Origin of the sequence: Acinetobacter harbinensis (genome assembly GCF_000816495.1) — a bacterium.
In the GTDB taxonomy this organism is placed as follows: domain Bacteria; phylum Pseudomonadota; class Gammaproteobacteria; order Pseudomonadales; family Moraxellaceae; genus Acinetobacter; species Acinetobacter harbinensis.
Genome location: NZ_JXBK01000001.1, coordinates 648,835 through 706,183 on the forward strand (window position 1 = coordinate 648,835; position 57,349 = coordinate 706,183).

Sequence of the window (57,349 nt, forward strand, 5' to 3'; positions counted from 1 at the left end):
GTAGGGTTTTTTTCTGCTACAAATAATGGCCTGACAGTTGTTTGCTGTGGGGAATATGTTGAATACTCCACTGCATGATGGCTTGCTTGAGCATATTTTCCGGTACATCTAAGTCAACATCAGGTTGATGTAAAGCGCGTAGTGCCTGTTGCAATAATTCAGGCGCACGGCTTAAATCCAGTGCGTGGGCTAAATTCTGTTTTGAGAGTTTTTGACCTTGGGAATTCATTGCCAACGGCAAGTGCATATAACTTAACTCAGGATAATGTAAGACACGGCCTAACCAGATTTGTCGTTCAGTGTTATCCAGCAAATCTGCACCACGTACCACGTGAGTAATTCCTTGTAGATAATCATCGACCACCACAGCCAACTGATAATTGATAATGCCATCGCGGCGTTTTAGTACAAAATCACCTAAATCTTGTTGCAGATTGGCGCAATGTTTGCCTTGTAAACGATCATCAAAACAAATCTGCTGATCTGCGACTTTAAGCCGAATGGCTTGCTGCTCAAAAGCTAAATTTAACCCTCGACAGCTACCGGCATAAATATGCGATGAACCCAACATTTTGCGCGTGCATTGGCAGGCATAAACTTGCCGATCCTGTGCCAGTTGATCGAGCACCGCTTCATACAGCGCTAAGCGATCTTTTTGAAAAATGATGTCGTCGTCAGGTTGAAACCCAAACGCGTCAATGCAGCGCAAAATATGCTGTTCGCTACCGGGATAGATCCGTGGAATGTCGGTGTCTTCAATACGCACCAGCCACCGGCCATGCTGCGCTTTGGCATCACAATAACTGGCCACTGCGGTAATTAGTGAGCCAAAATGCAAAGGGCCGGTTGGCGAGGGCGCGAACCGACCTGAATAGGCAACGCAATTTAGCGGAACATTGTTCCGCTGCTGCGCAAGCACAAAGCTAGGCTTTGCTGAGGATTCTGTAACCGTCACGCTTAACCGTTATTTTGCTTCTCTTTGATTTCTGCGAGTGTTTTGCAGTCAATACAAAGGGTTGCTGTTGGACGTGCTTCAAGACGACGCAGACCAATCTCAATACCACAGGTTTCACAGAAACCATAATCATCGTTTTTAATCGCTTCAACCGATTGCTCAATTTTACGAATTAATTTACGTTCACGATCACGGGTACGGAGTTCAATTGCAAACTCTTCTTCTTGTGTGGCACGATCATTAACATCAGGCAATGCCGTGTTTTCATCCTGCATCGTATTTAAAGTACGATCCACTTCAGACATCAGCTCTTCTTTCCATGCCAACAGAATTTGGCGGAAATGCTCAAGCTGTCCTTCGGACATGTATTCTTCATTTTTTTTCGGCTGATAAGGTGCAATACCAAATAAGCTAGCAGTAGAACCACTTTCTGACGCTTTTGGCTTGGTTTTTCGCACGCGTTTTGTAGATTTTTCATCTACAACTTCAGCTTGTTCGTCCAAGACTTGATTTTGGTTGTCATTCGCCATGTAGGGCATTCCTCATCATATACGCATTATCTATACGCAAAAAATATGGTGATATGCAAGTGTTTTTATCCCGCCCGTAGGAGATTCCTCCTTGGGGCGCGTCATCATATAGACTTTTCAGAATTTTTGATAGTCCTTGATGGCGTGACTCGATCGACCACATTTTTTTGTGAAGCCATAAAGTAATAGAAAAAAACCAAAATGAAAAGTTAATAACCTGAAATTTCACCATTATTTTTTTGTTGTAAATTTGCAGCGCGATGCACTTGGGTGTGTAACTCGCCATTGGCTGTTAAACGCAGCATGCGAAACCCCGGTGCTTGTTCATCTAAGGCGAAATGATCACTGAGCGGTTTAAACTGAATACACGTCGATGGAGTGGAAAAAAATTGAATATTTTTCCATTCATTTAACGAATCTTGATGTACATGACCACAAATAACGGCTTTGACATGGGGATATTGCGCTAAAACATCGACCAAATCGGCAGTATTCTTCAGTTTATGTTGATCGATCCATTTTGATTTCATATCAAATGGATGATGGTGACAAGCCACCAGTACAAACTGCTCGGACAGCGCGGCTAAAATATGCTCAAGTTGTTGTAATTGGCTGGGTGCAATGCAGCCTTCTATTTTACCGCAGATCGCTGTGTTTAACAGCACCACACGCCACTTGCCAAAAGGCAAAACGTGTACTTGATTTTGCTGCTGATGAAACGGAAAGTAATCGATATGATCATGATTTCCGGGCACTTGATAAAATGGAATACCCAGTTGCTGCATAAAAGCCAAATAACGTGCATAGGTTTTTTCAACCGGTACTTGCGCTAAATCACCGGTATGAATAATGGCATCGGCATCCGGATAGTGCTGTTGAACTTGCTGCATCACCGCGTGAAAGCTCTGTTCAGGATTCATCTGCACAAATTCTAAGTCGTCTTCGTCCATCAGATGGGTATCAGAAATTTGAATGATGGTCCAGTCTCGCTGATCATCTGTAGGTGAAGATAAGGTCATGTCTGAGTCCTTTAGACCTTCTGCGTACTTTGAATATGCTGCTGTAACCACTGCACAGCCATAATCACCGGTGCATTTCTAAGTCGACCATTGGTCATTAAGGTGGGTATTTGATTATAGTCAATTAAATGCAATTGAATATTTTCACCTTCATCCGGCATGCCAAAAATACCGCCTTGCTGCGGCAACTCAGCGGCTGCACTATACAAATGAAACAGCTCAGAGCAGGCACCGGCAGACGGATAAAAACTAAATAGATGCTGTAATTCATTAATTTGACAGCCTGATTCTTCTAAACTTTCACGGCGGATACAGCTTTCAGGCGATTCATCACCATCTAACACACCGGCAATGATTTCCAGTTGCCAAGGTGAATCGACATCATCCATTGCACCAATGCGAAACTGCTCAATTAAGGCAAATTTTTGTTGTAGATCATCATAGATTATGACACCAGCCGCTTCAGGGCGATGAATGACTTCGCGTTGCAGGGTTGGGGTAAAGCCGGTTTGATGAAATAGACGATGGCTTAGCTTTACTTTTTCGACTTGAACAAAGCCGCGGAATACATATTCGCGCGACTGAATTTTGACTTGATCACTGTTATATGTGGCGTGTTTAATAATATTCATATAGCACAGTCAGGATGAAAAGCATAACTTCATCCTAACTGAGATTTTGATGAAAATAAAAGATTTTTAAGCAAATTACAGCTTATGGTACAATTTTTGACCATGTTCCTGATAGGTGGTTTTCATGGCATTAAATCCCGCTGCAATCTCGGCATTTTTTTCTTCGACTTGCTGTGCATTGCTTTGATTTTTCGCATAATCTCGCACATTTTGCGTGATTTTCATGGAGCAGAATTTAGGGCCACACATTGAGCAGAAATGTGCCGATTTATGTGCCTCTTTGGGCATAGTTTCATCATGCATACTACGCGCTGTATCGGGGTCGAGGCTTAAATTAAACTGATCTTCCCAGCGAAATTCAAAACGTGCTTTGGACAAGGCATTGTCGCGGACTTGCGAACCGGGATGGCCTTTGGCTAAATCTGCGGCATGTGCAGCAATTTTATAGGTGATGATGCCATCTTTGACATCTTTCTTGTTGGGTAGACCCAAATGCTCTTTTGGGGTCACATAACACAGCATCGCGGTGCCATACCAACCAATCATGGCCGCGCCAATGGCGGAGGTGATGTGATCATAACCGGGGGCAATATCAGTGGTTAACGGTCCCAAAGTATAGAACGGCGCTTCTTGACAGACTTCAAGTTGTAAATCCATATTTTCTTTAATCATGTGCATCGGCACATGTCCGGGACCTTCAATCATCACTTGTACGTCATGTTTCCACGCGCGGTGCGTCAGTTCGCCTAGCGTGCGCAGTTCACTAAATTGTGCTTCGTCATTGGCATCTTGGATGCAGCCCGGACGTAAGCCATCGCCCAAACTAAAGGAGACATCATAGGCTTTCATGATTTCACAGATCTCATCAAAGTGAGTATAGAGAAAGTTCTCTTGGTGATGCGCCAAACACCACTGCGCCATAATCGAGCCGCCACGCGAGACGATTCCGGTTAGACGCTCTGCGGTAAGTGGCACATAACGCAGCAATACGCCGGCATGAATGGTGAAATAATCGACCCCTTGTTCGGCTTGTTCAATTAAGGTGTCTTTAAAAATTTCCCAGGTTAAATCTTCAGCCACGCCATCGACTTTTTCTAAGGCTTGATAGATCGGCACGGTACCAATCGGCACCGGTGAGTTACGGATAATCCATTCACGGGTTTCATGAATATTTTTACCGGTAGATAAATCCATGATGGTGTCGGCACCCCAACGCGTGGCCCACGTCATCTTGGCGACTTCTTCATCAATTGATGAACCAAGCGCGGAGTTCCCAATATTGGCATTGATTTTTACTAAAAAATTCCGCCCAATAATCATCGGTTCAATTTCAGGATGATTAATATTGGCTGGAATAATGGCACGGCCTTCAGCCACTTCTTGACGGACAAATTCTGGGGTAATTTCGGTAAGATTTTTCGCGCCAAAATTTTGTCCCGCATGCTGACGTGTATCGGTGCCTTCGCGTTGGCGCTGATTTTCACGAATCGCAATATATTCCATTTCAGGGGTAATCATGCCTTGACGTGCGTAGTGCATTTGCGTGACATTTTTACCGGTTTTGGCGCGACGTGGCTTTTGAATATGGGCAAAGCGGATGTCTGCGGTGCGAATATCTTTTAAGCGTTCTTGGCCAAAGTGTGAGCTGAGATGTGCTAATTGTTCGGTGTCTTGGCGCTCAGCAATCCAAGCTTCACGCACATTCGGCAAACCTTGATTTAAATCAATGCTGATTTTCGGATCAGTATAGACCCCTGAGGTGTCATAGACCAAAATATCAGGGTTGTGCTCACCGCCTAAACCGGTTGGGGTGTCGGTTAATTCAATGGCGCGCATCGGCACTTGAATGTCAGCACGGGAGCCTTGCAGATAGACTTTTTTAGAGGCCGGCAAAATGCGGCTCAGATCTTTGGCATCTTGCTCATGTTGAGCAGAAATATCTGGAGCAGATAGATTCGTTAATTGGTTCATTGCTTTAATCCTTATGAATGACATCAACGAATCAAGCACGACCAAAAACGTGGCATATGGATCAAATTTTTATCCTGCTAAAGGATAAAAATTTGGATCAATACAAGGCGTCGGTTTTTAGATGGCTTGATTCCTACGCAGGTCTTAACCTGATCAGGTTCAACGGTACTCACGCTGCAATGACTTCGATCAAAAGGATGAAAGTCATGGATGGGTGATCTCAGCGAGTTCTTACTCGCGCTCCGTCAAGCTATGGATAAATACTAACATGCTGCTTCAGGAAAAGCTTGGAGATTCAAAATTGGATACTTATTCAGCGCTATCTCAATCCACTTAAGCGCAGATTAATGACAGATGGCATCGCTAAAACAGTCGCGCGTAGGCGAGGGCTGAAGTGAGCTGAGGCCTAAATATTGCGCCAATTGTTGTTGTGCTAAGCCAGATTCAGTACTTGAAGAGGCTATTTTTTTTGTGGTTTGAACTGGAATGTGTTGCAGACGCTGTGCTTCAGAAAGCTGTAAAAATTGTAGAAATTTATTGGCTTGTGCAGCTAGCGTTGAGTTTTTTAGTTTGGCTAATTTTTCAATTTCTTCCATTGCGCTATTTTGAATGGCATAGCGATCGATATAGCTCTCCGACACCGGAGAATCGTCTAGACCGAGGAATAAAAATACGCTGTAGCGTTGCAGAAGATAGCGCGCATCTTTACGATAACTGCTGTTTGGATATTGTTTTAAATACTCTTCCCAAAATAAAGCACGATTAACAATTTCATGCGGTTCAATGCTGAGACGGGATTCAGTAAAGGCCGGTTGCATATTCTGTGCAGCTAAATTTTCAATAAAAATCTGTTCCGCTGGCGGCATATACGGTGCAAAAATCTTGGCTAAATATTCAGGACTGCGGCGATATTGCAATTGTCCGTCCCCCACGTCGATCACTTCAATATAGGCCTGACCGGTATGTTTTAATAAATATTGATCACGTAAATTAAGCTGTTCGAAATGATTTTGCTGCAAGGTCGGATGCTGTGATAAGTCAAAGGCATAATGTTCAAAAGCCGCTTGTTGTGAGGCATTGCGGTTTACGGTTAAAAATTTACGATACATTTGATTGGATAAGCTTAAAAAATGTTTTTGTTCTTCAAAATTCGAGAGCGGCAAACATAATTTTAAGTCTTGATTGATTTGCTCTAAGGCAAAAGTAGTACGTTCTGCATCAATACTGGCGATATTTTTCTCAATATTTTTGCACAGCAAAGACAAGTCCACAATCTCATCTTGTGGTACAGATTGTGTTTGAGGCTGTTGCTCAATCGGCTGTGGCTGCGGTTTCTGACAGCCGAGCAACAGCGCAAGACTGACACAGACGATATAGGCCAGCACTGTTTTTACAGACAGACGTTCACGGAAAAATACAGTCATTCTATATTTAAATACAGTCAACAATGATGGGAGTGGATATGCGCTATTTTAGCGCTGTAAGCACAAGGGTCTGTGTAGTATTGTGATGACGTTTAGTTACGCGCTGTGAGAATGTACTGCAGTTGAGTCGAGATCCAGCAGATGCAGTGCTGAGGATTAAAATAAACAAAAAATAGCGTTAATCTGGGTTAGAGTATTCTAAGATGATCGGGTTTTTAGAGAAAAAAATCGCTTTGCGTGCTGATTTATAGTGGGAAATTACGATAAAAAATGAAGATTAAAACAATCATCAGTGTGGGCGTTTTATTGCTCAGTCCATATAGTTATGCTTTAGATTTGGTCGAAGCCTATCAACGTGCACAAAGTACCGATCCCAATTGGCAAGCCAATCTTTTGCAGTACGAGGCCGATCAACTGAATTTAGGTTTAGCACAAGGCAATTTATTACCGACCATTAGCGTTTCAGGCAATGTGACGCGTAAAAGCCAAGCACAAAATTCTACTCCGATTGAAAACTTTCCAGTCGATGCTTTTGGTGCATCGTCTTCTACCACGCAGCAAATTGCAGTCACTGCACGGCAGCCGATTTTCCGCTGGGATGCATGGCAAGCGTTAAAGCAAGTCAAAACCTCCTTAAGTTTAAGCGAAGTTAATTTGCAGCTCCAACGTCAAGCGCATATTTTGGATGTTTCAGAGGCGTATTTTAATGTACTGCGTCAACAAAGTTTAACCACTGCCAACTTACAAGAAGAAAAGGCGCTGTTAGAACAGCTCAATATGATGAATGCCAAATTACGCGAAGGTTTGGTGGCCAAAAGTGAAGTCAGTGAAGCCAATGCCCAATACCAAAGTGCGCGCGCCAATCGGATTGCCACCCATGTACAGTTGATTTTGGCACAAGAACAATTGGCACAGTTGATTGGGCCATATAAAGAAAACTTGGCTGTTTTAAACAGCAACTTTGCATTTCAAAAACCGTATCCGGCTGATTTAGAGGCATGGCTGTTGCTGGCGCAAAATCAAAATTTAGCCATTCAACAGGCGCGAATGCAGCAGCAATATGCCGAAGACCAGAAACGTATTGATGAAGCAGCGCGCTATCCACAACTCGAAGCGGTCGCAAGCTATGGTTATGCCAAACAATCTCCGCAAAGCATTATCTCCAGTGATGGGCCGTTCGATCAAATTGGACTGGAGATGAATTGGAATCTGTATAGTGGTGGTCGCACACAAAAAACCATTCAAAAAGCGGCTGTGAATATCCGAAAATCCCAAGCACAGTTAGAGGCCGCCATACGTAAAGCCAATACGGATGTGAAAAAATCTTATATGCAGGTCGAGACCGATCAAGCCAAATTACAGGCCCGTAAAGCGGCCATGGATTCGGCAGCAACCGTGTCAGAGGCTTCGCAAGCGCAATATCAAGAAGGCTTAAAAAGTATGGTCGATGTATTGCTGGCGCAAAGAAATGCATTTTCGGCCAAGCAAGATTATTTAAATGCACAATATGATTATTTAATGAATGTTTTACGCTTAAAAGCTGCGGTTGGACACCTCACACAACACGACCTTGAAGATTTAAATGCATGGTTGATGGAAAAGCCGAACAACGACAAGCGTTAATGGGTTTTTAGGTTTGTCATCAAAGCTTCATACTGGCTGTGCTTTAATAGTGAACAATTGCCCTAATCTTAAAAATGTTGCTGTGGAGTGCCTATTCGTGCCAAATAATCCCGTGTTAAGTCATCATATTTCTTCGCAATTTAATGAAGAAATGCAGCAGGTCAATACCAAATTTATGACCATGGGCGGCTTGGTGGAACAGCAAGTGGCCAATGGAATTCGCGCACTCTTGGATACCGATGCCAACTTAGCCATTGAAGTGCAGTTTCAAGACAACATTGTCAATCGTCTTGAAATAGAAATTGATGAAGCTTTAACCTTGATTTTAGCGCGTCGCCATCCAGCGGCCATTGATTTGCGTATGGTGATTGCCATGTCCAAAGCCAATACCGATTTAGAGCGTATTGGGGACGAAGCCGCAAAAATTGCCCGCATTGCACAAAATTTATGTGAAGAGGGCAATTCACCACGCGGTTATATGGAAACCCGCCATATTGGTAATCAAGTACGGGTGATGATTCATGATGCTTTAGATGCTTTTGCACGTTTAGATATCGATCAAGCGCTGCGGGTATTACTGGCCGATGCCGATATTGACCGAGAATATCAATCTGCCACACGAACCTTAATGACCTATATGATTGAAGATCCAAGGCATATTTCCCGCGTGATTAATGTGTTATGGGTGCTGCGTTCATTAGAGCGCATAGGCGACCATGCACGTAATATTTCAGAACAAGTGATTTATATTGTGAAAGGTTTAGATGTGCGCCACAGCAGTGTGGAAGAAATTGAAGAAAAAGTACAAGAGCGTTAATTGTTAAATTAACTGTGCGTTTCTTCCTCGGCATCTTCTTCAAAGGTCTTGGCAATTTTTTCAATGTTTAAGCTTTTGGCCATAGCATCGAAAATTTCTTTATACACCCCATCTTGATGATAGAGCGCGTTGTGTTCGCCGTGTTCGGCAATATAACCTTCTTTCATCACATAGGTGTAATCGGCCTCAATGATTTGCGACAAACTGTGAGAAATAATAATCACTGTGCGGCCTTGTTTAATTTCATCCAAACTGTGCTTGATTTGCTCGGAAGCAATGGCATCTAAACTGGCGGTTGGTTCATCTAAAAAGATAATCGGTGGGTTTTTTAAAAACATACGCGCCAAGGCAATCCGTTGCTGTTGTCCGCCCGAGAGCATTAAGGCATCGGTCTCATAGGCTTTGGCCAGTTGCGAGATTTGTTCATGAATCGAGGCTTTTTTCGCAGCGACAATCACTTCTTCTAAACTGGCATCAGTTTTGCCATAACGAATATTTTCAAAAATAGTGCCTTGGAAAATATGATTTTTTTGCAGTACCAAGCCAATATTTTCGCGTAAATATTGCGTGTCAATGTCTTGTAAATCAATTCCGTCGAGTTGAATCTGCCCTGCAGCAGGGGGATAAAATTTATCCAATAGGCTAATCAGCGTCGATTTTCCTGCACCGGATAATCCGACCAGAGCGGTGATTTTATTGGGCTGAATCACCATGTTGATTTGTTTTAGCGCATGGTGGCCATTGGGATAATAAAAATCGACATTTTTAAGTTCAAATTTTCCCGTAATTGCTGGTTTTTGTACGCCACTGGATTCAATTTCATCATCGGCTTCTAAAATTTTAAAGAAACTTTCCGAGTAAATCATGGCGTCATTCACTTCATCATAAATACGATGTAATGAACGAATAGGCGCTGAGACGTTATTAAACAGCAAGATATGATACATAATCATGCCGATACTCATTTGGCCATCGAGTACAAAATAAGCGGTTAAAATAATGATCAGCACAATACCAATTTGTTCAATAAAGGTTTTTAGACCATCAAATATGAAACTAATTTGACGGGTTTGCATTTGATTTTCGGTCAGCTCTTTTTGTAATTTAAGTTGTTTATCGGCCTCAATGGCTTCACGGTTAAAGGATTTGATCACGGTAATTGAGTTAATAATACTTAAAATACCTTGGCTCTTTTTTTCACGGCCATCGCGTAAATTACGACGCCAACCGCCCAGTTTTTTGGCTTGTTTAAAGGTCAGCCAAAAATATACCGGCACAATACTCAAAGCCACCAGACCGACATAAAAGTTGGCATAAAACATTAAACCCAACGCCACAATGGCACTGGTAAACAGCGGTAAAATATCAATAAAGAAAATTTGTACCAAGCGCGTGAGTGAGCCGATACCACGGTCAATTCGGGTCTGTAATTTTCCGGCTTGGTTATTGTCGGCATTGAAAAAAGCCAGTTGATAGGTCAGGAATTTTTCAATAATCCCTTGGGCTAAATCTTGGGAAACAAAAATACGCAGCTTTTCGCCATAAAATTTTTGCCCAAATTGTACCAAGGCATTGATCACTTCTTTACCCAGTAAAATAGCCGAGATGGTGATTAAAATATGCCAGCCTTCAGCCAAGCCCAAACCGGCTTCAATCAAGCGATTAATACTATCCACTGCATACTTTAACGTCAGCGCATTGACTTGAGCGGTTAGTGCACCAATCAAGGTTAAAATCAGCGTAGCAAACACCAAAAGGCGATACGGGTGTACAAATGGTTTAATTTTTTGAAATAAATGCCATAAGTTCATATACAGTTTTTACAGGTCAGCTTCGCTTTAGTCTAAGCAGGATCAGTTGCGCTCACAAGCCGCGACATTGTTGTAAATTGTGTCGTATCTGTATGCGTTAAACTAGAGATAAAATACACAATTGAGGGCAGATCATGAATTTTGAACTCTTTACGCCTGAGCCAGAAAATAACCTCTTGCCTTATGATGGCGTGGTGCAAGACTATGGGATAATTTTAACGCCCACACAAAGTGAGCAGTATCTGCAACATTTTTTAAATCAATTGCCGTGGCAAGCTGATGAGGTGTTTTTGTTTGGCCGCCGGCATATTACTGAGCGCAAAGTGGTGTGGTATGGCGATCAACAGTATGGCTATGCTTATTCCGGTACGCTGAAACAGGCGCAGCCGTGGGAGTGTGCGGTGTGGGATTTAAAGCAGCAGATTGAGACATTAATCGGTGATCGCTTTAATTCCTGTTTGGTTAATTTGTACCCAGATGGTAATCAGGGCATGGGTTGGCACAGTGATGATGAAGCCCATTTAAGCGATCAGCGGACACAGGAAACGGTGATTGCCTCATTAAGTTTAGGGGCGACACGAAAATTTAGTTTTAAGCATAAAAATAGCGCAGCCAAAGTCGATCTGTGCTTACACAGCGGCCAGTTGATTGTGATGCGCGGTCAGACCCAGCGCAATTGGCGGCATACTTTAAGAAAATCAACCCGTGTTTTACAGCCCAGAATCAATCTCACCTTTCGTTATTTTTTTTAAACAATACGTTTTTGAAAAAATTCAAAAATGTAGTGGGTTAGATGTAGATGATTCTAATCTACAGCTTAAGCAAGTAATACTTCGCGTCGAGTATCACGATAAAAAATGAAATGATCGCCATATCTTGTCAATTTATCAGCGATCTCAAAACCAAAGGTCGGCAGATTGCCTACATTTCAGAATCGTCATTTTGGGATAATTCGGCAAATTTTTTCTCAATCAATGCCGCATTTTCTTGCAAAATTTCAATCAGTTTTTGTAAATTGACGAACTCAAAACGATTTTTAGACGCCAATAATGTCAAAGCCAAAGGCGGTTCTTTGCTGGAGAAATTAATCGGAATAGATAAGCCAGCAATATTGGGATTTAATTCCCCATTGGAAAAATAATAACCCTGTTTTTTAATATGCTTCATTTTGAGTAAAAATTCAGCTTCATTCTCGGCAAAAGCCACTTCAGCCAGTTCGTGGGCAAAGCGTTGGTAATAATCTAAAATTTTGGCTTTAGGCAAATGCGAAAGAATCACTTTCGGTGAGGAACCGACAAATACTGGACGCGGACAGCCCCGACCATAGGACAGCAAAGTCTCATCTTTAAACACTTCATGATGAATATCGATACACGAGTCATGGTTGAGATGGGTCAGTAAACAGCAAAATTCCGTACGCTCTACAATCTGCTGCATAAACGGGATGCTAATTTGCACCAATGGATCGGTGGTGCGAGAGATATAATCCAACACTGCAATTTTAGAGCCGAGGGTATAATCACCCGAGGTGCCGCTTAAACGTTGCAGTAATTCAGTGGCCACTAATTCTTTTAAATAACGATAGCTGGTCGGTTTAGACAAAGCTAATTCTTCACTAATGAGATCGACATTAATGATCGGGCGAGACACCGAAAATAAATCCAAGACGGTGAGAATCTTACCAAAACTAGACAGTGCCATATGTACCTACTGAACTGAGATATTACAAAAGAGAAATTGAAAACACGAAGCGAAAAAAAGTAATCAAGTGCATCTACTGTATAACAAAAAAATGCCTAAAGCAGCGCTTTCATGCGGATAAAATCAGTGCAGGATGATTTTTATTGTTTATCATTTTAAAGTTATAGCGTTGATACAGCAAAAAATTGATCGCGCAAAAGATCAGTCGCCGTGAATATATTTTCGTATACTGCGCGTGGGTTTAAAGCTAAAAAAGCCAGCAAATAGGGCTGGCTGAAAAGCAGGATTGATCGTAAGATTAAGGCTTAACGCCCACGGCTTGTCGATACCAACTTTGAATAAACAATGCTGCGGCAATGCTGTCAGCAGCCAATTTTTTAGCGCGACCTTGTGCTTGATAATGCTCTAATTCATCACGTGCTTCACGTGTACTCAGCCGTTCATCCACCATCAGCGTGTTGATATTGGTTTGGTGTTGTAAGCGACGGGCAAATTTACGTGCACGGGTAGACAACTCGGATTCGCTGTCATCCATATTCAGCGGCAAACCGACCAAAAATAAAGTCGGTTGATACTGCTTCACAATTTTCAGTAACTCATCCCAATGCGGAATGCCATCTTTCATAGGAAACAGGGCCAGTGGGTTGGCGCTTTCAATCATCGATTGACCGACGGCCATGCCCATTTTTTGCGTACCAAAATCAAAGGCCATAATCATGTGTGCTGTAGCTGAATCAGGCATGTCCAATCTCTGATGCTAACCACATGCGATCGACGCCCATTTTTTTATAGGCAGCGTCCCAGCGGTCGTCATACGGTAAGTTAAAAATTAAATCCATATCGGAGTCACACACCAGCCAATCACCGCGTGACATTTCTTTTTCCAATTGATTTTTACTCCAACTGGTATAGCCCAATGCAATTTGGTAACGTCCCACCCCTTGATTTTGCGCAATGGCATCTAAAATATCTTTAGAGGTGGTAATGCAGACGTTTTCCCCTACAGCAACCGAAGAGTGCCAAGTCGGCTGTCCGGTATGCAGCACAAAGCCGGCTTCGGGGCGCAGTGGTCCGCCTTGTAACACTGCATGCGGATTGACATAGTCGGCTTCAATGTCTAAGTCATTTAATAACTCTTTGATCGATAGGCCTGTCGGACGATTAATAATAATCCCTTGAGCACCGTCCGCATCATGCCGGATCAAATAAATGATGCTATTGGCAAAAAAGTCATCGGCTAAATCGGGAGGTGCAATCAGACAGCGATGTGTCAGATATTGTTTGGTCATCTATCTCACTCCCCCTGAATATCTAAAAAAACAATTAAATCATCATCTGTTGATGACCAAGTTACTAAACTAATGCGGTTTCACCAAACCTTTTCGCTTTAAAGCATAAACTTACACTGCTTGAAACTTCAGTTGACGCAATTGTTTAGCGTGTTGCAATGTGGTGTCATTAATTTCCATGCCGCCGGTCATGCGCGCCAACTCATCAATGCGCGCATCTTCATTTAGGCTTAAAATGGTGCTGCTGGCGGGATCGGTCTGTTGTTTTTTCACCAATAAGTGCTGATCGGATTGCGCCGCGACCTGCGCTTGATGGGTAATACATAAAATTTGTACATGCTGCGCTAAACCTGCCAACAGACGTCCGACCATTTCAGCGGTACCGCCACTGATCCCCACATCAATCTCATCAAACACCAACACGTCAGAATCGGTTTTTTCAGCATTCATCACTTGCATCACCAACGCAATGCGTGACAATTCACCGCCAGATGCCACACGAGCCAAAGGCTGTGCCGGAATGCCTTTGTTGGCAGTAAACAGCAATTGAATGAAACTTAAACCTTCGGCACCGGCGTTTTCTAAGGGCTCAAATTTAAACTCAAAATAAGCTTCAGGTAAGGCCAGTTGTTTGACTTGTTCGGTTAGATGCTTGGCCAAGGGCAGCGCTGCCTCACGGCGAATTTGATCTAAAAGTTGCGCTTGAGCTAAAAAGGCTTGCTCAGACAACTGCACCTGTTCAGCCAAGGTTTCTGGGTCTTCAAGCTGCTGTAACTGTTCCAGTTCCTGCTGCCATGCCGCATATTCGTGTTTGAGCTGTTCAGGTTGCGTGCGATATTTACGTGCCAGTCGATGGAAAATTTCCAACTGTGCATTTAATTCTTCTACGCGCTGTGGATTGAAACTTTGCCGATCAATAAATTGGCGTAAATTGGCGCTGGCATCCTCAATTTCGCTTTGTGCATTAAGCAGTGAGGTATGAATCTCAGCCAATTGATCGCTGCGTCCAGCATGGGATTCTAAACGGCGCACCACACTGGAGAGTTCTTGGGTCAGATTCTGTTCAGCTTCGTCCAACACATTTAAACTGGCCCCACAATCCAACATGATATGTTCATGATGGCTGAGTCGATCAAACTCTTGCTCAATTTCTTTATAGTCAATGGCGGTGGTGTCTTCTAGTTCTTCAAGTTGTAGCTCTAAAGTGCTGATGCGATTTTTTCGAGTAACTTGCGCATCTAAAGCTGCTTGATGCTGACGGATATTTTTTTGCCACGTGCTGTAGGCATCACGCACCTGTTGCGCGGGCTGCTGAAAGTTACTGTAACGATCCAGCCACTGCTTAGGATAAGGTGGCTCGAGCAATTGTTGCTGACTGTGCTGACTATACAATTGCACCAACAGACGACCAATTTCTTTGAGCTCGGCCAAACTGCTGGGACGACCATTGATCCACGCTTTACTGCGGCCAGTGGCAAAAATCACCCGTCGCAGATGAATCTCTCCGGATTCATCTGCCAATTCATGTGCGCTTAACCATGCGGCTTCTAGGCTGTGTGCTGCATAGCTAAAGACCGCTGTGACATCAGCTTTGTCTGTGCCAAAACGCACGTAATTGGTGTCAGTGCGCTCACCTAAACAGGCAGACAGCGCATCGAGAAGTAATGATTTTCCGGCACCAGTTTCACCGGTTAAAACATTAAAGCCCGCTTCAATATCAATAGCAAGATGATCGGCTAAAGCAAAATTAATCAGAGTTAAGTGTGTCAGCATAAACGCATCCGAGCTGCGAAAGGTTTGAGTCTAAGATAGTGATATTTTGTTTTGGTCACAAGACGCTGGTTATTTTACCTGATATTGCACCTCAACATGAAACTACCTGTGTGACCTTCGAGCCAACCCAAACCACCCATTCAGAACATTATTGAAACTTACCGCCGTTTATCTATTTCAAATCACAGAAAATATGATCGGAAATAGGGATTAATGTATAGCAAATTGAAACGGATTTAACTGCGCTTCAATCACAAAACGCTGTTGAACTGGGCTGAATCGGGGGGATTTATCAGCCGCGCCTTGGTCTAAATCATCTGTATAAAAGCGCTAAAAAAAACTTTCGTCGACGATAAACAAAAACATATTTGTGCTTATCTCGTACATGTTTTAGACTTTGGCGAAATAGCTTAAATCTTCCTGTTATTTATGCAAAAAAACATCTGCAAAAATTGAAGATGGATAGATTTATCTGTATGAAACAGCGATGGATGAGTGAATGGCTGGCCTTTAAACTTCATCTATCAAAAACTATAAATGCGCATTATCTGGAGAATACGCATGTCAAATCAGTTTGATCACGTTTCTGTTATCAAAAAATCGAACGTTTATTTCGGTGGGTCATGTATTAGTCATACCGTACAATTTGAAGACGGTACCAAAAAAACCTTGGGAGTGATTCTTCCGACCGAACAAGCACTGACCTTTGAAACACATGTACCTGAACGCATGGAAATTATTTCTGGGGAATGTCGGGTTTATATTGCCGACAAAGAAGAAAGCGAATTATTTCGTGCCGGCCAATCTTTTTATGTGCCCGGTAACAGTCGTTTTAGAATCGAAACCGATGAAGTGCTCGATTACGTTTGTCACCTAGAAGGCTAAGACAACGTGGATTAAGGCCAAGAAATTTTAGCCTGAATCAGTTAAACTAGATTTAAACATCAATCCTGTAAAGTCAGCTTTGCAGGATTTTTCTTTTTTCTCAATTTTGATTATTTTTCAGAGGCCGTTCATGGCAAAAACAGAATATTTTTATGGCGTTCACTCGGTGGAGTCATTACTTGAGCTTGAGCCAGAGCGTGTACTGACTTTATTCACTCTCAAAGGTCGTGATGATCTGCGGTTAAAAAATGTGTTGGCCTTGGCCGATCCATTTGGAATTAGTGTGCAGCAAGCCAGTCGTGAAAAACTGGAAAAATTGGCCGGTCAACCGTTTCATCAAGGTGTAGTGGCAGCAGTTCGCGCTCATCCCGTGTTAAATGAAGAAGATCTACACGATCTACTGAAGCACAATCCACAGGCTTTATTGTTGGCGTTAGATCAAGTCACCGATCCACACAATTTAGGCGCCTGTATTCGTACAGCGGCGGCAATGGGCGTGGAAGCGGTAATTGTACCGCGTGATCGTTCAGCGAGCCTTACCCCAACTGCACGTAAAATTGCTGCGGGCGGTGCGGAGAAAGTTAAATTCATTCAAGTGACCAATTTGGCGCGCACTCTCAATAATATTAAAGATGAATTTAATGTGCGTGTAGTCGGTACCATGTTGGATGAGCATGCATTACCACTGCAACAATTTGATTTTACCGGTACAGGTGTCTGTGTGGTGATGGGTGCAGAAGATACCGGTTTACGTCCAATTACGCAGGCGCAGTGTGATCAGGCCGTCTATATTCCGATGGCGGGTAACTTACAAAGCTTAAATGTCAGTGTGGCAACTGGCATGGCGTTATATGAAGCCTGTCGCCAACGTAACGTATAAATTCATAGATTCAATTTTAAAGGTTATTGGTTATGTCACCGCGGTCGCAAGGCTATCTTTTTGTCGCCATTACCATGGTTATTTGGGGTGGATTCACTTTAAGTTCGCGTTTAAATGCGCAGTGGGGGATCAGTGCTTGGGATATTACCGCACTGCGTTTTGCACTGGCGTTTTGTATTTTAATGCCTATTTTAATCTACAAAAAAGACACCGCTTTTTTATGGCATAAAGAGCCTTTTTTATTGGCGATGATTGGTGGGGTCGGTTACTGTCTCACCTCTTACACGGCATTTCATTATGTGCCGGCTGCGCACGCCGCTATTTTTCTCAATGGCTTTGTGCCGCTGTGTACCGCCGTTGCAGCTTGGCTGTTGTTTAAAGAGGCTTTCGATGGACATACTTGGCTGAGCTTGCTGATTATGCTGAGCGCCGTCGCTGGCATGAGTGTCTTAATGTACCAAGAAACCGGCGTGGCCTTTGGCCTCGGTGATGGACTATTTTTTATCAGCGCCATTTGGTGGGGCGTTTTTACGGTGTTATTGCGGCACTGGAAACTCTCCGCTTGGCATTCCATGGCCGGTGTCGCCATTTGGTCTGCCATCGTCTATGTCCCCATTTATATGCTTTTTTTACCGAAAAATCTGAGCACACCGACTCCGATACATTTATTCGGACAGGTGATTTTTCATGGCATTTTTGTGGTGATTATCGCAACTTTGGCTTATGTCGAAGCCATCAAGCGGCTTGGTGCGTTTAAAACAGGCAGTATTGTTACCCTTGCGCCGTTTATGGCGGCTATTTTGGCCGTACCGCTGTTGGGTGAGCCGTTAAGCCCAGCAATTATGTGTGGCCTACTCGGTATGGCTTTTGGTGCCTTACAGCCGTGGCGTTGGTTGATGCATAAAGACAGTTTACAGCAGCGACTAGAGCAACAAAAAAAGCAGTCTAAATGACTGCTTTTTTAATTGTTAACGCTGTAAGTAGGCTTGATGCAGCGGCTTGAGTTGATCATACAAATATTCAAGATGACCATCATTGAGCACAATATCATCGGCCAAAGCGCGCTTTTGTTGTCGCGGCATTTGTACCTGAATAATTTGCTGAATTTGCGCAATCGACTGACCATCGCGTTGACCGGCACGCTCAATTTGTAAAGCCTCATCGGCATCAATCAATAAGGTGTGATCGGTGAGTTGATGCTGATTGGTTTCAAACAAAAGCGGGGAGACCAGCACCACATATGGACTGGTCGCACTGTTGAGCTGATGAATAATTGCTTGGCGAATCGCCGGATGGGTGATGCGCTCTAGCGTTTTGCGTGCATTGCTGTCATTAAAAATCTGTTTACGTAGAGCCGCCCGATTAAGCTCACCATTGTCTAATAAAATCTCATCCCCAAAAGCGGCATGAATTTGCTGTAAGGCGGGTTGATCTTTTTCAACAATGTCACGTGCGATAATATCGGCATCTACCACCGTAATGCCTTGCTGTTCAAACCATGCGCTGGCCGCAGATTTACCACTGCCAATACCACCCGTTAAGCCCAAAATAAAATGCATGGATTTCCTTAATCTTATTGACCCAAGTAGGCTTTCATAATCGGCTCACCCCAAATAAAGGCAATCCAACCGGCAATGGCAATATATGGGCCAAAAGCAAAGGCTTTATTTTCCTTGCGAATTTTCAACAAAATAATGCCAATGATTGCACCCACCAACGATGAAAGCAGCACAATCAGCGGCAGCATCAACGGCCCCATCCATGCACCTAATGCTGCCAGCAGTTTAAAGTCGCCATAGCCCATGCCTTCTTTGCCGGTCACAATTTTAAACAGGTAATAGACAATCCATAAACATAGGAAGCCAATAATATAGCCCCAGATTGCAGCCGTAGGCGAGGTGTAAATTGCATAACTATTGACTGCCAACCCCAAAGCGGCCAAGGTTAAAGTGTAACGATCGGGCAGCAGTTGAGTATCGAAGTCGATAAAGGTTAATGCAATCAAAGTCCAAGTCAGTAGCAGGCCAAATAACATTTGCAGACTGGCACCAAACACGAGGGCAATCACCAAGGAGCAAATGGCGGTTAATAGCTCAATTAACGGATAGCGAATACTGATCGGGTTTTGGCAACTGGCGCATCGACCGCGCAATATTAACCAACTGAAGACGGGAATATTCTGATACCAACGAATCGCGCTGTGACACTTTGGACAGGTCGATGCCGGTTTGCTCAAGGTTAATTTTGATTGATCAATCAGTGCTTGTTCAGGATGCAATAACATCTGACAGTCGTGCCGCCATTCTTGTTCCATCATCTTCGGTGTGCGGTAGATCACCACATTCAAAAAGCTGCCGATACATAAGCCCAGCAGCCCCACTGCAATGTAGAGGGCTGTGGGGGTTGCGATAAAATAATTGATTAATTCTTGCATTTAGACCACAGAACCCATTTGGAAGATTGGTAGATACATGGCAATGACCAAACCACCCACCAGCACGCCCAGTACGGCCATAATCAACGGTTCCATCATCGAGGTTAAACCATCTACCGCATTATCAACTTCATTTTCAAAATAAGTGGCGACTTTATCTAACATATCTTCCAGTGAACCCGATTCCTCACCAATGGCGACCATTTGTACGGCCATAGAGGGGAATCGATTGGTGACGCGCATGGCAAATTGCAATTGTTGACCGGTAGAGACATCTTCACGAATTTTCATGACTGCTTCTTCATACACACAGTTGTTGGTGGCACCTGCGGTCGACTCCAAAGCATCAATCAGCGGTACACCGGCAGCAAAGGTGGTGGCTAAAGTTCGACTAAAACGTGCAATAATCGATTTATAGATCAAATCACCAAAAATAGGTGCTTTGAGTGCGGCTTTATCGAGAAAATCTCGAAATTTTTTACTGCGTTTTTTGGCTTCCATAAAACCGGCAATCATAAAACCAATCGCAATAATTAAAATGAACCAATACTTTTGCATCCATTCCGACATATTGACCACCATTTTGGTAAATGCCGGTAAATCTGCACCAAATGAGCTAAACAAATCTTGGAAAACAGGCACCACTTTGACCATCAAAATAATGGTTACAATTAAGGCCACAACCACGACTGCAGCTGGATATTTCATGGCTTTCTTAATTTTTTGCTTTAACAATTCACTTTTTTCTTTGTAGATGGCCACGCGATCGAGCATGGTCTCTAACGCACCGGACTGCTCACCGGATTCAACCAATGAACAAAAAAGCTTGTCAAAATACTGTGGATATTTACGCAGTGCACCGGCGAAAGTATTACCGCCTTCCACTTCGCCTTTAATCCCCAACACCACTTCGCGCATCGACGGATTTTCCAGTCCTTCAGCGACGATTTCAAAACTTTGTACCAAAGGTACGCCGGCTTTCATCATCGTGGCCAATTGACGGGTGAAAATCGTGATATCTGTTGTGGAGACCTTTTTTTTCATTAAGCCTTCAAGAATATTTTTGCGCTTTTCTCGAATGGTCTTAATGGTAATGCCTTGCTTACGTAAGGTCACTTTGGCCAGCGCCATATTACGTGCCGGTAATTCCCCTTTAAGTTTTGCCCCTTTACGGTCAATCCCTTCATAAGCAAAGGTGGGCATCATTTGTGCTTTTTTAACCGCCATGAATTTATCCTTATTTTTAAATGCTTGCTTTATTCACTGGTCACACGATTGACTTCTTGAAGAGAAGTTACCCCTTGCATGACCTTGATTAATCCTGAACGTCGTAAATTATTAAACCCCAATCTTGCCGATGCTGCTGCAATTTCAATTGCATTGCCATCTTCCATAATAATTTTTGAAATTTCAGGTGTGACTTTCATTACTTCATAAATCCCCACGCGACCTTTATAGCCTTCGCGGCATTCTGCACATCCCACAGGTTGATACACATGAAAATCTGGATCTTTGAGATCTTCTGCGGTAAAGCCCATTTCCAATAAACTGCTGTCTGGAATATCTGCCAGTTCTTTACACTGTGCACATAAGCGTCGTGCTAGTCGCTGCGCAATCACCAAGTTGACCGAAGTTGCAATATTAAACGATGGCACGCCCATATTGCGTAAACGGGTTAACGTCTCGGGCGCACTGTTGGTGTGCAACGTCGACATCACCATATGGCCGGTTTGCGCCGCTTTAATGGCAATTTCGGCAGTTTCTAAATCTCGAATCTCACCGACCATTACAATATCTGGATCTTGACGTAAGAAAGATTTTAACGCCGCAGAGAAGGTCAGGCCCACTTTGGCATTCACGTTTACCTGATTAATGCCTTCTAAGTTAATCTCGACCGGATCTTCCGCGGTTGAAATATTGATATCTTCACGGTTGAGAATATTCAGACCGGTATACAGTGAAACGGTTTTACCTGAACCAGTCGGTCCAGTGATCAGCAGCATGCCTTGAGGTTTATCCAAGGCCTGCATAAATAATTCTTTTTGCGCAGGCTCATAACCTAAGGCATCAATCCCCAGCATAGCGCTGGAGGGATCTAAAATACGCAGAACTAATTTTTCACCAAACAAAGTTGGCAATGAGTTAACACGAAAGTCGATGGCTTTGGTTTTGGAGAGTTTAAGTTTAATACGGCCATCTTGAGGGAGGCGCTTTTCAGAAATATCCATTTGCGACATTACTTTTAAGCGTGAAGCTAAACGTGTGGCCAACTGTAACGGTGGGTTGGCAATTTGACGCAGTACACCATCGACACGGTAGCGCACTCGATAGCTTTTTTCGTACGGTTCAAAGTGTAAGTCGGAGGCGCCCATACGAATGGCATCAATCAGCAATTTATTAATATATTTAACAATTGGTGCTTCATCTGCCTGTTGTTCATTTTCATCATCTTGTTTTTGGGTTAAGTCTTCGACGCCTAAATCTAAATCAATGTCGTCATCAGAAAATTCAAAGCTGTCAGCTTGGGCAAAGTTGTTTTCAATTAATTTTTGTAAGATGTGGTGTTCTACAATCACCGCTTCAATGTTCATTTTACTGCTGAAGCGAATTGCATCCATCGCATCCATATTGGTGGGATTGCTGGTGGCGATATACAGTAAATTGCCACGTTTAAAAATCGGTAAAATGCGATGCTTATTAATCAGCTTTTCATCGATACCTTCACGAATGATTTGAGCGGAATCGTAAACACTTAAATCAAACAGCGGCTCACCAAATTCTTGTGAAATTTTCTCGGCAATTTGCAGTGAGGGAATTTTTAATTGATCAATTAGGAAAGGCACAATATCTTGATTGGCTTTTTTGGCGTCTATGATTGCATTCTGCATATTTTCAGCAGAAACGAAGCCCTCTTCAACCAAACGTCGAATGAAACCTGTAAATCTAGGTGAACCGTTCAATGCTGCCATGCTTTCATATGCCTACTAAATCGATTTGTTTATAATTGGTATCTTTAAATTATACTTTTGTTCGATAAAAATACCAAATCTGAAAATGCCGCCATCTGCTTAATATTAGGTAAAACTTTGAACCAGTCGTAATTACAGGTGAAGGTTTTTGCTGCACTCATTAGAGCATGGATGATAAAAAATAAAAATGGAATAAAGGGCCTGCGAAAAATTATCTAAACCCACTTAAATTCCGTGTAGAATATGCGCGGTTTATTGAATTGTTTTTAATAGGTTACTGTATGTCGGGTTCGGCTATTACTCCTTGGGTTGTCGGCAATTGGAAAATGAACCCAATGCAGGCAGAGGCTCAGGCCTTGGTAAGTGGTTTTAAAAAATTATTGCAAAAGAATGAAATTAAACAAGAAGACTGTTATTTGGCGGTCGCGCCCACTTTGCTGGCTCTGGCTGAAGTTCAAGCACAGTTGGCAGATTCAGTGCGCGCAGTTTATAGCGTCGCACAAGATGTCTCAGCTATTGCCGGAACCGGTGCCTATACCGGTGAAGTCAGTGCTGAATTGTTGGTGGATCATCGTATTGAATGTGTCTTGATTGGACATTCAGAACGCCGCGAAATTTTTGCAGAAACTCCGGCCATGCTCAATGAAAAAGTTAAACATGCACTCAATGCAGGTCTAACCGTTATTTACTGTGTCGGTGAGAGTTTAGCGCAGCGTGACAATGGTCAAGCAGAGCAGGTGGTATTGCAGCAAATTTGTGATATTGCCGCGGTGGTGACTGCGCAGCAATGGCAGAAGGTGGTGGTGGCGTATGAGCCGATTTGGGCCATTGGTACCGGTAAAACTGCATCCCCAGCAGATGCGCAAGCCATGCATGCTAAAATCCGCCAAGGGTTGACCCAAATTACCCCGTTTGGCCCGAGTATGGCCATTTTATATGGCGGTAGTGTTAAAGCTGAAAATGCAGTAGAGTTGGCGGCCTGTCCAGATATCAATGGTGCGCTGGTCGGTGGTGCATCGTTAACTGCTGAATCTTTTTACGAAATTGCTCAGGCATTTGCAAATACAAAATAATTAGGAGTTCAGCATGCAAACTTTTGTGCTGGTAATACATATTATCTTAGCCGTTTTAATGATTGTCTTGATTCTGGTGCAGCACGGTAAAGGTGCAGATGCAGGCGCATCATTTGGTGGTGGCGGAGCAGCAACGGTGTTTGGTGCTTCAGGTTCCGCGAATTTCTTAACACGCTTAACTGCTGTTTTAACGGCACTATTTTTTATCACCAGTTTAAGCTTGGCCGTGTTTGCCAAACGACAAACCACGGATGCCTATAGCTTAAAGTCAGTACAAAGCACGACTACTGCACCGGCTGCGTTGGGTGAAACTTCACCAGTTGCACCAAAAAGCGCAGAATAAGGCGATTTAGTCCTTTCTTTTTGCAGATGATACGACTAGAATGCGACACAGCTGCGGTGGTGGTGGAATTGGTAGACACGCTACCTTGAGGTGGTAGTGCCTTCGGGCGTGGGGGTTCAAGTCCCCCCTTCCGCACCAACTTGTAATCCAGAACATAAGTTGGTGTGTGCAGCAAATCTGTTGATGCGGGATGGAGCAGTCTGGTAGCTCGTCGGGCTCATAACCCGAAGGTCGTTGGTTCAAATCCAGCTCCCGCTACCAATACTATTTAGAGGTAAACTAAATAGGTCATTTAAAATATATTTAAATGATGATTGAATTTTTACAGGTCGATGCGGGATGGAGCAGTCTGGTAGCTCGTCGGGCTCATAACCCGAAGGTCGTTGGTTCAAATCCAGCTCCCGCTACCACTTTTGATTGAGGTGCAACTTAATCAAGCAATCTTTGAGAAGTTTTTGATTGAAAACACTCAGTGAATTGTATATAATTTTTGCACGTTGTTGCGGGATGGAGCAGTCTGGTAGCTCGTCGGGCTCATAACCCGAAGGTCGTTGGTTCAAATCCAGCTCCCGCTACCAAGTTTCTAAAAGGCTCACAAACATGGTGGGCCTTTTTGCACAGTGGACTTTGGTTTTTCTGTGTACACAGGGGCGATTACGCCCTTTTTTATTGGCTATCGTGTAGTGTCGACATCCATTGGTCAAATTGTCATGTTTCACTACTAATATAGTTGAGTTAGTCTGAACTGGTCACATTGACCATTGAATCGCACAACAATGACGAGAGTAAATGAAGCTATCAAATAAAACCCAAGCACTTCAAGACCTAATCGCTCCTGCAGTGCAAGCTTGTAATGTAGATCTTTGGGGTATCGATTTTGTTCCTCAAGGTAAACGTTCTTTATTGCGTATCTATATTGACAAAGCCAACCAAAACAACACGCAACCTGTCATGAATGAAGAAGGTGAGCTTGTAGAAGGTCAAGGTATTGGCGTACAAGACTGTGTTCGCGTAACGCAGCAAGTAGGCGCAATGCTTGATGTCCATGATCCAATCTCGGGCGAATATTCCCTTGAAGTCTCTTCTCCGGGCTGGGATCGTCCATTCTTTCAATTGAGCCAAATGCCAGCTTATATCGGACAACAGATTGCTTTACGTCTAATTAGCGCGGTAGATAATCGTCGTAAATTTCAAGCGAAACTCATTGCAGTGGATCTTGAGACTGAAATGATTCAAGTTGAAGTCGATAACCAACAGATACTTGAAATAGACAGTCATAACATCGACAAATCCAATTTGATCTATCAAGATTAATTCATTCCATAAATAAGAATCTGAACGAATAGGTGACTTATGGCTCGTGAAATTCTTACCGTAGTAGAAACGGTTAGTAACGAAAAAGGTGTAAGTCGTGATGCAATTTTTGAAGCGCTTGAACAAGCTTTAGTTGCCGCGACGAAAAAGAAATTTTACGAAGGCACTCACGCAGAAGAAGCAGAGTTACGTGTTGAGATTGATCGTAAAACTGGCGATTACCGTACTTTCCGTCAATGGGAAGTGGTGGCCGATGAAGATCATGAAATGCCCGCGTGTCAGGATGCAATTTCTGACTTAGACCCTGAACAGTGGTCAATCGGTGACATTCGTGAACTTGAAGTTGAATCGATTGATTTTGGTCGAATTGCAGCACAAATTGCCAAACAGGTGATTGTGCAAAAAATTCGTGAAGCGGAACGTGCGCTGATTGCAGACGCGTATGAATCTAAAGTCGGTGAACTCATCTACGGTGAAGTGAAAAAACAAACCAAAGATGGCTTTATTATTGACTTAGGTGAAAATGCTGAAGCCTATCTTTCACGTGAAGAGATGATTCCAAAAGAGATTCTTCGTCCTAAACAACGTATGAACGCTATTTTATATGGTGTGAATCGTGAAGGTCGCGGCGCACAGTTATTGTTAACTCGCGCACGTCCTGAAATGTTGATGGCGTTGATGAAAAAAGAGATTCCAGAAATCTCTGAAGAAATCATCGAGATTAAAGCCGCTGCCCGTCAACCGGGTGTTCGTGCTAAAATCGCGGTGAAAACCAACGATCATCGTATTGATCCTGTTGGTGCATGTATTGGTATGCGTGGTACACGTATCCAAGCCGTGCAATCAGAGTTAAATGGTGAGCGTATTGATGTTGTGGTGTGGTCGGATGATCCGGCGCAGTACATCGCCAGTGCTTTAGAGCCGGCTGATGTATCAAGCATCGTGATTGATGAAGATGCTCATAGTGCCACCATCATTTTCGCAGCGACCGATCAATTGGCGCGTGCCATTGGCTCACAAGGTCAAAATGTCCGTTTGGCGTCTGAATTAACAGGCTACAAATTGGATATGATGCTCGAAGAAGAGTTTTATGCGCGTCAACAAAATGAAGCTCAACAGTATTTAGACATGTTTGTAAGTCGTCTAGATATTGAAGAAGATTTGGCGATGGCTTTGGTTGAAATGGGCTTTACTTCTTTAGAAGAAATTGCTTATGTTCCAGCTGAAACATTCGATGAAATTGAGTTAGATGAAGACACTGTTGAATTATTGCAAAGCCGTGCAAAAGAAATTACATTGGCCGATGCTTTAAAACAACAAGAAAACATCCAAGATCCAAGTGCAGAACTTGTTGCAATGGACGGAATGACTCAGGAAATCGCGTATGCACTCGCTGCTCGCGGTGTGGTAACAGTAGATGATTTGGCAGACCAAGCGACTGACGATATTGAAGATATTGAAGGTTTAGGTGCTGAAAAAGCAGGCCAACTCATTATGAAAGCGCGCGAATCATGGTTTAACTAGGAGGAAATATATGACGGACAAGTCGATTAAAGAGTTAGCTCTCAGCGTAGCAAGTCCAGTTGAGAAGCTCCTAGAGCAGGTTCGTGATGCAGGTTTACCGCAACGTAAAGCTGATGATATTATTTCCACTGAACAACAAAGTACCCTCGTTAGTCATTTGAAGAAAATTCATGGCCAAGACGATGGGCATGCAGGAAAAATCACGTTGAAACGTAAAACAACCAGTACTGCTAAAGTAGCAAGTACCTCAGGTAAGGCGAAAACCATTAATGTAGAAGTTCGCAAGAAGCATACATTTACCAAGCCGGACCCTGAACAAATTAGAGCTGAAGCATTGGCAAAAGCACAAGGTCAAAAAGTTGCAACTACTGCAGCAGTTGAACCGAAAGCGGCTGCATCTGTAGATGCCAACAAACAATCAGGCGTATCGAAAGCGACACAAAATTTAGAAGCAATGCGTGCGGCTGCAAAGCAAGTCACTGCAAAGCAAGAAGTTTCTAAAGCTGCTGTTGTGGTAACGCGTAAATCCAATAACAAACCGATTGTTAAACAAACGGTTAAAATCACTGAAACCGCAGAACAAAAGAAAGTACGTGAAGCGCAATCTGCTCAATTAAAAGCAGTTGAAGAAGCAGCACGTCGTAAATCAGCGGAAGAAGGTCAACAACGTACGCTTGAACAAATGCGTCAAATGGCTTCTAAGTACACGGCTGAAGATACCACTGCGACCATTCGTGTCGTGGATGATTCTCCGTTGGCTGCTGGCCTTGTGGGTCAGGCGTATGAAGATTCATTTGCCAAAGAAGACCGTGAAATTAAACGTGGTAGCAATACCCCCAGCACGCGTGCACCGAAGAAAGGCGGACGTCGTGGTCAAGAAGAAAAATCGTTTAGCAGTAACCAGCATAAACGTGGCTTAAAAACCAGTCAGTCTGATAAGCATGGTTTTGAAAAGCCGGTGAAGAAACAGGTTTATGATGTTGAAATTGGTGAAACCATTGTTGTTGCCGATTTGGCACAAAAAATGGCCATCAAGGTACGTGAAGTTATTAAATCGCTTATGAAAATGGGCGAATTGGTTACGCAAAATCAAGCAATTGAGCAAGATGTGGCGGCACTTGTGGTTGAAGAAATGGGTCATAACCCAGTTCGTGTATCTGATACACAAGCCGAAGATAACTTAATGGAAGCGGCTGAAGAAGCGCGTGGCGTTCAAACCACTCGTGCACCAGTTGTGACGATTATGGGTCACGTTGACCATGGTAAAACCTCATTGCTTGACCGTATTCGTCGCACCAAAGTGGCAGCGGGCGAGGCAGGTGGGATTACCCAGCATATTGGTGCGTATCATGTAAAAACGGATAAAGGTATTATCACGTTCTTAGATACCCCAGGACATGCCGCGTTTACCTCAATGCGTTCACGTGGTGCAAAAGCCACTGATATTGTGGTGTTGGTTGTTGCAGCAGATGATGGTGTTATGCCACAAACTGCAGAAGCCATTGATCATGCACGTGCTGCCGGTACGCCGATCATTGTTGCCATCAATAAGATGGACAAAGAATCTGCTGATCCAGATCGCGTGATGACTGAATTGACCACCAAACAAATCGTGCCTGAACAATGGGGTGGTGATGTACCAATCGCCATGGTTTCAGCGCATTCTGGTCAAGGCATTGATGAGCTTCTCGATCTTATTTTAATCCAATCAGAAATGCTTGAATTAAAAGCCTCTGAAGAAGGTGCTGCACAAGGTGTGGTCATTGAAGCACGTGTCGATAAAGATCGTGGTGCAGTGGCGTCTATTCTGGTACAAAATGGTACGTTGAATGTCGGTGACTTGGTGCTTGCTGGTTCATCTTACGGTCGTGTTCGTGCGATGGTGGATGAAAATGGTAAACGCATTCAATCCGCGGGTCCTTCAATTCCAGTGGAAATTTTAGGTCTACCTGAAGCGCCAATGGCAGGTGATGAAGTTCTTGTTGTCAACGATGAGAAAAAAGCACGTGAAGTTGCTGATGCGCGTATGTCTCGTGAACGTGAAAAACGTCTTGAGCGTCAAAGTGCGATGCGTTTAGAAAATATCATGGCATCGATGGGCAAAAAAGATGTGCCTTATGTGAATGTGGTACTCAAAACTGATGTACGTGGTACGTTGGAAGCCTTAACGGTTGCATTAAGCGCATTGGCCACGGATGAAGTTCGCGTTCGTGTGATTGGTTCAGGAGTTGGTGCAATCACTGAATCTGACGTGACCTTAGCTGAATCTTCTGAAGCTGTATTGCTTGGCTTTAACGTTCGTGCGGATACTACTGCACGTCAAAAAGCAGATGCAGACGGCATTGATATTCGTTACTACAGCATCATTTATGAATTGATTGATGATGTAAAAGCGGCAATGAGCGGTAAGCTTGCACCTGAACATCGTGAGACGATTCTAGGTGTAGCGCAAGTACGTGAAGTATTCCACTCAAGTAAATTTGGTGCAGCTGCAGGCTGTATGGTACTTGAAGGTATGTTGCATCGTAATAAACCAATCCGTGTTCTTCGTGATGATGTGGTGGTGTTCCAAGGTGAACTTGAATCACTTCGTCGTTATAAAGAAGTGGTCGAAGAAGTTCGTGCCGGTATGGAATGTGGTTTAGCCGTGAAAGGTTATAAAGACATCAAAGCACTCGATAAAATCGAAGTTTATGATGTGCAATTGATTAAACGGAGTCTTTAATGGCGGGTAGTCAGCGTCTTAAGCGTATGGGCGATACAGTACAGCGTGAGTTGTCAGAACTGATTCGTCAAGAGCTTAAAGATCCACGCTTAGGTGGTCTGGTGACCATCTCTGCGGTGAAGGTTAGTGCAGACTTAGGATATGCCGAAGTTTATGTCACCATCATGGGTCGTGAATTGGGCGATGAACAAAGTGAAGTGGCCAATAAAGAAACTTTATTTGTACTGAATGGTGCTGCTGGTTTCTTACGTCATGAATTGGGTCGTCGTATTAAGACACGTGTCACGCCGCGTTTGCGTTTCCATTATGACAAAACCAATGCCTATGGTAACTATATGTTTGGTCTGATTGCAGAAGCAGTGAAGGACTTACCACCGGTTACTGATGATGCAAAACCAGAGAATGAATAATTAATACGGCGCAAGCTGTATGCCAAAAAGCCACCTTCGGGTGGCTTTTTTTATTTTGATTTAGCTGTTTTCAACAGGATTATGCTGCTGAGCTTAGCTGAAATTAAGAGAGGTTTGTTGATTGGCGCATATCTAAAATTTAGGATAAAAGTATGATTTATACGCCCTGCATCTAAGTCGAATAAGTGCATATAGTGATACATCAGAAATTGTTGAGCTTAAAAAGAGCGCATGGGTGAATGAGAATCCGAACCAAGCGCATTGTGTAGGCATGGTTGACGCGTAGTAGATTAGAATTTTTTATGCTCGATGTCATGGTTTTGAGCGTATTTGGATGGAAATTTTATCGCATCAAAGCAATTGCTGCTGCAGAGAATACAGGCCGCAACAGCGGCAGGGCAGTCATGTTATTTTTTTTGCACGGGACGACGTGTTCGGTGGCGCTGCCAAGGCAGAGGGCGTTCTAAAGCTTCCGGCACTTCACCGCCGGTAGAGCGTAAGCGTAAATGCAGCGCTGCTTGTGCCATCAAATTGGCGGAAACCGGTGCCGTAATAAAAACCAATAAGGTAATGAGAATTTCGGCGAAACCGAAACGGCCATTCATCGCGGCAAAAAGAATAGCCGCAATTAAAAAGCTGCCGAGACCCAATGTACTCGATTTGGTCGGGGCATGCAGTCGCATAAATAAGTCTGGTAGACGAACCATACCGATTCCGCCGACCAAAATAAAAAATGCGCCAATCAGTAAAAAAATAGAGACCAGAATTTCCATTACAAGTTGCATTGTGTGTCCTTCCTAATCCATAACATGGCCGCTGGTAAAATAACGTGCCAGCGCGGCAGTGGACACAAAACCCAGCATCGCCACCAATAAAGCACCTTCAAAGACTGAGGCGCTGGCCCAATAAATACCCAACACCACAATCAAACAGGTGGCATTGAGAAATAACGTATCGAGCGCTAACAGACGATCGACAATAGAAGGGCCCATCACCAAACGAACCAAACAAAGCAACATAGAAACGGTAATGGCCAGCATACAAATACCAAGGGCATAAGGTAAAATGCTCATTGCTGTTCTCCTAATGGCACATTAAAAATTTGCATCAATGGGCGTTCATAACGATTTTTAATGTCTTGAATATCGAGCTCTGCATTGTCACTACTGAGAGCATGTACCAAAATATCACCACGATCTTGATCGATGCCTGCACTGACAGTGCCTGGTGTGGTGGTAATGATCATGGCCAATAATACATTGACCTGTTCATGTTGCGAGTCCAGCGGAACGCGGAACCATTTCGGTTGTAAGTTGCGCGTTGGGCCCAGCACCAATTTGGCCACTTTGACATTGCAGACAATAATATCCCACAGCACCACCACAAATAATTTTAACGCTGCTCGCCAATCAATATTGGGTGTACTGGTGAGAAAAGGATCGACTAAGCGTGGAATGAATACCGCCAGTAGTGCCGCCATCAGTAGCGTTGCTGCATCTAAACTGTGTGCCAGCATGATCCAACTGAGCGCCACAAGAATTGACACCACCGGATGCGGTAACCACGTTTGCCAAAACGCTATTTTTTGCATATTACGGCTCCACTGGTTTAAGTTGCGCATCATCAGCGTGTATAGGCTGCGAGGTATGTTGTTCAATCTGCCGGTGTTTATAGGGTGAAATATGCTCACCGTGTAGAGTGTTGTTAGAAATAATATACGGAATGAGCGCTGCATTTGGATCGATTGTTTCACCGCCATATTGGGTTTCAGGCAGGTTTTCCGGATCGTACGGTTGCACACTAATCACTTGGTTGAGATTATCTTGTTTTAAGATACTGCGCTCATATAAATCCTGTTTTTGTATTTGTGCCGCAGTTTGAAACATATACTGTTGGATTGGACCGGCACAGACGCTATAGAGCACCAAGCCTGTCAGCAACAGATAGACGGTTGTGTCATTGCGTGCTGGTGCCTGCTCAGGTAAACCTTGATACAGCTTAAATTCAGCGCTCTCTGGATTGACTTTTGGTTTGGTGGCGCGCCAAAACAGAATAAAACCAATGCGCGTAAAGGCCAAAATGCTGAGTAAACTGACGATTAATAAGGTCGCAATAATCAATCCTTGATGCGGCGAGCCTGCTGTGGCTTGTAAGATAAACACTTTGCCCAAAAAACCACTAAAGGGTGGTAAGCCAGCCATAATCAGCGCAATCAGTAAAAACACCAACGACAGTATTTTATGTTGCTTCATCTGCGGTGAAACTTGAAAATGGTCTTTAAATGCTCCGCGCTGTGAGGTAATCCAACCGGCGACCAGATAAAATACTGCGCCAATTAAGGTGCTGTGCACCAAATAATATAAAGCCGCGGCCCATGCCAAGGTGTTAAACAATGAGATGGCAATCAGCAAGGTGCCAATGGAAGATAAAATCATAAAGCCGACAAAACGGCGTAAGCGTTCTGCACCAATGGCACCAATCACGCCATACACGGAGGTGATTAACCCCAACGGCAGTAAACAACTGACCAAAATGGCGTGGCTTAAATCATCGCTAAAAACTGTGCCATTAATCCGTAAAATGGCATAAATACCCACTTTGGTCATAATGGTGAACATGGCTGCCACCGGCGTGGTGGCCACGGCATAGGTTTTGGGCAACCAAAAGCCCAAAGGCAGCATAGCGGCTTTAATCCCAAACACCACCAGCAGCAATAAGCCGCCAGCCACGGCAAGTTTATGTTGATCGGGTTCTAAGAGGGGAATTAAACGCGCCACATCGACCATATTTAAGCTGCCGACACTGCCATAAATCATGCCTAAGCCAATCAAAAACAGTGCAGAAGCCAATAAATTGATGGTGACATAATGAATGCCGAGTTGGAAACGTGCTTTGCCTTGGCCATGCACCAACAAGACATATGAGGCCATCAATAAGATTTCAAAAAATACAAATAAGTTAAATAAATCGCCAGTTAAAAATGCACCGCATAGACCCATTAACAATAGATGGAACATGACATGAAAATAACGGCCACGCGCATCCCAATCTGAGCTTGCAAACCATAAAATAATGCTGGCAAGGCTATAGGTGAGCACCAACATCAGTGCAGACAACTGATCTAGCACCAATACAATCCCAAAAGGCGCAGACCACTCCCCTAAATTGTAGACCGTAATGTGCCCTGTACTGGCCGAAATCAGATACAGCAGTGCGGTGCTTAACCCTAAAACACATGAGACATAACTGATGCCGCGGCGCCAAGGTTGACGCCAATCGTGTGATAAGGCCGTTGCGCCGGGGTTGCCCAACAGCACCAATAAAAAAGCAGTAAACGCTGGAATTAGGATACTAAAAATAGGGCTATGCGCAGTCCAAAATTGGATGACAGCATTCATTAAGGCTCATCCTCACGCGGGTCAATCGCGGTAATGTTTTCTTTAGAATCGACATGGTCGGTGCCGCTTTCATAGCGGCTGCGCAGTGCCAGTTGCACAATAAAAGCCGTAGTGGCAAAACCAATCACAATGGCTGTTAACACCAAGGCTTGTGGCAAAGGGTCAGTGGCCTTGGTGGTTTCAGTCAATACGGCGGGCGCATTCACTTGAATGCGTCCCATGGCAAACAAAAATAAGTTGACCGCATAGCCAATCATCGCCAGACCCAACACCACAGGAAAAGTACGAGCACGTAATATGAGATAAATGCCCGTAGCAATCAGTAAGCCGATAGCAGAGGCCAATAAAAATTCAAGACTAATCATGAAACATCCTCTTTCAGCACGGGACCGGCCATACTGGAGTGACGTGAATCGCCGAGTACCGAGATCATCAGCATGGTCGCACCGACCACGGTGACATAAACCCCGACATCAAACAGTGCAGCCGAAGCCAAGTGCATTTCACCCAAAATCGGTGGCGAAATATAGATGTGTGCGCTGGTTAAAAAAGGTCGTCCCCATAACCAAGCGGCTAAACCGGTACATCCGGCAATGACTAAACCGCTGCCAATCCAAATTTCGTATAAACGACCCGATTTGGCTTTGAGTAGTTGTTCGGCTTGATCTTGACCTAGTGCAATATATTGAATCAGCAGTGCCAATGCGGTAATTAAACCGGCAATAAATCCACCGCCGGGTAAGTTGTGTCCGCGCAAGAAAATATACAGGCTAACCACCAAGGCCAAGGGCAAGACCCACGACGCGGTAATTCTGAACATCAGCGGGGAGGGGTTAAAACGATAGGTTAAACCGGGGGTAATGGTGGTGCCATGTGCACGCATGCCATCCATTAAACACAAGGTGCCCAGTGCGGCAATACCCAACACCGTGATTTCACCAAAGGTATCGAAGCCACGGAAATCGACCAAAATCACATTCACCACGTTGGTGCCGCCGCCCAGTGGAATGGATTGCTGCATGAAGAACCATGAGATTGAATTGTGATCACGGGTTAAGATGAGCCAGCTAATCCAACCGATGCCGAGTCCGCCACCAATGGCAATGAGTGCATCGCGCCAGCGCCGTGAAATACTTGATTCATAAGGCGTCAACTGCGGTAATAAAGACAAGCTCATTAACAATAAAACGGTGGTCACCACATCGACTGTAATTTGAGTCAGTGCTAAATCGGGCGCCGACAAGGTCACAAACACCATGGTCACCACCAGACCGACGGCACCACTGATCAGTACTGCTTTAATGCGCTCATGATGAAACCATAACATCATCCAACAGGCACTAAACAGTAACAGCCACAGTACGATGGCAATCGCTGGCGCATGGGTTAGCTCGCGCGTTCCGGTGCTTAAACCTTGGTTAAACAGCGGAATACTCAGCAGCGCACCGGTAAACAAAACAATCCACATTAAATAGTTTTGTAATGAGCCATTTTCAGTTTTGCGTTTGATTTTTCGAGAGATCAACAATAACTGCTTTAAAAATAATTCGAATAAAATTTTGCCTTGCAGTTTGCCTAAGTTGCGGTCTAGATCAATCTCACGAAGTTTGCCATTTTTAGCCAATATGAAATACAGCAGCAGGCCGCCGCCAATGGCAATCAGGCTCATGACCAATGGCCCGTTAAAACCATGCCAAAGGGCTAAATGTACGCCAGAGAAATCGGTGATTTGCGTGCTGGCACGGGTACTGGCATTGACAATCGGTTCTACTAAAAGTGCAGGTGCAATACCGACTAAAATACACAGTGTGGCCAAAATAGTGGCCGGTGCGCGCATACCAAAAGCCGGTTCATGTGCCTCTTTATTCGGAACTTGTAGGCCAATCGGGCCATCAAAAAACACGCCATGTACCAAACGAATGGAATAGGTGACGGCAAATACGCCGGCCAATGTGGCCAAGATCGCTGCAAAAATCAGTACTGGCCCTGACAGATTGGCCACCAATTCGGTAAAAAACATCTCTTTAGATAGAAAACCATTGGTCAGCGGTACGCCGGCCATCGCGGCTGCGGTGATCATGGTCAGTGTGGCGGTAAAGGGTAATAATTGCCACAACCCACTGAGTTTACGTAAATCACGGGTACCCGTTTCATGGTCGATGATACCGGCAATCATAAACAAGGCCGCTTTAAAAGTGGCATGATTAATAATATGGAAAATTGCCGCAGCAATCGCCAACGGTGAGCCAATGCCCAATAAACACACAATCAGACCCAAATGACTGATGGTGGAGTAGGCCAAGAGGCCTTTTAAATCTTCTTTGAAAATGGCAAAAAAGGCGGCCATCACAAAGGTCAACAGCCCCACAAAGGTCACAATATTATGATACAGCGCCGCACCGACAAAAATCGGCGATAAGCGCGCCAGCAAGAAAATACCGGCTTTCACCATGGTGGCGGAATGCAGATACGCCGACACCGGTGTGGGCGCGGCCATGGCATTGGGCAGCCAAAAATGAAATGGGAACTGGGCACTTTTGGTAAATGCCCCGACTAAAATTAACAGCAAGGTGGGGACAAACAAACTGTGCTGTTGAATCAGCGCACCCATCGTTAAAATTTGATCAATTTGATAAGTGCCGGTAATTTGACCGAGCAGAATAAAACCACCCAGCATGGCCAACCCCCCCATACCGGTGATGGTCAGTGCCATACGCGAACCGCGCTGCGCTGCTTCGTAATTGCTCCAGTACCCGACCAAAAGAAAGGATGAAATACTGGTGAGTTCCCAAAAAATACTCAGAATAATTAAATTATTTGACAGCGAAATGCCCAGCATGGCGGTCATGAATAACATCAGCAACAGATAGAGCTTACTGAGTGAATTTTTGGGACTTAAATAATAATAGGTATAGATGTAAATGAGTGTGCCGATGCCGGTAATCAGTAGCGAAAACAGCAGACCTAATGCATCCAGTCGGAAACTTAAATGAATACCGAGTTGCGGTAACCATGGCCAACTTTGCAGGATGACGGCGCCATTAAACACTGCTTTGGCTTGGGTTAACAACAGAATCAGACTACTGAGACTGACTGCAATTGCCCCTAAAGCCGTTGCTCCGCGCGAAAATTTCTTCAGCCACGAAACAAGCGCAGTGCCAAGTATTAACGGTAACAATATAATAATCGGTAGCACACTTATATCCATTATCGTGAATTAGGTTGAGTTAATCACCTAAAGATGAATGTGGTCTGTTCAAGCATTACTGGAGCATAAAAAGCATCCATACTTTCAAGCGTTGAAAGTTAACTTGAATTAAAAATAGTGAAAGACAAGCTGTGTTGCGCAACTTGTAAAAGTCATCCTAAAATCGGATTTTACTATAAGATTTTGAATATCACTGATTTTATTACAGGAATAAAACAACAGCAATCAGTTTAGGCGCAGTGCATGATTATACCCTTAACCGGACGAAGTGGCCGTAGAGTGTTTAACCAAATAAAAACCGCAGCAGTATGACTTAAATCTTAACATTGTTTTTGAGCTGAAATGGCCTTTAACTTAAAGCCGGATGTCCAGACTGGCGGTGCGCTTGCCGTAAATGCCTACATACATGAAGCAGATGGCGTATCATGGGCTTTCGAGAACAGCGATGAACTACAGTGAAACATCAGCAAAATGCAACGCATGTTTAAGTTGAATGGCTGCAATGTTTATAAAGCTGCGACAGCATCAACGTGGCTGAACTTACTTTGCCGGTGCTTGACGTAACGATAACGGCATTTTCTTTTTCAGTTGCTGCACTAAATCATAAATATGATGAATATTTAAGCTGACTTTGGCGCGGGTACAGGCCACATAAAGCAGTCTTAATTCTTCATCACTAATTTTGTGTTCTTTGTCATTGAGCTTAAATTGATAGTCATCTTCAATATGCACGCGATCCCACTCTAAGCCTTTGGCCTTATGCGCAGTGGAAATAATATAATCGCCTTGTCCAATCGGACTAATTTTGGCAAGGGCACGTTTTAATGGATCGGTGCCATGATCATCCACCAGTTTGACCAATGGCTTAATGTCACTGCCGTCATTGGTTTCACAGTATTCATGTACGTCATGCCATGAATTAAACCATGCCAGCTCGGGCACATCGACCACACGTTTGCCTTGTTTAAGCATACTGGCAGCATCAACAAAACGATTTAATTTAACGTGATCGGCTTGTAAGCTGACTTTGTCGCCTTGCACCAAACCGGCCAAAAGTAATTCCATGGCACGGGCATTGGTACGGCATAAAATCGCATCGCGTTGTTTGGTGTGCGGTTTATTCACCACTTTAGAATTTAAGTTGGCATTGCCAAGCAGCGGTACAGTTTCATGCAGTGCACCCAAAATAGCGTTGGCATTTAAGGCAATTTCTTCACCAAACCGAAATGAAGTGGTGAGACGGGTTTCTGGCAATGGCAATTGCTGCATGGCATTAATGGCACCGCGCCACGCATAAATTTGTTGATGTGCATCGCCGACATAAATCACTTGGGTATTTTTTTGACGCAGTAAAATGCCCAGCATCAATGGGTCAGCATCTTGTGCTTCATCAAACAGGACATAATCGGTGGCAATGTTCGGCTCAGACAAGGCCCAGAGTTTCAGATAAATATCGTGACCAATACCCGCTTGATGATACGGATCAATTGATTCTAACCAGCGCCGTTCAATGGCCGGATAAAGATGCAACTGTAATGCGGTAATATCATCGGGATGTAACCAGCTGGGTGCTTGCAGATGGCGCGGGGCTGGATAGCTGGAACTGGTCGAGCAAAAATAGCTGACCGCATTGGCGACCAGACTGGCCAAACGGCTTGGCATCATCACATATTTTTCATAACGTCCACCCATCATGCGGCGTAAAGTGATGGGCGTCAGATGATATTCTTTGGCAATAAAACTTGGACTTAAGCGCGGTAGACGCAGTTTATCGGTCACGCCGCGCGGCACACTACGAAAGGCCAGCGAGTGAAAAGTACGACAATCGACATTGCGATGGAATTTACTTTGCGCTTCACTGGCAATGGCTTTGTTAAAAGCCAAATACATGCCGCGCCGTTCAGGCATAGCCTCGCTGATCATTTGTAAGGTGGTGGTTTTACCAGTACCGGCATAGGCAATCACTTTAAAGGATTTACCCAAACGGGCGTTGTCTATGGCAATGGCTTGCTCAAGGGTGGCACTGGGCTTTTGAACGTCAGACACAGGCATCAACTTAATTTGAACGACTGGCTTTTTCAACCAAGCCCGATAAGCCTTGGCGACGCGCCAACTCATTTAAAATTAATTGCGGTTCAAGGTCAAAATACCCAAGCATAACAATGGTGTGAAACCAAAGGTCAGCCACTTCATAAATCAAATCGTTTTTATGGTCTTCATGTGCCTCAGCTTTAAAATCTTTGGCGGCAATCACGGTTTCAAAGCTTTCTTCACCGACTTTTTCTAAAATTTTATTTAAGCCTGTGTGATAGAGTTTAGCCACATAAGAGGATTCAGCAGTGGCATGTTTACGCTCGGCCATCATTTGTCCTAAATAGCTTAAAACATCCACTTGTTCCGCTTGTGCGGTGGAAGTATTCATCATTGCAGTATGACGATTAACCGGTTTTTGCGTATAGATATCGCTCGGGTCTTTAAGCTGTGCATCGACAATTTCCCAGCCATGGGTGGTCAATTTACGATAAAAACATGACTCACGGCCGGTATGACAAGCGATGCCGCCATGTTGCTCAATCTGTAACACAATGACGTCGGCATCACAGTCCAAACGAATTTCATGCACTGTTTGAAAGTGCCCTGATTCTTCGCCTTTATGCCAGAGTTTCTGCCGTGAACGGGAAAAGTAAACTGCTTGATTTTTTTGTGCAGTTAGCGTCAGTGCCTCACGATTCATCCACGCCACCATTAATATCCGGCCGCTTTGATGATGCTGAGCAATGGCAGGAATGAGTCCTTGTTCGTTAAATTTTACTTCATCGAGCCATTGCAGATTGTTCATACGCATTTCACCATAAATATGTTTAAAATTAAAAAAGGCAGATTAAAATCGCCGTGTTGTAGTGTACGTGATTCGTGCGGCTTTGAGAAAAAAATCTAGCCATGCGCCAAGAGCAGGTAAGGGTAGCAACACGGTTCTAGCTATTAGGGCTGATCTATTGGCGCTATAAAACTCAAACATGCGCACAGCGCCGCCTTTTCAAGCAGCATGATGCGATTCGTTACTCATGTTTAAGTATGCTTAAAAGTCCTGTAACAAGGGTGCAAAATTCTGTTTTTCCACCAGCTCTAAAAACTCATCCCCTAAACGTTGGCTTTCGGCTACAGATTGATTCCACATCTGTATGCGCTGTTTTTGATCCAAACCTTTTAAGGTGAAGTCCTTACGATCGGGCAAACGCCCTAGCGGTAAGGAGTGTAAATATTCTGCTGAAGGCGAGATCAGTAAAGTACGCGCCTGATTTTCCGGATTGGCTTTGCGCTTTTTAAACATTTTATCGAACCAGCCCGGTGTAATGCGGTCAGTAAAATGCGGATACAGCACAATTCCTTGGCTTTGAAATGGCAGATCAATATGATAATCAATCAGTCCGCCATCGCGATAACTGCCTTGCGGTGCATCTGGAATATCTCGAATGGCCGCCATCACGCCGGGAATGGAAGCCGATGCCATCAGCCAAGGCGTGACGTTTTCGCGGTTTAAGGTCTGATAATGGGTGACAAAATCATCGTCAACTTGAAATTGCTGACCGGATGCCGGTTGACTAATCACGCGCTGCATAAACAATCGATTGTGCTTACGCCCCAGTGCATTGCTGCCGATAATGCCGGCCACGGAAGCCAATAATGGCAAAGCCTGATCACTTTGAAAAATATGCTGGGCTTTAATGGAAATTACCGCCAGATGGTAATTGGGGTGCTCAATTAATTGTTGTTGCTGACCTTGAATCAGCTCGATCAACATATTCTGACAAATATCACCGACTTGTTGGCGTGACATTTTTTTATGAAAATATAACTGGGTATACAAATCGGACAGGCGTTCGGTCCCTTCTTTGGCGCCCCACGCCAAAATGCTGGCAAAACGCCAACTGCCAATGGAAGAGCCAATGAGCGTTCTACGCTGCGGGGCTTGGGCAAAAAAATCACCAAAAATGGCTTGGTCCAGCCCTTGAATGCCAATTCCTTTGGGGCCACCTGCGGCACCGGGAACAATATCAACAGCGCTGGCCTGTAGACCTTCTTTTTCAATCAATTGCCGTGCAAGCGTACCCGCACGTAAGTTTAATGCAGGCGCACGTTTTTGCAGAATTTGTGTCATCAGCTATCATTAAATAGACATATGTAGTCTAATTCTAGTCGCTTCAACTTGAGTCACAATGGCCAGATGAGCCAGTTGTTGACTGTGCAGTCATAGCATAAAAAACCGCCTGCGCTCGATCAGCTCAGACGGTGATTTTGAGGATTAAACCTGATTTTATTTGGCCACACGCCAAATAGCCAACACACTGGCCAAGGCAATCAGCAGGGCAGAAATATACCACGGCGCAATAATTGCAATCGATAACACAATGGCCATTAAACTGCCAAACATCCAACTGCGTTTTTGCTGATGTTCCATCTGCAAACGCATGCTTTGTAATTCGTGTAATTGTTTAGAGTGCCAAGCCGATTGGTTTTTTAAGCCATTTAAACTGTCGATCATCAGGCTGGGTAAATCTTGCGCACCCAGCAGTAAATCGGGCAATTGTTGACTCAGCTCTTTGATGTTTTTGACTGGATTGACGTTGGCCTTAATCCAATCGGTCAGAATCGGTTTGGCCAGTTTCCAAATATCCAGCTCAGGATAAAGATCGGTGCCGAGGCCTTCTACATGCACCAAAGTTTTGAGTAGCAACATTAACTGCGGAGGAATTTCTAAATGGAAACGTCGTGCAATATCCATCACTTGAATGAGAATGCCGGCAAAATCCAATTCATGCATCGGTTTTGACACCATCGGCCCAACCGTACGACGCATTTCGCGCGCCAAAGCATCTTGATCGGTGCCCGGCGGAATCCAGCCGGCTTGATGCACCACCAAAATCAATTGCATGAAATTGCTGTTCATCACTGCCAAGAGCATACGTGCCACGGTCATTTGATCGTGTTTAGACAGCTCGCCCATAATCGCGCAGTCCAAGGCAATAAAGCGTGGATTACTCGGATTGAGCGTTTCAACAAAGACATTACCGGGATGCATATCGGCATGGAAGAAATTATCCCGAAACACTTGGGTGAAAAAGATGGTTAAGCCTTTTTCTGCCAAATCTGCACGATTCATGCCCATCCGGTCAAAGGTGGCAATATCGGAAATAGGCACACCAACAATACGTTCAGCGACCATCACCTCTTTGCTGTCCATATACACTTCGGGCACATACATCATGCTAGAGCCAGTGAAGTTATGACGCATACGACGGGTGTTATCGGCCTCTAACGTTAAATCCAATTCATTGAGAATAATTTGACGATAGTTCTGAATAATCTCAGATAAATGCAGTGCACGTGCCGCTTCTAAGCGTTTTTCTAAAGCCGCCCCAAGCCAAGCCAGTATTTCAAAATCTTGCAAAATTTGCTGACGAATATTCGGGCGCGTGACTTTGACCACCACTTCACGGCCATCATGCAGTGCTGCGGTATGCACTTGGGCGATAGAGGCTGCAGCCAAAGGTTGTTCATCAAAACGGGCAAATAAAGTATTAACATCGGCTTTTAACGACTGCTGAATACGCATTTTTGCCACTGCATTATCAAACGGCTTAACGCGGTCTTGCAATAAAACCAATTGCTCTAAAAGTTCCGGTGCGATCAAGTCACGGCGGGTAGAGAGTAATTGTCCCAACTTAATGGCCAGCGGCCCCATTTCCTCTACGGCATTTTTCAGCTTTAGTGGATTTTTACGCTCACGACTGGACCATGCCGCAGGATGTAGACGAATCAGGCTTAAGACATGACGCGCTTTTTCCGGTAATTCTTCCGCAGGAAACAACGTGTCGAGTCTATAGTGCGCGGCGATGCGCCAAAGTTCGAGTAAACGTGAAACGTGCGGAATCATATGGCTCATTACCTAGTCTTGAGGGGATGCAGAAACGGGAAAAAGAGTATCGATTTGGGTGCTGAGTTGCTGAATTTTGGCTTCAGCACGATCGAGGTTTTGATTGAAAATACGGGTATCTTGATTTAAATCGTCCATCTGCCAACGTGCAGCAAAGGCGCCGGTGTCTTCTTTTAAGGCATCTTCAGCAAAGAACAATGCACTGTGTAGTGAGCGTTTTAAATACTCAGGTGCACGTTGAATCTTGCCCAGTTCATGGGCCAAACTGGCGCCAATCCACGGGCTTAAATGTGCAGCTACATCGGGTTCAGCGTGTTGCATAATGCGCTGAATTTCTTGCAACAGACGGTAATCGCCTTGCAATGGAATATTACCCACTTCATCACTGAGCAACAGTTTGCACAGCGCCACCACATTTTCAACATGCAGTGTAGCAGTGGCTTCAAAAACCTGTTGCTTCTGATCAAAAGGACGTTGTTCGAAGATGGATTTTTGATCACTTTGGCCGGTGACGGTGGGCTCTAAGCGAACTTTATGCGCATCAAAAAACACGTCGACTGAGAGCTGCGGTGAGTTGAGCACCACACGTAACATTTTACCGTGCAATTGATTGAGTTGAATGCGCGTAATGGCATCTAAATCAATCACATGATGAATCAAGCGTTCCGCCGCACCCAGTGCGAGTATTGACCACATAGGATAAACCTTTAAAGTTTAAAGCCGCGGTGAACTGCCACAATACCACCGGTTAAGTTGTGATAATCACAGTTTTGGAAGCCGGCATTTTCCATCATGCCTTTTAAGGTGCGCTGATCAGGATGCATGCGGATAGATTCAGCCAAATATTTATAGCTTTCTGAATCGTTGGCAATAATTTTACCCATCACCGGTAAGGCGGTAAAGGAGTAAAAGTCATACAGTTTAGAGAACGGCTCAAACACTGGTTTAGAGAATTCAAGAATCAGTAAACGACCGCCTGGCTTAAGTACGCGGTACATCGCAGCCAATGCCGCATCTTTATCAGTCACGTTGCGTAGACCAAAACTGATGGTCAATAGATCAAAACTGTTGTCTGCAAACGGTTCTAATGTTTCAGCATTGGCCAAGACAAAATCGACATTGCTACAGCCGGCATCAATTAAACGATCACGACCGACATTCAGCATGGATTCGTTAATATCGGACAAAACCACATGACCCGTTGGGCCAACTTCGCGGCTAAAGACTTTGGCTAAATCGCCGGTACCGCCAGCGATATCCAACACATGCTGACCACGGCGTACACCCGACATATTAATGGCAAAACGTTTCCATAAACGATGAATACCAAAGGACATTAAGTCATTCATAATGTCGTATTTGCTGGCTACAGAATGGAATACTTCAGCCACTTTTTGGGCTTTATCATCACTGCTTACGGTTTGATAACCAAAGTGCGTGGTTGCACCGACGTTACCGGTATTTGCACCGCGCGGTAAATTATATTTGGGTACTGAACCTGTGGCGTTTGGAGCAGCATCCGTCAGCGTTTGTTGTAACGTCTGTTGCTGACCTTGTGCAGTGCCTTGCGGAAGTGGTTCAGTTAAGAAAGGACTCACTTTGTCTGTATTTTGTGCCGACTCAGCGGTTGCGGTAGGCGTTTGATTTTCGTTAGACATAGAGTCACTCCTAACATAAAAATAGGGTTAATGTTGAACTGCACGCATGATGACAGATTCTCAGACCTTGTGCAGCAATCCGCGCGTAATTGTTATGAATAATATACAGAAATCACTTTAATACTTTTATTTAATCTGAGCTTGATTTTAGGCGGTCAGCTCAAAAGGTTGTGGATGATCTGAATGCACTGCAGCGATAATTTGACGTTCAACCGCAGTAAAATCTTTCACAAATTTCTCTGCCGACTTTAACGGTTTCATGGCCAAAAAGCCATCTTGGATAAAATCATACATCACCTGAAAGTGATATTTATGCGCTGTGCCTTTACACATTTTAAATGCGGTGTAGACCATAAATGAGCGCAGGTATTTATCAAGACTCAGGCCCAGCTCATCGAGTAAATTAAGCTGGGTTAAGCGTTGCTCGGCTTGATTAAGCTGTTGATAGGTCAAGCGCATCATCTCATCGGTCAATGGTATTTGGTGGGGATAGTCTTTGAGCAGTTGCATGGCCACTTGTTCATCCAGTTGTACTGCTAAAATTGCCAGAGATATACCGGCGGTACCGGTTTTAATGGCATTGTCTGGAATCAACTTCTCCGCTTTATGCACATATTTCATTAAGCGTGCAATTTGCGCCGCCAACGCGTCAAAATCTGGGCCGCCATAAATACGGTTTAGAAAATATTCAGCCATTAAATGGTTTTGTGGTTGACTAAACTGCGCTGCATGGGTGTGTTGCATGCGCTGTTTTTGCCACGCTTGTACCTGCTGTAGGCGCTGCAAAATCTGTGGATTTTGATGATAATGAAACTGCTTATACACGGCCAATAAGTCATCCAATGCAGCCAATTTCGACATTTTAAATCTCGATTATTATTTAGATAGCTAAATCTTAGAGCCAGATCAGAAAACTGGCTATGACAATATGTAAGTAAAGTGCTTAAAAAGAAGTCAATCTGATAAAAAAGAGAGGTTACACAACATAAAAAGCACGATTGAGGGTTTACAGTTGTTTTATGCTTCAATCCATACTCAAGACAATAAAAAAAGGCGGTGCGCGCATGTCTCAAGATAAAACAACCAGTTTGCTGGTCGATGAAGAACAACTTTCCCTCGATTTGATCGAAGCACAATATTTTCTCAAAAATACTCGGGATCAAAATAATGCCAAAAGTGTGGTGATTTTAGTCAATGGGATTGAATTGGCCGGTAAAGGCGAAGCGGTCAAACAGCTGCGTGAATGGGTTGATCCACGTTATCTACAGGTCAAAGCCGACCCACCGATGCTGTTGAGTGAACAGCAACCTTTTTGGCAACCTTATGCCCCCTTTATTCCGGCAGAGGGGCAGATTATGGTGATGTTTGGCAGTTGGTACAGTGATTTATTGGTGACCGCGTTGGGCACTGAATATCCCTTAACCAAGGATCAATTTGATCGCTATATCCAAAGTATGCGGGCCTTTGAGCAAGATTTAAAAAACAACCATGTCGAGATCATTAAAATTTGGTTTGATTTGTCTTGGAAATCATTGCAAAAACGCTTAAAACAGATGGATCCGCGTGAGGCACATTGGCATACCGTACATGGCCTTAACTGGGGCAATAAAAAGCAATATAAACATTTGCAAAAGTTGCGGCAGCGCTTTACCAAGGACTGGATTGTGATTGATTGTGAAGATGAGCAATTGCGTAATCAGGCCTTTGCACACACCATTTTGGCTGCTTTAAAACATTGTCCCGTGCATGCCAGCCAAAGCCAGATCAAATGGAAACAAGCGCCGGTGCCTAAAGTTTTATTGCATCCGGAACTTGAGCCTGCCAGCACAGAAGACTATAAAAAAACCCTGAAAAAACTGTCGTTAAAAGTTACGGAGGCCTTGCGTGCCGAGCGCCGCAGAGTGATTGTGGTGTTTGAAGGAATGGATGCGGCGGGTAAGGGCGGTGCAATCAAGCGTATTGTGCAATGTCTTGACCCACGGGAATATGAAATACACACCATTGCTGCGCCTGAAAAATATGAATTACGTCATCCATATTTATGGCGTTTTTGGAACAAATTACACAGCAATAATGAAGAAATCACTATTTTTGATCGTTCGTGGTATGGACGCGTTTTGGTTGAACGGGTTGAAGGTTTTGCCAGTGCGGTGGAGTGGCAACGTGCCTATGAGGAAATTAATCGTTTTGAAGCAGATTTAATTCAAAGTGAAACGGTGGTGATTAAATTGTGGTTGGCGATCAGTAAAGACGAACAAGCGGCGCGTTTTAAAGCACGTGAAGAAACACCACACAAACGTTTTAAAATTACGGCTGATGATTGGCGTAATCGTGAAAAGTGGGATCAATATTTAGACGCTGCCGCAGACATGTTAAAAAGAACCAGTAGCGCTGCTGCACCGTGGCATGTGATTGCCAATAATGACAAACACAGTGCACGCTTAGCGGTATTAGAAAGCCTCTTAAAACAGCTGAGCGCAAATTAGCGCTCGGCAGTCACACTGTCTTACAGCAAGTTCATAGCTTAACCGTATTAATTGACGATCTTGGCTTGCTGTTTCTGCTGAATGCTTTTGGCGAGTTTATACGATTCTTCAACATGCGCCTCAGCCACTTTTTTCATGACAATATAGCCTAAACTTGCAGCCACAATTTGTCCGCCCAAGGGAATGAATTTTACCACTTGTTTGGTAATCACTTTGGCGGCGACATTGTTTAGTGAGGCTTTCATGGCTGTACGCGCCACCACCAAACCTGAAAATTCAAAACCACGTTTACGCAGTTCTCGCCATTGTACCTGTTTGGTTTTGGTATCATAGACACTGATTTGTTCTGGGGCTAAACCAAAACGCGCATTCACTTCTGGCAGCAGTTGTGACAGAATTCCGATATCGATGACAACATCAAGAAATGGCACAGGCACCACTGCCGCACCCGCAGACACGTAAGCCCGTTTTTTGACCAAGGCTAAGCATTCAACGCGAATACGTTCTAAATTTAATGTGGGATCTATAGCGTCTGGAAGTTTATCTATTTTCATCATGTAAATACCTTAAACTTGCTGTTGTTTCTTGTATTAAATCATCTTTAAGATGCGAATTTCAAAGCATTTTTAAATTGAACCCAGTGCTAAAAGTGCCATAGACAGCCACAGATGTATAGTAAATAATCTTTATGATTTTGTAGGTATTTCATTTTAAAAAAGAGCGGAGTAGGCAATTTATGGCAATTCATGTGATTCAAAGTCAGCGTATTGATGTTTTGGTACATGCCATGCTGACCAGCGTGAATAAGCCTGCCACCCAGCCTTTTCAAGTGCTGCAAACGCAACATTTTATTGTGCCATCACCAGCCATTGAAGCATGGCTGACCCAGCAATTGGCAGAACAAAAAGGCATCAGTGCCAATAGTCAGTTTCATCATCGGATTCGTGGTTTTCAATGGTCGGCCTATCAATGGGTTTTGACGGAACATAAAGAGCAAGTGCGTAAAGCCAATATTCCGCGTTTGATTATTAAATGGCGCGTGTTTCAAAGCCTCAAAAGTTTTATTCAGGCTGAGCACAATCCATTAAACTCAAAGCATGCCTTATATTCACTGGTACAGCGTATTTATGACAGTGCTGATCGGCTCGATCAAGGCATCGAAAAACAGCTGAAAAAACAAGGGATGTTGTATTGGGTAGCCGAACAAGTGTCACGCTTGTTTAGTCACTATATGGAATACCGTGGGCATTGCCAAAAAAATTGTCCACCTTTGCAGTGTGGTTGTCCGACCAATTGGTTACAGGCATGGGGACAAGATAAAGCATTGCCGATTGAGCACATGTTTTTTAACAGCAATACCGACATTTCAGAATTTACGTTAAACCAAGCCTATGAGCTTGAGGCGTGGCAGCGTTGGCTGTGGCAAGCGGTGTTTCATCAAGACTTTGAACAAATGCAAAGCATTGATGCGCTGTTTTGGCAGACCTTAGATGATGAGCATACGCGCGCCGCCGCGCTAAAACGCTTGCCTTCGCAAGTGGTGGTGTTTACCTTGTTGGATTTGCCGCCGACGCAGTTAGCATTTCTGCACCGCTTGGGACAATATCTTGATATTTATATTTTGCACTACAATCCATCACAAGAATATTGGGCCGACAGTGTCGATCCTAACTGGAAGGCGCGTTATGACGTGCGTATCAAAGAGCGCTTTATCGCGCAGTATGAGCAAAAGCATAACCATCCCGCCGCTGATGCCGATATTAAAAAGTTCTTTGATGAATTTACCTTAAATTTTAATGCCGAACAGCGCGAGTCCAGACATCCATTATTAACCCGTTTTGGCAAGCAAGCGCGCGATCATTTTTCTTTGCTGTCAAATTTATCTTCCGGTGAAGATGGCGTCTGGGCCGATGTGTTTATTGATGAATATCAAGATAATTTATTGGCTAAAGTGCAATCCGATGTGCTGTATTTGGTTGAACCCGAAGCGCAGCAATATGAGTTAGATGAACAGGATGATTCGATTCAGATTCATGTCTGTCATTCCAGTTTGCGCCAGCTAGAAGTGTTAAAAGAACAACTGATTCAATGGTTGGCCCAAGGCAGCCTTGATGCACCGCGTAAACCCAGTGATATTTTAGTGCTTAGTCCAAGTTTAACCGAGCTTGAACCGTTAATTCGCAGTGTCTTTGCCCCACCACCAAGTGAGCGAGATTTAATTCAGCAAAAAGCCGGCAGTCAGCATCAGTTGTCCAAAGACAGTGTCTATTTGCCGATTAAAATTGCCGGTGTCACCCAGTTAGATGCACTGCATGCATGGCGTGCAGTTTTAGGACCGATTGAACTGATACAAGGACGCTTTACGCTAGAGGACTTTGCCGATTGGCTAAGTTTGGCTGCCACGCAGCAGCGTTATGCTTTAGCGCTGAATGCCGTGGAGCGCATCACTGAATTGCTCATGGATGCCGGATTTAAGCGCGGATTGGATGCGGCACATTTACAGCGCAGTTTAGCCGTCGGTGATGACGACTATCGTTTTAGTTTTAAGTTCGCATTGGATCGTTTGGCTTTGGGTATCGCCATTCCTGAACATGCACTGTTCCAAGGTACGCTCAGTTACGCCAAAGTCATGCCCAGTGATTTTGAATTAATCGCCAAATTGATTGAGATTTATCACAGTTTTGATGCGCGCCGTGATTGGATGATTGCACATGAGCAGGGTCCGTCGTTGCCGGTTGAACATTGGCTGCACCATCTGATGCACGACATCGCTGAGTTTGAAGCAGCTGGGGTGGAATCCTTAGGCTTGGTGTATAAAATCATCAAAAAACAAGAGCGTATGCTGACCTTGGCCAGTTTTTATGATGAGCATGACCATCACGCCTTGCGCAGTTTAAGCTTGCCGCTACCGTATTTATTGGCAGAAATTAACACCACCTTAGAATCGCAGTTAGAGCAGGCCGAACCGACCGGCCAGATCACCTTTAGCCAGATTGGTCAGATTCGTCCTGTGCCGTATAAATTGATTGTGATGCTCGGTTTAGACAGCGGTAAATTTCCCAATCGCACTGCACATCTGCCATTTGATTTAATGGATCTGCTGAAACCCCAATTGGGCGATCGTTCTCGTTTAGAAGATGATCAAGGCGCATTTTTAGACAATTTGCTTTTGGCACAAGACAATCTGTGGCTGTTTTACAATGGTTTTGATATCAATGATGGTGAGGTGCGCGATCCCTCCAGCGTGCTGCAAGACTTAATTCAGCATTTGGCCTTTATTGTGAAGCCGAAACAGCCAGCCGCGCAAAGTCAGGTCATGCTGAATCTAAACGGCATTGATGTGCCTGAGCAGTTGCAGTCCTTGTATCAGGTGCATCCGTTGTTGCCGTTTGATCCGGTTGGTTTTGAAACCGCTAAACCCAAGCGTTACCAAGACCAATGGTTTGCGGTGGCAGAGCAACTGCGCCATGCTCGTGGTAAACGCAGCACGTGGGTTAACACGCCGTATCAACAGCTTCAGCAAGATTTACAGGTTTTAGACAGCCATCAATGGATTCAAGATGTAACGTTTCCAGCGCGTTTATATTTAAAAAGCTTAGGCGTAGAAAACTTGCGACCAGAAAATATTCTAGAGCTGCAAGAGCCATTGCTATTGGATGGTTTAGGGCGTTATGCGGTACGTGAGTTTTTACAAAAGCAGCCCGAGTCTATTCAGCCTGAATTGTTGATGGATCGGCTGCCGATTGGTAAATTACAACATGGCAGCTGGCAGATCAGCCTACTAGAACAGCAACGCCTCAAGCAACGTTTGTTGATGCATGCACCTGAGCCCACACCGACCACACAGCAATTGTGGAAGATGAATGCAGACGTGTATATGAACATTCGTTTGCCTAAAAACAGCGTGGAAAAGTGGGTCAGTCTAGAAGCATCCAGTGCGCGAGCCAAACGCCGTGCCAAAGTGTGGCTGGAATATTTACTTTGGTTGGCCTATTTAAATATGGCCGATGGCGGCACACAGTTCAGCCGGATTGTGGTGTTTAGTGACCGCACCATTGTCTGTCAGGGCGTCAGCTCCACACAAGCACGTCAATGGCTCGATCACTGGTTGGCTGCGTGGCACTATGGACAACGTCAACCTCTGGTTTTGCCTGCGGCGTTATTGCTGAAAATTGCAGAAAAAGATCAGCAGCATCATTGGCAAGCCAACGCCGAGCAACAGATGATCATTGACGATATGCAGAGTATTTTTAAAGATTGGCATGAAGATGGCAAATTTAGCGGATTTTCTGTGGTCGATAATGAAGCCAATCAAGCACACCGCGATTGGCAATTTATTTTACAAGAGCAAGATGCCACAGCTTTACTTGAAGATGCCTGTCTGCAATTTTCTTATCAGTTGTATCAACCCATTTTTTGCCATCAATACGCCATTGAAGAATAACAACGACTATGAATCATCCACAGATGTTGAGCAGCACCTCGTTTAATCCGATTGCCGATATGCAGTTTAGTGGCTTGCACTGGATTGAAGCTTCGGCCGGCACGGGCAAAACCTTTACCTTGTCCAGTTTAATGGTGCGCATTTTTTTAGGCTCGTATTTGCCCAATCAAGTGATTGCCACCACCTTTACCCGTAAAGCCGCTGCGGAACTCAAAAGCCGCATCCGTGCGCGCTTACTGGACACCTTACATTATTTTGAAGATTGCCAAAGCCTGACCGAGGCTGAAATTAACGCGAAAATTGCTGCAGAAGGTGATCCTTTATTTCAAAAGGTACTCAGCGACTACGCCATGCGCGTTGACTATGCACGCAGTCGCTTAAAATTGGTAATTGATCAACTGGATGAATTGTTTGTAGGAACCTTAGACAGTTTTAGCCAAAAACTCTTGCGCGAGTTTTCCTTTGAAAGTGGCAAAATTGAACGCGCAGATATTACCGATGATGCCAAAGCTTATAGCGCTCAGCTGATTCATGACGTACTGCGCGAGTGGATTCAACTGCAACCGCAAAAGGTGGTGGATTATTTGCTGCTGAGTCAAAAGTTAAAGTCCGCCGACAGTTACATTGCAGTGGTGGACAGTAGCTTGAATTTTGCCTCCGCACAGTTTCAAGAAATCGCTGCGCCGCAACTGGATTTAACCCAGTTTGAAGACTTGGTGGCTGACTTTGTCGCACTGGATTTAAGTTTGCTCGACAGTTTAAGGGACTACTATCAAGCAGACGGGCAGCATCATGCAGTGATTGGCAAAAAGTGGCGTACTGATCTGTTGATGCAGCGCACGCTTTGTCAGGATTTGCCGGCCTTTATTGATGCACTGCGCCAAGAGGGTTGTTATGCGTTATTTGCACCACAGTTTGAGAAAACCTTAAAAAATTTAAGCGATTTGGTGCATAAAAAAGTCTTAAATAAATGTGCAGCAGAGGTGTTACAGCAATTTGAGCAAAATTTGGTCATACAGCACTTAGCGAGATTTCTGACGGCAGTCAATCAACTGAGTGTAGATTTAGAGCTGCTAGATGCTTATTTAAAATTTTATCTCAGCCGCGAAGTGAAAAAGCGTTTACCACAAGTGTTACAACAAAAAAGTGAAACCACTTTTGCCCAGCAAATTCGCACTTTAGCAGATGCCTTACAAGGTCAACAAGGGCAGCGTTTTGCGCAATTCGTGCACAGTCATTATCCATTAATTTTGGTCGATGAGTTTCAAGACACCAACCAAGATCAAGACGATATGCTGGCGCGTATTTGGCGGGATGCCAAGCGTTATCAGCAGGGGTGTATGATCATGGTCGGTGACCCGAAGCAAGCCATTTACGGCTTTCGCGGCGGCGACATGCTGACCTACAACAAAGCTCATGCAGATGTACTGTCCAAGCGTGGTCAAGAATACAGCTTGGGTCATAATCATCGCTCGGTACAAGAATTGGTGCAGGTGGTGGATGCCTTGTTTCAACGCAACATGGATTTTGGTGAACAGGTGCATTACAGTCCGGTGGAAGCCGGCACGCGCAGTCATCCACCACTGATCGATGCACAAGGGACAAACCATCAACCGTTACGCTGGATTCTGTTACAAGACAAAAAAGCCGAAGCCATCCAAGTGGCATGGAAAATTCGTGACTTACTTAATCAAGCCAATACAGAAACATTATATTTACTGGAAAATGACAGGCCGCAATATGTCCTAGAAAACGATATTGCGATTTTATCGAAAAATCATGATGGCTTAGATAAAGCGCAATATGAGTTGGAACGACTGGGGATTCGGGTGAATCGTCCTTCCAAGCGCAGTGTATTTGATCATCAAGTGGCCAAAGATGTGGCTGCACTGCTCAGCGCAATCTTGCATCCTTATGACGAAGGTAAAATTAAACGCGCCTTACTCAGCCGATTATTGGGTTTTAACTTACAGGAACTCATGCAGCTAGAAGCACAGGCCGATGGCTTAAGCCAATTTATTTATGATTTTGACTGCATTCGGGAAATGTGGCTGGAAAAAGGCTTTTTGACCGCTTGGCATTACTGCTTAAACTTATTTCAAGTGTGGAAAAATTTGGTTGCCACACAAAGTCGTGATAATGAACGCAGCGTGGTCAATCTACGCCATCTCAATGAATTGCTGGGGCAGCACAGTGAGCAGCAGCACGGCGCACAAAAACTCTATCATTGGTACTTAAAACAGCTGCAATCTCCGGCACAGCGTGAATGGGAATTAGAGCGCAAACTCTCCAATGAGGCCGGCGTACAATTGATGACCATTCATCAATCGAAAGGTTTAGAGTTTAAGATTGTATTTTTACTCGGTGCCGATAAAAGTTTTAAAGAAATGAATAAAACTTTAAATTTTTCCACCATCGAGCAGGTACATGCAGTCACCGGTAAAGCCGAATTACAGCGTGTGGTGGCCGTCAATGATAAAAACTTATTAGCACCCGAGGCCATCGAGCAGCACAATGCCCGCGCCGTAGCCGAGCAACATCGACTATGGTATGTGGCGCTGACTCGCGCCAGTCATCGCGTGTATGCCGTGTTACACGATTTAGAGGCCAAGTCTGAACATGGATTAGCATTTTGGCGCGGTCAAGCGGCCAATCTTTTTGTACATGCCGGAAGTGCCGATGAGCCTGTGTTGAGCGAAAAGCCACACACCATACAGGCCAAAACACTGGCACAAGTCTTGCCCTTACAGGCCATGACTTTTCCAGCACAGCGTTTTTATCCACGCACTAAAACCAGTTTCAGTGCTTTGGCCCAGCATTTAAGCCGTAAACAAGTGCAAGATGCTTTGGCACTAAGTGATGAGTCCACGTCAAGCGCGGCAGATGAGATTCATCTGCCGACGCCGGTGCTTGAGCTAACACCTGAGCCTATCTCTTGGATTAAACGTCATTTCCCGATGGGCACCGTGGCCGGCACGTTTTTACATGAAATTTTTGAACATATCGATTTTCAACAGCAACAGGATTGGCCACTGGAGATTCGTCGTCGTTTTAAAAATGACTATCCAGCACTGTGGACCGAACTACTGGGTAAATATCAGCAAGAATTTCAGCAAGTGGATGAAGATCTCCTGATTGTTTGGATGGGCCAGTGGTTGGCAGAGGTGTTGGCTACGCCGTTGCATCAAGCGTTTCAATTGAACAAGGTCAGTACGCCAGAGTATTTGGCGGAGTTTCCTTTTTATTTGGCTTTATCCGATCATGTCTTGGCCATCCAACGGATCCATGCTTTGTATGCAGAATATGGCATCGCCATGCTGGATTTTAATGCCGCCAATTCTGCGCGTTACTTAACCGGCTCAATCGATTTGGTCTATTTTGATGGTCAGCGCTATCATATTGCCGATTATAAAAGTAACTTTTTAGGCAACGATCAAAGCCATTATAGCCAAAGCCATATTCAACAAAGCATGTCACATGCCAGTTATTGGTTACAAGCCGGTTTATATTTGGTGGCGTTACATCGTTATTTGGCGGCAAAAATGCAGGATTATCAGATTGAGCAGCATTTGGGCGGTGCCAGTTATTTGTATTTGCGCGGCATGAATGGACAGTCTGAGCAAGGGGTCTATCACTGGACACCTGATGCAGAATTTATTTTGCGTCTGGATGCCATTTTGGGTTACTTTGCAGAAAGTAAAAAATAGCCTAAAAGCTAAGTTTTAATAAAAAACATATTCAATAAGCAATAAAGTTGTGGATAACCTTGAGGGTAACTGTGTGGAAAATAAACAATACCAACCGGCGTCTCATGCTGCATGGTTCAGTACGTGGAGTCAGTTTATTCGCCAAGCGCCGTTTAGTCAGGTGGCCACAGCAGAAGACGACAACAGCCTGATTGAACAGCTGCTTGAGGCACTTCAGCAAGGCGACAGTTGTATTGCCGCCAGTTCCTTACAAGCTGAAAGTCTAGGCGACTTATGGATAGATGCCTCAAAGACAGATTCGCAGATTGCGCCCTTTGTTTTTGAGCAGGGCAGATTGTATTTATATCGCTATTGGGCTTTAGAGCAGGCCTTGGCGCAGCAAGTGGTGCGCTTAAAGCAGCAAACAGTCAGTCCTGTCAATATCAACCGTTATCCTGATTTACTGAGTGACGAATATCAACTTCAAAGTTTAAAGATGGTGGCTGAACAGGCTTTTAGCATGATCACCGGTGGGCCGGGTACCGGTAAAACCTATACCTTGGCACGCATTATTGCACTGCTGAATCAATCGCTGCCCAATCTGCGCATTGCCATGGCGGCACCCACCGGAAAAGCTGCGCAGCGTATGAAAGAAGCGCTCCAAAAATCGCTGGCAGATGAGAAATTACAACAGCTGGTTACTGAAGATTTAAAACAACTACACCCCATTACCATCCACCGTTTATTGGGTTTGGGCAGTAGCGATCAACCACGATTTCATGCCCAACAGCCACTCCCTTATGATTTGATTGTGGTGGATGAAGCCTCTATGTTGGATTTGCGCTTGGCCACCATGCTGCTGTCTGCGGTGCCATCACATGCCCGCTTAATTTTATTGGGGGATGCCGATCAATTGGCTGCGGTGGATGTGGGTTCCGTGTTGGCCGATTTACAACAAGTCAGTGCATTGGCTGAAAACCGCGTGCATTTGCGCAATAGTCAGCGCTTTAAAAGTGGGGCTTTAATTGGGCAAATGGCAAAATTTATTCAAACGCACTCTATCGTGCAAAATAGCTTAGCGCCATTACAACAATTTGCAGCCGCAGTGGTGGCGCCAAGTGAAATTCGGGCCATTGCTTTATCTGCCGATATGCAAGATCAGATTCAACTGGAATATTTGCCACAGCCGATGAGCCAGCCATTTGATGGATCGGGCTATTACGATAAATTGATGCTTGGATATCAGCCTTATGTTGAGGTACTAGAGCACTATTTAACAGCCGATGAACCTGAAACACATCTTGCTAACGTCATTAAAACCTTTGATGAATATCGAATTTTAACCGCAATACGCCATGGTGCTTTGGGATTGTGGCAGTTAAATCTTCAAATTGAGAAACGTCTATTGGCTGCATTGTCCTTGCATATGAGTCAACAAGGCGATTGGTACGTGGGTCGGCCGGTCATGATGACCTATAACGATTATCAATTGGGTTTATCTAACGGTGATATTGGTATTTGTTTTAAACGTATGCATGATGGACAGTCAGTCTTTGAAGTGTATTTCCCCAGTTTAGAAAAATGGGTACCGGCGACACGGTTGCCCAAAAGTATTGAAACAGCCTTTGTGTTGACCATTCATAAATCACAAGGTTCAGAGTTTAGTCATACTGCGGTGGTGTTAGATGCAGCGGCGAAAAACTTACTCAGCAAAGAATTGCTCTATACCGCAATTACACGGGCAAAAAAAGTGGTGACCCTGTTGGCTGACCCCGATGCTTTACTGCAATCTTTAACCATTCGCACTTCCAGACGCAGTGGACTGTTAGATAAAGTTAATAGTTTGTTGACTGGTTAATAAAACATGAACAATACGATGTTTTGTACGAAATTGCTTACAACGATTCAGGAGATTAACGCATAGAGCTTTGTCTAGGTTTTTGAGATGATAGCTGCACATAAAAAGCTCGATACGGAAAGTTGAGCATAATCGCCAAATAATAAGAATAATGTCGAGAGACAGCGAACTTACATTGACGTAAGTAAACAGAGGAAATTTACAGCCGCTAAGCCTTGTAGTTTTGGGAGAGACTACAGGGCTTTTTTATGTTTAAAAATAAGCCTCTTATGTTTTATCTTTCAAACTTATACTTAAGTGAAAGCTGTAAATAGACAGTGTCTGATTGTAGGCATCATTGAGTCTATGCCGCCACAGATAAAACACCAAACACCCAAAAAGCTTAAATAATGTGCGTAAAAGCTTACAAGAAGATACGAGAAAGCCGACTTCTTTACATAACCGTCTATGGCAAAATCTACCACATAGGGACGTATAAGGTCATACAGGGACTTTTAAACACAAGACACGCGGCAAGCGTGCATATTACGACTATAAATAAAACAACAATAACCAAAACAGAAGAAACTACAGC

At 44.2% G+C, this 57,349-nt stretch carries 45 protein-coding genes, 4 tRNA genes and 1 riboswitch; of the genes, 20 read left to right on the forward strand and 29 right to left on the reverse strand.

All coding sequences use genetic code 11. The features are described from left to right. Positions 1-16 precede the first annotated feature (16 nt). The 6 genes from gluQRS to SE27_RS03060 all read right to left on the reverse strand — a co-directional run bounded on the left by gluQRS (position 17) and on the right by SE27_RS03060 (position 6,531). Entirely contained in the window at positions 17-955 is a 939-nt protein-coding gene (gene gluQRS / locus SE27_RS03030; RefSeq protein ID WP_039620746.1) for a tRNA glutamyl-Q(34) synthetase GluQRS, read from the reverse strand. Between the two features lie 2 nt (positions 956-957). After that, complete coding sequence (gene dksA / locus SE27_RS03035) at positions 958-1,485, reverse strand: RNA polymerase-binding protein DksA (RefSeq protein WP_039620747.1); 528 nt, start codon at positions 1,483-1,485, stop codon at positions 958-960. Between the two features lie 209 nt (positions 1,486-1,694). Then, complete coding sequence (gene cpdA / locus SE27_RS03040) at positions 1,695-2,504, reverse strand: 3',5'-cyclic-AMP phosphodiesterase (protein ID WP_039620749.1); 810 nt, start codon at positions 2,502-2,504, stop codon at positions 1,695-1,697. An 11-nt stretch (positions 2,505-2,515) separates the two neighbouring features. Further along, positions 2,516-3,136, reverse strand: a complete 621-nt coding sequence (locus SE27_RS03045; RefSeq protein ID WP_039620751.1) for an NUDIX domain-containing protein — start codon at positions 3,134-3,136, stop codon at positions 2,516-2,518. Positions 3,137-3,211: 75 nt separating this feature from the next. After that, complete coding sequence (gene thiC / locus SE27_RS03050; protein ID WP_039620752.1) at positions 3,212-5,107, reverse strand: phosphomethylpyrimidine synthase ThiC; 1,896 nt, start codon at positions 5,105-5,107, stop codon at positions 3,212-3,214. A 113-nt stretch (positions 5,108-5,220) separates the two neighbouring features. Beyond that, a riboswitch (TPP riboswitch) is annotated at positions 5,221-5,362 on the reverse strand. 89 nt (positions 5,363-5,451) lie between these two features. Further along, the gene (locus tag SE27_RS03060; protein WP_171160652.1) at positions 5,452-6,531 is read right to left on the reverse strand and encodes a hypothetical protein; all 1,080 of its coding nucleotides are present in this window, start codon (positions 6,529-6,531) and stop codon (positions 5,452-5,454) included. A 270-nt stretch (positions 6,532-6,801) separates the two neighbouring features. On the opposite strand from SE27_RS03060, the gene abuO reads away from it, so the two are divergent. Both abuO and phoU read left to right on the forward strand, forming a co-directional pair. Continuing rightward, complete coding sequence (gene abuO, locus SE27_RS03065; RefSeq protein ID WP_039620756.1) at positions 6,802-8,154, forward strand: multidrug efflux outer membrane protein AbuO; 1,353 nt, start codon at positions 6,802-6,804, stop codon at positions 8,152-8,154. A 97-nt stretch (positions 8,155-8,251) separates the two neighbouring features. Continuing rightward, positions 8,252-8,971, forward strand: coding sequence for a phosphate signaling complex protein PhoU (phoU, locus tag SE27_RS03070; protein ID WP_039620757.1), 720 nt, complete (start codon positions 8,252-8,254; stop codon positions 8,969-8,971). A gap of 8 nt (positions 8,972-8,979) precedes the next feature. Here phoU and SE27_RS03075 read toward each other — a convergent pair whose 3' ends face one another. After that, entirely contained in the window at positions 8,980-10,782 is a 1,803-nt protein-coding gene (locus tag SE27_RS03075) for an ABC transporter ATP-binding protein (RefSeq protein WP_039620759.1), read from the reverse strand. Between the two features lie 134 nt (positions 10,783-10,916). Between SE27_RS03075 and SE27_RS03080 the strand changes: the two genes are divergently transcribed. Next, positions 10,917-11,534: an alpha-ketoglutarate-dependent dioxygenase AlkB family protein gene (locus SE27_RS03080; protein ID WP_039620761.1), complete on the forward strand. Its 618-nt coding sequence runs from the start codon at positions 10,917-10,919 to the stop codon at positions 11,532-11,534. A gap of 169 nt (positions 11,535-11,703) precedes the next feature. Here SE27_RS03080 and SE27_RS03085 read toward each other — a convergent pair whose 3' ends face one another. The 4 genes from SE27_RS03085 to recN all read right to left on the reverse strand — a co-directional run bounded on the left by SE27_RS03085 (position 11,704) and on the right by recN (position 15,545). Next, positions 11,704-12,483: an IclR family transcriptional regulator gene (locus SE27_RS03085; RefSeq protein ID WP_039620763.1), complete on the reverse strand. Its 780-nt coding sequence runs from the start codon at positions 12,481-12,483 to the stop codon at positions 11,704-11,706. Positions 12,484-12,781: 298 nt separating this feature from the next. Then, positions 12,782-13,225 (reverse strand): Holliday junction resolvase RuvX, encoded by a 444-nt coding sequence (ruvX, locus tag SE27_RS03090; protein ID WP_039620765.1) that lies wholly within the window; start codon positions 13,223-13,225, stop codon positions 12,782-12,784. Next, on the reverse strand, positions 13,218-13,772 hold the full coding sequence (locus SE27_RS03095) for a YqgE/AlgH family protein (RefSeq protein WP_039620767.1): 555 nt from the start codon (positions 13,770-13,772) through the stop codon (positions 13,218-13,220). The genes ruvX and SE27_RS03095 overlap by 8 nt, the downstream gene beginning before the upstream one ends. 111 nt (positions 13,773-13,883) lie before the next feature. Then, positions 13,884-15,545: a DNA repair protein RecN gene (recN, locus tag SE27_RS03100; protein ID WP_039620769.1), complete on the reverse strand. Its 1,662-nt coding sequence runs from the start codon at positions 15,543-15,545 to the stop codon at positions 13,884-13,886. Between the two features lie 561 nt (positions 15,546-16,106). Between recN and ppnP the strand changes: the two genes are divergently transcribed. From ppnP to SE27_RS03115, 3 genes are all read left to right on the forward strand, one after another. Continuing rightward, positions 16,107-16,430 carry a pyrimidine/purine nucleoside phosphorylase gene (gene ppnP, locus SE27_RS03105; protein WP_039620771.1) on the forward strand — a complete coding sequence of 108 codons (324 nt, stop codon included), beginning with the start codon at positions 16,107-16,109 and terminating at the stop codon, positions 16,428-16,430. A gap of 130 nt (positions 16,431-16,560) precedes the next feature. Then, positions 16,561-17,310: a 23S rRNA (guanosine(2251)-2'-O)-methyltransferase RlmB gene (rlmB, locus tag SE27_RS03110; protein WP_039620773.1), complete on the forward strand. Its 750-nt coding sequence runs from the start codon at positions 16,561-16,563 to the stop codon at positions 17,308-17,310. A gap of 32 nt (positions 17,311-17,342) precedes the next feature. Beyond that, positions 17,343-18,263 (forward strand): DMT family transporter, encoded by a 921-nt coding sequence (locus tag SE27_RS03115; protein ID WP_039620775.1) that lies wholly within the window; start codon positions 17,343-17,345, stop codon positions 18,261-18,263. Between the two features lie 15 nt (positions 18,264-18,278). Here the strand turns inward: SE27_RS03115 and coaE are convergent, their stop codons facing one another. The 4 genes from coaE to pilB are packed head-to-tail and all read right to left on the reverse strand — an operon-like array spanning position 18,279 to position 22,713. Continuing rightward, a complete protein-coding gene (gene coaE, locus SE27_RS03120; protein WP_039620777.1) occupies positions 18,279-18,869 on the reverse strand; it encodes a dephospho-CoA kinase in 591 nt (196 codons plus the stop codon). A 14-nt stretch (positions 18,870-18,883) separates the two neighbouring features. Continuing rightward, entirely contained in the window at positions 18,884-19,744 is an 861-nt protein-coding gene (locus tag SE27_RS03125; protein ID WP_039620779.1) for a prepilin peptidase, read from the reverse strand. Then, entirely contained in the window at positions 19,745-20,971 is a 1,227-nt protein-coding gene (locus tag SE27_RS03130) for a type II secretion system F family protein (protein WP_039620781.1), read from the reverse strand. Positions 20,972-21,000: 29 nt separating this feature from the next. Then, the gene (gene pilB / locus SE27_RS03135) at positions 21,001-22,713 is read right to left on the reverse strand and encodes a type IV-A pilus assembly ATPase PilB (protein ID WP_039620783.1); all 1,713 of its coding nucleotides are present in this window, start codon (positions 22,711-22,713) and stop codon (positions 21,001-21,003) included. 281 nt (positions 22,714-22,994) lie between these two features. On the opposite strand from pilB, the gene tpiA reads away from it, so the two are divergent. The 10 genes from tpiA to SE27_RS03185 all read left to right on the forward strand — a co-directional run bounded on the left by tpiA (position 22,995) and on the right by SE27_RS03185 (position 30,102). Then, the gene (gene tpiA / locus SE27_RS03140; RefSeq protein ID WP_039620785.1) at positions 22,995-23,786 is read left to right on the forward strand and encodes a triose-phosphate isomerase; all 792 of its coding nucleotides are present in this window, start codon (positions 22,995-22,997) and stop codon (positions 23,784-23,786) included. Positions 23,787-23,799: 13 nt separating this feature from the next. After that, positions 23,800-24,129: a preprotein translocase subunit SecG gene (secG, locus tag SE27_RS03145; protein WP_039620787.1), complete on the forward strand. Its 330-nt coding sequence runs from the start codon at positions 23,800-23,802 to the stop codon at positions 24,127-24,129. Between the two features lie 53 nt (positions 24,130-24,182). Further along, positions 24,183-24,267 (forward strand) — tRNA-Leu (locus SE27_RS03150). 46 nt (positions 24,268-24,313) lie between these two features. Further along, positions 24,314-24,390, forward strand: a tRNA-Met gene (locus tag SE27_RS03155). A gap of 72 nt (positions 24,391-24,462) precedes the next feature. Further along, positions 24,463-24,539 (forward strand) — tRNA-Met (locus tag SE27_RS03160). Between the two features lie 91 nt (positions 24,540-24,630). Beyond that, positions 24,631-24,707, forward strand: a tRNA-Met gene (locus tag SE27_RS03165). 211 nt (positions 24,708-24,918) lie between these two features. Then, the gene (gene rimP / locus SE27_RS03170) at positions 24,919-25,443 is read left to right on the forward strand and encodes a ribosome maturation factor RimP (protein ID WP_039620789.1); all 525 of its coding nucleotides are present in this window, start codon (positions 24,919-24,921) and stop codon (positions 25,441-25,443) included. 39 nt (positions 25,444-25,482) lie between these two features. Further along, on the forward strand, positions 25,483-26,967 hold the full coding sequence (gene nusA / locus SE27_RS03175) for a transcription termination factor NusA (protein ID WP_039620791.1): 1,485 nt from the start codon (positions 25,483-25,485) through the stop codon (positions 26,965-26,967). A 10-nt stretch (positions 26,968-26,977) separates the two neighbouring features. Further along, a complete protein-coding gene (gene infB / locus SE27_RS03180) occupies positions 26,978-29,692 on the forward strand; it encodes a translation initiation factor IF-2 (protein ID WP_039620792.1) in 2,715 nt (904 codons plus the stop codon). Beyond that, on the forward strand, positions 29,692-30,102 hold the full coding sequence (locus tag SE27_RS03185; RefSeq protein WP_039620794.1) for a ribosome-binding factor A: 411 nt from the start codon (positions 29,692-29,694) through the stop codon (positions 30,100-30,102). Before infB ends, SE27_RS03185 begins: the two co-directional genes overlap by 1 nt. 407 nt (positions 30,103-30,509) lie before the next feature. On the opposite strand, the gene SE27_RS03190 is transcribed toward SE27_RS03185, so the two are convergent. From SE27_RS03190 to SE27_RS03250, 13 genes are all read right to left on the reverse strand, one after another. Continuing rightward, positions 30,510-30,887, reverse strand: coding sequence for a Na+/H+ antiporter subunit G (locus tag SE27_RS03190; protein ID WP_039620796.1), 378 nt, complete (start codon positions 30,885-30,887; stop codon positions 30,510-30,512). 12 nt (positions 30,888-30,899) lie between these two features. After that, entirely contained in the window at positions 30,900-31,175 is a 276-nt protein-coding gene (locus tag SE27_RS03195) for a monovalent cation/H+ antiporter subunit F (RefSeq protein WP_039620797.1), read from the reverse strand. Beyond that, positions 31,172-31,693 carry a Na+/H+ antiporter subunit E gene (locus SE27_RS03200; RefSeq protein WP_039620800.1) on the reverse strand — a complete coding sequence of 174 codons (522 nt, stop codon included), beginning with the start codon at positions 31,691-31,693 and terminating at the stop codon, positions 31,172-31,174. The genes SE27_RS03195 and SE27_RS03200 overlap by 4 nt, the downstream gene beginning before the upstream one ends. A 1-nt stretch (position 31,694) precedes the next feature. Next, positions 31,695-33,500 (reverse strand): monovalent cation/H+ antiporter subunit D, encoded by a 1,806-nt coding sequence (locus SE27_RS03205; protein ID WP_039620802.1) that lies wholly within the window; start codon positions 33,498-33,500, stop codon positions 31,695-31,697. Continuing rightward, entirely contained in the window at positions 33,500-33,865 is a 366-nt protein-coding gene (locus SE27_RS03210) for a Na+/H+ antiporter subunit C (protein WP_039620804.1), read from the reverse strand. The genes SE27_RS03205 and SE27_RS03210 overlap by 1 nt, the downstream gene beginning before the upstream one ends. Further along, complete coding sequence (locus SE27_RS03215; RefSeq protein ID WP_039620806.1) at positions 33,862-36,708, reverse strand: monovalent cation/H+ antiporter subunit A; 2,847 nt, start codon at positions 36,706-36,708, stop codon at positions 33,862-33,864. The genes SE27_RS03210 and SE27_RS03215 overlap by 4 nt, the downstream gene beginning before the upstream one ends. Positions 36,709-37,248: 540 nt before the next feature. After that, complete coding sequence (locus tag SE27_RS03220; RefSeq protein WP_039623775.1) at positions 37,249-38,754, reverse strand: UvrD-helicase domain-containing protein; 1,506 nt, start codon at positions 38,752-38,754, stop codon at positions 37,249-37,251. A gap of 10 nt (positions 38,755-38,764) precedes the next feature. Beyond that, positions 38,765-39,547: a bifunctional phosphoribosyl-AMP cyclohydrolase/phosphoribosyl-ATP diphosphatase HisIE gene (gene hisIE, locus SE27_RS03225; protein WP_039620808.1), complete on the reverse strand. Its 783-nt coding sequence runs from the start codon at positions 39,545-39,547 to the stop codon at positions 38,765-38,767. A gap of 240 nt (positions 39,548-39,787) precedes the next feature. Beyond that, on the reverse strand, positions 39,788-40,867 hold the full coding sequence (locus SE27_RS03230) for a patatin-like phospholipase domain-containing protein (RefSeq protein WP_039620810.1): 1,080 nt from the start codon (positions 40,865-40,867) through the stop codon (positions 39,788-39,790). A 156-nt stretch (positions 40,868-41,023) separates the two neighbouring features. Then, positions 41,024-42,643 (reverse strand): ABC1 kinase family protein, encoded by a 1,620-nt coding sequence (locus SE27_RS03235; protein ID WP_039620811.1) that lies wholly within the window; start codon positions 42,641-42,643, stop codon positions 41,024-41,026. Between the two features lie 12 nt (positions 42,644-42,655). Then, positions 42,656-43,339: a ubiquinone biosynthesis accessory factor UbiJ gene (locus tag SE27_RS03240; RefSeq protein ID WP_039620813.1), complete on the reverse strand. Its 684-nt coding sequence runs from the start codon at positions 43,337-43,339 to the stop codon at positions 42,656-42,658. Between the two features lie 11 nt (positions 43,340-43,350). Continuing rightward, on the reverse strand, positions 43,351-44,301 hold the full coding sequence (ubiE, locus tag SE27_RS03245; protein WP_039620815.1) for a bifunctional demethylmenaquinone methyltransferase/2-methoxy-6-polyprenyl-1,4-benzoquinol methylase UbiE: 951 nt from the start codon (positions 44,299-44,301) through the stop codon (positions 43,351-43,353). Positions 44,302-44,448: 147 nt separating this feature from the next. Next, entirely contained in the window at positions 44,449-45,162 is a 714-nt protein-coding gene (locus SE27_RS03250) for an FFLEELY motif protein (protein WP_039620817.1), read from the reverse strand. A gap of 203 nt (positions 45,163-45,365) precedes the next feature. On the opposite strand from SE27_RS03250, the gene pap reads away from it, so the two are divergent. Continuing rightward, a complete protein-coding gene (gene pap / locus SE27_RS03255; protein ID WP_039620819.1) occupies positions 45,366-46,787 on the forward strand; it encodes a polyphosphate:AMP phosphotransferase in 1,422 nt (473 codons plus the stop codon). Between the two features lie 47 nt (positions 46,788-46,834). Here pap and SE27_RS03260 read toward each other — a convergent pair whose 3' ends face one another. Further along, a complete protein-coding gene (locus SE27_RS03260; protein WP_039620821.1) occupies positions 46,835-47,341 on the reverse strand; it encodes a hypothetical protein in 507 nt (168 codons plus the stop codon). 182 nt (positions 47,342-47,523) lie between these two features. Here SE27_RS03260 and SE27_RS03265 point away from each other — a divergent pair, with 182 nt between their 5' ends. From SE27_RS03265 to recD, 3 genes are all read left to right on the forward strand, one after another. Next, on the forward strand, positions 47,524-51,231 hold the full coding sequence (locus SE27_RS03265) for an exodeoxyribonuclease V subunit gamma (RefSeq protein ID WP_039620824.1): 3,708 nt from the start codon (positions 47,524-47,526) through the stop codon (positions 51,229-51,231). Positions 51,232-51,239: 8 nt separating this feature from the next. Beyond that, positions 51,240-54,938 (forward strand): UvrD-helicase domain-containing protein, encoded by a 3,699-nt coding sequence (locus SE27_RS03270; RefSeq protein ID WP_039620826.1) that lies wholly within the window; start codon positions 51,240-51,242, stop codon positions 54,936-54,938. 73 nt (positions 54,939-55,011) lie between these two features. Next, on the forward strand, positions 55,012-56,775 hold the full coding sequence (gene recD / locus SE27_RS03275; RefSeq protein WP_148308914.1) for an exodeoxyribonuclease V subunit alpha: 1,764 nt from the start codon (positions 55,012-55,014) through the stop codon (positions 56,773-56,775). Positions 56,776-57,349 lie beyond the last annotated feature (574 nt).

What these genes read in the sequence shown, in the direction of transcription:
- dksA (WP_039620747.1), bottom strand. Translation starts at nt 1,485, where the DNA reads ATGGCGAATGACAACCAAAATCAAGTCTTGGACGAACAAGCTGAAGTT.
- cpdA (WP_039620749.1), bottom strand. Translation starts at nt 2,504, where the DNA reads ATGACCTTATCTTCACCTACAGATGATCAGCGAGACTGGACCATCATT.
- SE27_RS03045 (WP_039620751.1), bottom strand. Translation starts at nt 3,136, where the DNA reads ATGAATATTATTAAACACGCCACATATAACAGTGATCAAGTCAAAATT.
- thiC (WP_039620752.1), bottom strand. Translation starts at nt 5,107, where the DNA reads ATGAACCAATTAACGAATCTATCTGCTCCAGATATTTCTGCTCAACAT.
- SE27_RS03060 (WP_171160652.1), bottom strand. Translation starts at nt 6,531, where the DNA reads ATGACTGTATTTTTCCGTGAACGTCTGTCTGTAAAAACAGTGCTGGCC.
- abuO (WP_039620756.1), top strand. Translation starts at nt 6,802, where the DNA reads ATGAAGATTAAAACAATCATCAGTGTGGGCGTTTTATTGCTCAGTCCA.
- SE27_RS03075 (WP_039620759.1), bottom strand. Translation starts at nt 10,782, where the DNA reads ATGAACTTATGGCATTTATTTCAAAAAATTAAACCATTTGTACACCCG.
- SE27_RS03080 (WP_039620761.1), top strand. Translation starts at nt 10,917, where the DNA reads ATGAATTTTGAACTCTTTACGCCTGAGCCAGAAAATAACCTCTTGCCT.
- SE27_RS03085 (WP_039620763.1), bottom strand. Translation starts at nt 12,483, where the DNA reads ATGGCACTGTCTAGTTTTGGTAAGATTCTCACCGTCTTGGATTTATTT.
- ruvX (WP_039620765.1), bottom strand. Translation starts at nt 13,225, where the DNA reads ATGCCTGATTCAGCTACAGCACACATGATTATGGCCTTTGATTTTGGT.
- SE27_RS03095 (WP_039620767.1), bottom strand. Translation starts at nt 13,772, where the DNA reads ATGACCAAACAATATCTGACACATCGCTGTCTGATTGCACCTCCCGAT.
- recN (WP_039620769.1), bottom strand. Translation starts at nt 15,545, where the DNA reads ATGCTGACACACTTAACTCTGATTAATTTTGCTTTAGCCGATCATCTT.
- ppnP (WP_039620771.1), top strand. Translation starts at nt 16,107, where the DNA reads ATGTCAAATCAGTTTGATCACGTTTCTGTTATCAAAAAATCGAACGTT.
- rlmB (WP_039620773.1), top strand. Translation starts at nt 16,561, where the DNA reads ATGGCAAAAACAGAATATTTTTATGGCGTTCACTCGGTGGAGTCATTA.
- SE27_RS03115 (WP_039620775.1), top strand. Translation starts at nt 17,343, where the DNA reads ATGTCACCGCGGTCGCAAGGCTATCTTTTTGTCGCCATTACCATGGTT.
- coaE (WP_039620777.1), bottom strand. Translation starts at nt 18,869, where the DNA reads ATGCATTTTATTTTGGGCTTAACGGGTGGTATTGGCAGTGGTAAATCT.
- SE27_RS03125 (WP_039620779.1), bottom strand. Translation starts at nt 19,744, where the DNA reads ATGCAAGAATTAATCAATTATTTTATCGCAACCCCCACAGCCCTCTAC.
- SE27_RS03130 (WP_039620781.1), bottom strand. Translation starts at nt 20,971, where the DNA reads ATGGCGGTTAAAAAAGCACAAATGATGCCCACCTTTGCTTATGAAGGG.
- pilB (WP_039620783.1), bottom strand. Translation starts at nt 22,713, where the DNA reads ATGGCAGCATTGAACGGTTCACCTAGATTTACAGGTTTCATTCGACGT.
- tpiA (WP_039620785.1), top strand. Translation starts at nt 22,995, where the DNA reads ATGTCGGGTTCGGCTATTACTCCTTGGGTTGTCGGCAATTGGAAAATG.
- secG (WP_039620787.1), top strand. Translation starts at nt 23,800, where the DNA reads ATGCAAACTTTTGTGCTGGTAATACATATTATCTTAGCCGTTTTAATG.
- rimP (WP_039620789.1), top strand. Translation starts at nt 24,919, where the DNA reads ATGAAGCTATCAAATAAAACCCAAGCACTTCAAGACCTAATCGCTCCT.
- nusA (WP_039620791.1), top strand. Translation starts at nt 25,483, where the DNA reads ATGGCTCGTGAAATTCTTACCGTAGTAGAAACGGTTAGTAACGAAAAA.
- infB (WP_039620792.1), top strand. Translation starts at nt 26,978, where the DNA reads ATGACGGACAAGTCGATTAAAGAGTTAGCTCTCAGCGTAGCAAGTCCA.
- SE27_RS03185 (WP_039620794.1), top strand. Translation starts at nt 29,692, where the DNA reads ATGGCGGGTAGTCAGCGTCTTAAGCGTATGGGCGATACAGTACAGCGT.
- SE27_RS03190 (WP_039620796.1), bottom strand. Translation starts at nt 30,887, where the DNA reads ATGCAACTTGTAATGGAAATTCTGGTCTCTATTTTTTTACTGATTGGC.
- SE27_RS03195 (WP_039620797.1), bottom strand. Translation starts at nt 31,175, where the DNA reads ATGAGCATTTTACCTTATGCCCTTGGTATTTGTATGCTGGCCATTACC.
- SE27_RS03200 (WP_039620800.1), bottom strand. Translation starts at nt 31,693, where the DNA reads ATGCAAAAAATAGCGTTTTGGCAAACGTGGTTACCGCATCCGGTGGTG.
- SE27_RS03205 (WP_039620802.1), bottom strand. Translation starts at nt 33,500, where the DNA reads ATGAATGCTGTCATCCAATTTTGGACTGCGCATAGCCCTATTTTTAGT.
- SE27_RS03210 (WP_039620804.1), bottom strand. Translation starts at nt 33,865, where the DNA reads ATGATTAGTCTTGAATTTTTATTGGCCTCTGCTATCGGCTTACTGATT.
- SE27_RS03215 (WP_039620806.1), bottom strand. Translation starts at nt 36,708, where the DNA reads ATGGATATAAGTGTGCTACCGATTATTATATTGTTACCGTTAATACTT.
- hisIE (WP_039620808.1), bottom strand. Translation starts at nt 39,547, where the DNA reads ATGAACAATCTGCAATGGCTCGATGAAGTAAAATTTAACGAACAAGGA.
- SE27_RS03230 (WP_039620810.1), bottom strand. Translation starts at nt 40,867, where the DNA reads ATGACACAAATTCTGCAAAAACGTGCGCCTGCATTAAACTTACGTGCG.
- SE27_RS03235 (WP_039620811.1), bottom strand. Translation starts at nt 42,643, where the DNA reads ATGATTCCGCACGTTTCACGTTTACTCGAACTTTGGCGCATCGCCGCG.
- SE27_RS03240 (WP_039620813.1), bottom strand. Translation starts at nt 43,339, where the DNA reads ATGTGGTCAATACTCGCACTGGGTGCGGCGGAACGCTTGATTCATCAT.
- ubiE (WP_039620815.1), bottom strand. Translation starts at nt 44,301, where the DNA reads ATGTCTAACGAAAATCAAACGCCTACCGCAACCGCTGAGTCGGCACAA.
- SE27_RS03250 (WP_039620817.1), bottom strand. Translation starts at nt 45,162, where the DNA reads ATGTCGAAATTGGCTGCATTGGATGACTTATTGGCCGTGTATAAGCAG.
- pap (WP_039620819.1), top strand. Translation starts at nt 45,366, where the DNA reads ATGTCTCAAGATAAAACAACCAGTTTGCTGGTCGATGAAGAACAACTT.
- SE27_RS03260 (WP_039620821.1), bottom strand. Translation starts at nt 47,341, where the DNA reads ATGAAAATAGATAAACTTCCAGACGCTATAGATCCCACATTAAATTTA.
- SE27_RS03265 (WP_039620824.1), top strand. Translation starts at nt 47,524, where the DNA reads ATGGCAATTCATGTGATTCAAAGTCAGCGTATTGATGTTTTGGTACAT.
- SE27_RS03270 (WP_039620826.1), top strand. Translation starts at nt 51,240, where the DNA reads ATGAATCATCCACAGATGTTGAGCAGCACCTCGTTTAATCCGATTGCC.